The sequence below is a fragment of the Dactylosporangium sp. NPDC049742 genome (assembly GCF_040674675.1).
Lineage (GTDB): Bacteria > Actinomycetota > Actinomycetes > Mycobacteriales > Micromonosporaceae > Dactylosporangium > Dactylosporangium maewongense.
Genome location: NZ_JBFANF010000007.1, coordinates 1 through 54845, shown reverse-complemented (window position 1 = coordinate 54845; position 54845 = coordinate 1). Strand labels below are relative to the sequence as shown.

Annotated in this window: 57 protein-coding genes, 1 tRNA gene and 1 pseudogene; 29 read left to right on the top strand and 30 right to left on the bottom strand. The window is 72.9% G+C overall.

The window, feature by feature from the left end:
• Positions 1 to 171 precede the first annotated feature (171 nt).
• The gene (locus AB0J72_RS11790; protein WP_363397723.1) at positions 172 to 1152 is read left to right on the top strand and encodes an NlpC/P60 family protein; all 981 of its coding nucleotides are present in this window, start codon (positions 172 to 174) and stop codon (positions 1150 to 1152) included.
• 14 nt (positions 1153 to 1166) lie between these two features.
• Here AB0J72_RS11790 and AB0J72_RS11785 read toward each other — a convergent pair whose 3' ends face one another.
• Positions 1167 to 3194 carry a heavy metal translocating P-type ATPase gene (locus AB0J72_RS11785; protein WP_363397721.1) on the bottom strand — a complete coding sequence of 676 codons (2028 nt, stop codon included), beginning with the start codon at positions 3192 to 3194 and terminating at the stop codon, positions 1167 to 1169.
• A 139-nt stretch (positions 3195 to 3333) separates the two neighbouring features.
• Here AB0J72_RS11785 and AB0J72_RS11780 point away from each other — a divergent pair, with 139 nt between their 5' ends.
• On the top strand, positions 3334 to 3714 hold the full coding sequence (locus AB0J72_RS11780) for a hypothetical protein (protein ID WP_363397719.1): 381 nt from the start codon (positions 3334 to 3336) through the stop codon (positions 3712 to 3714).
• 98 nt (positions 3715 to 3812) lie between these two features.
• On the top strand, positions 3813 to 4439 hold the full coding sequence (locus AB0J72_RS11775) for a DUF305 domain-containing protein (RefSeq protein ID WP_363397717.1): 627 nt from the start codon (positions 3813 to 3815) through the stop codon (positions 4437 to 4439).
• 48 nt (positions 4440 to 4487) lie between these two features.
• Here the strand turns inward: AB0J72_RS11775 and AB0J72_RS11770 are convergent, their stop codons facing one another.
• The gene (locus AB0J72_RS11770) at positions 4488 to 5075 is read right to left on the bottom strand and encodes a TetR/AcrR family transcriptional regulator (RefSeq protein ID WP_363397715.1); all 588 of its coding nucleotides are present in this window, start codon (positions 5073 to 5075) and stop codon (positions 4488 to 4490) included.
• Between the two features lie 80 nt (positions 5076 to 5155).
• On the opposite strand from AB0J72_RS11770, the gene AB0J72_RS11765 reads away from it, so the two are divergent.
• Together AB0J72_RS11765 and AB0J72_RS11760 are read left to right on the top strand one after the other, a co-directional pair.
• Positions 5156 to 5341 (top strand): hypothetical protein, encoded by a 186-nt coding sequence (locus AB0J72_RS11765; protein WP_363397713.1) that lies wholly within the window; start codon positions 5156 to 5158, stop codon positions 5339 to 5341.
• A gap of 2 nt (positions 5342 to 5343) precedes the next feature.
• Positions 5344 to 5844: a DUF2269 domain-containing protein gene (locus tag AB0J72_RS11760; protein ID WP_363398070.1), complete on the top strand. Its 501-nt coding sequence runs from the start codon at positions 5344 to 5346 to the stop codon at positions 5842 to 5844.
• A gap of 8 nt (positions 5845 to 5852) precedes the next feature.
• Here the strand turns inward: AB0J72_RS11760 and AB0J72_RS11755 are convergent, their stop codons facing one another.
• Both AB0J72_RS11755 and AB0J72_RS11750 read right to left on the bottom strand, forming a co-directional pair.
• Positions 5853 to 6143 carry a metal-sensitive transcriptional regulator gene (locus AB0J72_RS11755; RefSeq protein ID WP_363397711.1) on the bottom strand — a complete coding sequence of 97 codons (291 nt, stop codon included), beginning with the start codon at positions 6141 to 6143 and terminating at the stop codon, positions 5853 to 5855.
• A 132-nt stretch (positions 6144 to 6275) separates the two neighbouring features.
• Positions 6276 to 6737: a hypothetical protein gene (locus AB0J72_RS11750; RefSeq protein WP_363397709.1), complete on the bottom strand. Its 462-nt coding sequence runs from the start codon at positions 6735 to 6737 to the stop codon at positions 6276 to 6278.
• A 132-nt stretch (positions 6738 to 6869) separates the two neighbouring features.
• On the opposite strand from AB0J72_RS11750, the gene AB0J72_RS11745 reads away from it, so the two are divergent.
• From AB0J72_RS11745 to AB0J72_RS11730, 4 genes are all read left to right on the top strand, one after another.
• Positions 6870 to 8279 carry an MFS transporter gene (locus AB0J72_RS11745; RefSeq protein ID WP_363397707.1) on the top strand — a complete coding sequence of 470 codons (1410 nt, stop codon included), beginning with the start codon at positions 6870 to 6872 and terminating at the stop codon, positions 8277 to 8279.
• 121 nt (positions 8280 to 8400) lie between these two features.
• On the top strand, positions 8401 to 9369 hold the full coding sequence (locus AB0J72_RS11740; RefSeq protein ID WP_363397705.1) for a hypothetical protein: 969 nt from the start codon (positions 8401 to 8403) through the stop codon (positions 9367 to 9369).
• A gap of 9 nt (positions 9370 to 9378) precedes the next feature.
• Positions 9379 to 11619, top strand: a complete 2241-nt coding sequence (locus AB0J72_RS11735; RefSeq protein ID WP_363397703.1) for a heavy metal translocating P-type ATPase — start codon at positions 9379 to 9381, stop codon at positions 11617 to 11619.
• A 47-nt stretch (positions 11620 to 11666) separates the two neighbouring features.
• The gene (locus AB0J72_RS11730) at positions 11667 to 12731 is read left to right on the top strand and encodes a Dyp-type peroxidase (RefSeq protein WP_363397701.1); all 1065 of its coding nucleotides are present in this window, start codon (positions 11667 to 11669) and stop codon (positions 12729 to 12731) included.
• Here the strand turns inward: AB0J72_RS11730 and AB0J72_RS11725 are convergent.
• Positions 12728 to 13363, bottom strand: coding sequence for a hypothetical protein (locus AB0J72_RS11725; RefSeq protein ID WP_363397699.1), 636 nt, complete (start codon positions 13361 to 13363; stop codon positions 12728 to 12730). The two genes, AB0J72_RS11730 and AB0J72_RS11725, sit on opposite strands and share 4 nt — an antisense overlap.
• A gap of 246 nt (positions 13364 to 13609) precedes the next feature.
• Between AB0J72_RS11725 and AB0J72_RS11720 the strand changes: the two genes are divergently transcribed.
• The 5 genes from AB0J72_RS11720 to AB0J72_RS11700 all read left to right on the top strand — a co-directional run bounded on the left by AB0J72_RS11720 (position 13610) and on the right by AB0J72_RS11700 (position 17628).
• Positions 13610 to 13981 (top strand): BlaI/MecI/CopY family transcriptional regulator, encoded by a 372-nt coding sequence (locus tag AB0J72_RS11720; protein WP_363397697.1) that lies wholly within the window; start codon positions 13610 to 13612, stop codon positions 13979 to 13981.
• Positions 13978 to 14922 (top strand): M56 family metallopeptidase, encoded by a 945-nt coding sequence (locus AB0J72_RS11715; RefSeq protein ID WP_363397695.1) that lies wholly within the window; start codon positions 13978 to 13980, stop codon positions 14920 to 14922. The genes AB0J72_RS11720 and AB0J72_RS11715 overlap by 4 nt, the downstream gene beginning before the upstream one ends.
• A gap of 128 nt (positions 14923 to 15050) precedes the next feature.
• Positions 15051 to 15401, top strand: a complete 351-nt coding sequence (locus AB0J72_RS11710) for a hypothetical protein (RefSeq protein WP_363397693.1) — start codon at positions 15051 to 15053, stop codon at positions 15399 to 15401.
• A 227-nt stretch (positions 15402 to 15628) separates the two neighbouring features.
• Positions 15629 to 16135 carry a carbonic anhydrase gene (locus AB0J72_RS11705; RefSeq protein ID WP_363397691.1) on the top strand — a complete coding sequence of 169 codons (507 nt, stop codon included), beginning with the start codon at positions 15629 to 15631 and terminating at the stop codon, positions 16133 to 16135.
• Positions 16132 to 17628, top strand: coding sequence for a SulP family inorganic anion transporter (locus tag AB0J72_RS11700; protein WP_363397689.1), 1497 nt, complete (start codon positions 16132 to 16134; stop codon positions 17626 to 17628). Before AB0J72_RS11705 ends, AB0J72_RS11700 begins: the two co-directional genes overlap by 4 nt.
• A gap of 114 nt (positions 17629 to 17742) precedes the next feature.
• On the opposite strand, the gene AB0J72_RS11695 is transcribed toward AB0J72_RS11700, so the two are convergent.
• Positions 17743 to 18129, bottom strand: a complete 387-nt coding sequence (locus tag AB0J72_RS11695; RefSeq protein WP_363397687.1) for a hypothetical protein — start codon at positions 18127 to 18129, stop codon at positions 17743 to 17745.
• A gap of 147 nt (positions 18130 to 18276) precedes the next feature.
• Here AB0J72_RS11695 and AB0J72_RS11690 point away from each other — a divergent pair, with 147 nt between their 5' ends.
• Both AB0J72_RS11690 and AB0J72_RS11685 read left to right on the top strand, forming a co-directional pair.
• Positions 18277 to 18786 carry a hypothetical protein gene (locus AB0J72_RS11690; protein WP_363397685.1) on the top strand — a complete coding sequence of 170 codons (510 nt, stop codon included), beginning with the start codon at positions 18277 to 18279 and terminating at the stop codon, positions 18784 to 18786.
• 77 nt (positions 18787 to 18863) lie between these two features.
• The gene (locus AB0J72_RS11685) at positions 18864 to 19667 is read left to right on the top strand and encodes a cytochrome c biogenesis protein CcdA (protein WP_363397683.1); all 804 of its coding nucleotides are present in this window, start codon (positions 18864 to 18866) and stop codon (positions 19665 to 19667) included.
• 152 nt (positions 19668 to 19819) lie between these two features.
• Here the strand turns inward: AB0J72_RS11685 and AB0J72_RS11680 are convergent, their stop codons facing one another.
• From AB0J72_RS11680 to AB0J72_RS11655, 6 genes are all read right to left on the bottom strand, one after another.
• A complete protein-coding gene (locus AB0J72_RS11680) occupies positions 19820 to 21505 on the bottom strand; it encodes a copper resistance protein CopC (RefSeq protein ID WP_363398068.1) in 1686 nt (561 codons plus the stop codon).
• A gap of 11 nt (positions 21506 to 21516) precedes the next feature.
• Positions 21517 to 22080: a vitamin K epoxide reductase family protein gene (locus tag AB0J72_RS11675; protein WP_363397681.1), complete on the bottom strand. Its 564-nt coding sequence runs from the start codon at positions 22078 to 22080 to the stop codon at positions 21517 to 21519.
• Entirely contained in the window at positions 22080 to 22724 is a 645-nt protein-coding gene (locus AB0J72_RS11670; RefSeq protein ID WP_363398066.1) for a thioredoxin domain-containing protein, read from the bottom strand. The genes AB0J72_RS11675 and AB0J72_RS11670 overlap by 1 nt, the downstream gene beginning before the upstream one ends.
• 101 nt (positions 22725 to 22825) lie before the next feature.
• Positions 22826 to 24883, bottom strand: coding sequence for a cytochrome c oxidase assembly protein (locus AB0J72_RS11665; RefSeq protein ID WP_363397679.1), 2058 nt, complete (start codon positions 24881 to 24883; stop codon positions 22826 to 22828).
• Between the two features lie 4 nt (positions 24884 to 24887).
• Positions 24888 to 25583 (bottom strand): YcnI family protein, encoded by a 696-nt coding sequence (locus tag AB0J72_RS11660; protein ID WP_363397677.1) that lies wholly within the window; start codon positions 25581 to 25583, stop codon positions 24888 to 24890.
• A 41-nt stretch (positions 25584 to 25624) separates the two neighbouring features.
• Positions 25625 to 26263, bottom strand: a complete 639-nt coding sequence (locus AB0J72_RS11655) for a copper resistance CopC family protein (protein ID WP_363397675.1) — start codon at positions 26261 to 26263, stop codon at positions 25625 to 25627.
• Positions 26264 to 26463: 200 nt separating this feature from the next.
• Here AB0J72_RS11655 and AB0J72_RS11650 point away from each other — a divergent pair, with 200 nt between their 5' ends.
• Positions 26464 to 27384 (top strand): cation diffusion facilitator family transporter, encoded by a 921-nt coding sequence (locus AB0J72_RS11650; RefSeq protein ID WP_363397673.1) that lies wholly within the window; start codon positions 26464 to 26466, stop codon positions 27382 to 27384.
• A gap of 18 nt (positions 27385 to 27402) precedes the next feature.
• Here the strand turns inward: AB0J72_RS11650 and AB0J72_RS11645 are convergent, their stop codons facing one another.
• From AB0J72_RS11645 to AB0J72_RS11625, 5 genes are all read right to left on the bottom strand, one after another.
• Positions 27403 to 27645 carry a DUF4229 domain-containing protein gene (locus AB0J72_RS11645; RefSeq protein WP_363397671.1) on the bottom strand — a complete coding sequence of 81 codons (243 nt, stop codon included), beginning with the start codon at positions 27643 to 27645 and terminating at the stop codon, positions 27403 to 27405.
• 70 nt (positions 27646 to 27715) lie between these two features.
• On the bottom strand, positions 27716 to 28813 hold the full coding sequence (locus AB0J72_RS11640; RefSeq protein WP_363397669.1) for an ABC transporter ATP-binding protein: 1098 nt from the start codon (positions 28811 to 28813) through the stop codon (positions 27716 to 27718).
• Positions 28810 to 29643 carry an ABC transporter permease gene (locus AB0J72_RS11635; RefSeq protein ID WP_363397667.1) on the bottom strand — a complete coding sequence of 278 codons (834 nt, stop codon included), beginning with the start codon at positions 29641 to 29643 and terminating at the stop codon, positions 28810 to 28812. Before AB0J72_RS11635 ends, AB0J72_RS11640 begins: the two co-directional genes overlap by 4 nt.
• A 9-nt stretch (positions 29644 to 29652) precedes the next feature.
• The gene (gene modA / locus AB0J72_RS11630; RefSeq protein WP_363397665.1) at positions 29653 to 30465 is read right to left on the bottom strand and encodes a molybdate ABC transporter substrate-binding protein; all 813 of its coding nucleotides are present in this window, start codon (positions 30463 to 30465) and stop codon (positions 29653 to 29655) included.
• Positions 30462 to 30875 (bottom strand): TOBE domain-containing protein, encoded by a 414-nt coding sequence (locus AB0J72_RS11625; protein ID WP_344500055.1) that lies wholly within the window; start codon positions 30873 to 30875, stop codon positions 30462 to 30464. The genes modA and AB0J72_RS11625 overlap by 4 nt, the downstream gene beginning before the upstream one ends.
• A gap of 212 nt (positions 30876 to 31087) precedes the next feature.
• Between AB0J72_RS11625 and AB0J72_RS11620 the strand changes: the two genes are divergently transcribed.
• Positions 31088 to 31297, top strand: a complete 210-nt coding sequence (locus AB0J72_RS11620) for a TOBE domain-containing protein (protein ID WP_363397662.1) — start codon at positions 31088 to 31090, stop codon at positions 31295 to 31297.
• Positions 31298 to 31352: 55 nt separating this feature from the next.
• Here AB0J72_RS11620 and AB0J72_RS11615 read toward each other — a convergent pair whose 3' ends face one another.
• The 3 genes from AB0J72_RS11615 to AB0J72_RS11605 all read right to left on the bottom strand — a co-directional run bounded on the left by AB0J72_RS11615 (position 31353) and on the right by AB0J72_RS11605 (position 34680).
• Positions 31353 to 31733: a DUF779 domain-containing protein gene (locus tag AB0J72_RS11615; protein WP_344500057.1), complete on the bottom strand. Its 381-nt coding sequence runs from the start codon at positions 31731 to 31733 to the stop codon at positions 31353 to 31355.
• A gap of 4 nt (positions 31734 to 31737) precedes the next feature.
• A complete protein-coding gene (gene adh, locus AB0J72_RS11610; protein WP_363397660.1) occupies positions 31738 to 33261 on the bottom strand; it encodes an aldehyde dehydrogenase in 1524 nt (507 codons plus the stop codon).
• A 105-nt stretch (positions 33262 to 33366) separates the two neighbouring features.
• Entirely contained in the window at positions 33367 to 34680 is a 1314-nt protein-coding gene (locus AB0J72_RS11605; RefSeq protein WP_363397658.1) for a transcriptional regulator, read from the bottom strand.
• A gap of 428 nt (positions 34681 to 35108) precedes the next feature.
• Between AB0J72_RS11605 and AB0J72_RS11600 the strand changes: the two genes are divergently transcribed.
• Positions 35109 to 35447, top strand: a complete 339-nt coding sequence (locus tag AB0J72_RS11600; protein WP_363397656.1) for a gamma-glutamylcyclotransferase family protein — start codon at positions 35109 to 35111, stop codon at positions 35445 to 35447.
• Between the two features lie 30 nt (positions 35448 to 35477).
• On the opposite strand, the gene AB0J72_RS11595 is transcribed toward AB0J72_RS11600, so the two are convergent.
• A complete protein-coding gene (locus AB0J72_RS11595; protein ID WP_363397654.1) occupies positions 35478 to 36035 on the bottom strand; it encodes a hypothetical protein in 558 nt (185 codons plus the stop codon).
• Between the two features lie 81 nt (positions 36036 to 36116).
• On the opposite strand from AB0J72_RS11595, the gene AB0J72_RS11590 reads away from it, so the two are divergent.
• Positions 36117 to 37127, top strand: coding sequence for a hypothetical protein (locus AB0J72_RS11590; protein WP_363397652.1), 1011 nt, complete (start codon positions 36117 to 36119; stop codon positions 37125 to 37127).
• A 70-nt stretch (positions 37128 to 37197) separates the two neighbouring features.
• Here AB0J72_RS11590 and AB0J72_RS11585 read toward each other — a convergent pair whose 3' ends face one another.
• From AB0J72_RS11585 to AB0J72_RS11570, 4 genes are all read right to left on the bottom strand, one after another.
• Positions 37198 to 37842 (bottom strand): SnoaL-like polyketide cyclase, encoded by a 645-nt coding sequence (locus tag AB0J72_RS11585; RefSeq protein WP_344500069.1) that lies wholly within the window; start codon positions 37840 to 37842, stop codon positions 37198 to 37200.
• A 216-nt stretch (positions 37843 to 38058) separates the two neighbouring features.
• A complete protein-coding gene (locus AB0J72_RS11580) occupies positions 38059 to 40911 on the bottom strand; it encodes a PQQ-dependent sugar dehydrogenase (protein WP_363397650.1) in 2853 nt (950 codons plus the stop codon).
• A gap of 194 nt (positions 40912 to 41105) precedes the next feature.
• Positions 41106 to 42338 (bottom strand): HAMP domain-containing sensor histidine kinase, encoded by a 1233-nt coding sequence (locus AB0J72_RS11575; protein WP_363397648.1) that lies wholly within the window; start codon positions 42336 to 42338, stop codon positions 41106 to 41108.
• A complete protein-coding gene (locus AB0J72_RS11570; protein ID WP_363397646.1) occupies positions 42335 to 42997 on the bottom strand; it encodes a response regulator transcription factor in 663 nt (220 codons plus the stop codon). Before AB0J72_RS11570 ends, AB0J72_RS11575 begins: the two co-directional genes overlap by 4 nt.
• 162 nt (positions 42998 to 43159) lie before the next feature.
• Between AB0J72_RS11570 and AB0J72_RS11565 the strand changes: the two genes are divergently transcribed.
• From AB0J72_RS11565 to AB0J72_RS11540, 6 genes are all read left to right on the top strand, one after another.
• Complete coding sequence (locus tag AB0J72_RS11565) at positions 43160 to 43672, top strand: DUF2231 domain-containing protein (protein ID WP_363397644.1); 513 nt, start codon at positions 43160 to 43162, stop codon at positions 43670 to 43672.
• Positions 43673 to 43746: 74 nt separating this feature from the next.
• Positions 43747 to 43874: transfer RNA gene (locus tag AB0J72_RS11560), tRNA-OTHER, on the top strand.
• A 42-nt stretch (positions 43875 to 43916) separates the two neighbouring features.
• Positions 43917 to 46076, top strand: a complete 2160-nt coding sequence (locus tag AB0J72_RS11555; protein ID WP_363397643.1) for a hypothetical protein — start codon at positions 43917 to 43919, stop codon at positions 46074 to 46076.
• 194 nt (positions 46077 to 46270) lie between these two features.
• Positions 46271 to 47074 (top strand): type II CAAX endopeptidase family protein, encoded by an 804-nt coding sequence (locus AB0J72_RS11550; protein ID WP_363397641.1) that lies wholly within the window; start codon positions 46271 to 46273, stop codon positions 47072 to 47074.
• Positions 47071 to 48201, top strand: coding sequence for a histidine kinase (locus AB0J72_RS11545; RefSeq protein ID WP_363397639.1), 1131 nt, complete (start codon positions 47071 to 47073; stop codon positions 48199 to 48201). The genes AB0J72_RS11550 and AB0J72_RS11545 overlap by 4 nt, the downstream gene beginning before the upstream one ends.
• Positions 48198 to 48851, top strand: a complete 654-nt coding sequence (locus AB0J72_RS11540) for a response regulator transcription factor (RefSeq protein WP_363397637.1) — start codon at positions 48198 to 48200, stop codon at positions 48849 to 48851. Before AB0J72_RS11545 ends, AB0J72_RS11540 begins: the two co-directional genes overlap by 4 nt.
• A 28-nt stretch (positions 48852 to 48879) precedes the next feature.
• Here AB0J72_RS11540 and AB0J72_RS11535 read toward each other — a convergent pair whose 3' ends face one another.
• Entirely contained in the window at positions 48880 to 49623 is a 744-nt protein-coding gene (locus AB0J72_RS11535; RefSeq protein ID WP_363397635.1) for an SGNH/GDSL hydrolase family protein, read from the bottom strand.
• A gap of 260 nt (positions 49624 to 49883) precedes the next feature.
• Here AB0J72_RS11535 and AB0J72_RS11530 point away from each other — a divergent pair.
• Positions 49884 to 50093: pseudogene (locus tag AB0J72_RS11530) on the top strand (hypothetical protein); the annotation flags it as partial.
• A complete protein-coding gene (locus tag AB0J72_RS11525) occupies positions 50065 to 50658 on the top strand; it encodes a beta-1,3-glucanase family protein (protein WP_363397633.1) in 594 nt (197 codons plus the stop codon). The pseudogene AB0J72_RS11530 and the gene AB0J72_RS11525, both read left to right, overlap by 29 nt.
• 81 nt (positions 50659 to 50739) lie before the next feature.
• On the opposite strand, the gene AB0J72_RS11520 is transcribed toward AB0J72_RS11525, so the two are convergent.
• Positions 50740 to 51606, bottom strand: coding sequence for an NAD(P)H-binding protein (locus AB0J72_RS11520; protein WP_363397631.1), 867 nt, complete (start codon positions 51604 to 51606; stop codon positions 50740 to 50742).
• An 81-nt stretch (positions 51607 to 51687) separates the two neighbouring features.
• On the opposite strand from AB0J72_RS11520, the gene AB0J72_RS11515 reads away from it, so the two are divergent.
• Entirely contained in the window at positions 51688 to 52407 is a 720-nt protein-coding gene (locus AB0J72_RS11515; protein WP_363397629.1) for a TetR/AcrR family transcriptional regulator, read from the top strand.
• A 102-nt stretch (positions 52408 to 52509) separates the two neighbouring features.
• On the opposite strand, the gene AB0J72_RS11510 is transcribed toward AB0J72_RS11515, so the two are convergent.
• The 3 genes from AB0J72_RS11510 to AB0J72_RS11500 all read right to left on the bottom strand — a co-directional run.
• A complete protein-coding gene (locus tag AB0J72_RS11510) occupies positions 52510 to 53091 on the bottom strand; it encodes a hypothetical protein (RefSeq protein WP_363397627.1) in 582 nt (193 codons plus the stop codon).
• A gap of 9 nt (positions 53092 to 53100) precedes the next feature.
• A complete protein-coding gene (locus AB0J72_RS11505; protein WP_363397625.1) occupies positions 53101 to 54090 on the bottom strand; it encodes a papain-like cysteine protease family protein in 990 nt (329 codons plus the stop codon).
• A 133-nt stretch (positions 54091 to 54223) separates the two neighbouring features.
• Positions 54224 to 54845 (bottom strand): amidohydrolase family protein (locus AB0J72_RS11500; RefSeq protein ID WP_363397623.1); only part of this gene is annotated, 622 nt, incomplete at its 5' end.

The window sequence follows — 54845 nt, the reverse complement described above, 5'->3', positions numbered from 1 at the left end:
CGATCACCAATAGGAATACACGCCATGTGACGATCCGGCTGCACAGCGAAGGAAGTCGGCCGATGGGTTGATTTGCGGTCGGGGACCTCTCTACGGTGGGCCACGGCCCGTCTCGGCGGCAGGTCTCCCTCGAGGCCCTGGGGCGGTGGCCGGAGGAAGGGCGTCGCCTCGGTGGACCGTAACCGCACGTTCTCGATCGTTCGCAGAACGCTGGTCCTGGCCGCGGTCGCCCTCGCCGGGCTGGTGCCGTCCGTCTCGGCGCACGCCGAGCCGTCGCTGCCGGAGATCGAGCGGCAGCTGGACGAGGCGTGGGAGAAGCTGGAGCCGGTCATCGAGCAGTACAACGACCTGCACAGCCAGCTCGCGGCGAACCAGGCCAAGGCCAAGACGCTCACCGCCACGCTCACGCCCCTGCAGCAGCAGGTCGACGCCGCCATGCACGAGGTCGGGGTGATGGCCGCGCGGCAGTACAAGTACGGCAGCGCGTCGGTGCTCAGCGTGCTGCTGTCGACCGACTCGCCGCAGACGTTCGCCGAGCAGCTCGCGACGTTGAACCGCCTCGCGAAGAACAGCGCCGACCAGATCGCGTCCGTCGCGCAGCTCCGCGACGGATACGCCGCGGACAAGGCGAAGATCGACGCCCTCGTCGCGCAGCAGCAGGCGCAGGAGACCGAGCTGGCCGCCCGAAAGAAGTCGATCCAGGCGGAGGTCGACCGGCTGCAGGCGCTGCGCCGGCAGCTCGGCGCGACCGACGTGCCCAAGAGCGAGCTGTACATCGGCCAGTGCCCGGCCGTGTACATCGGCGGCGCGGCGGGCACCGCGGTCAAGACCGCCTGCGCGCAGATCGGCAAGCCGTACGTGTTCGGCACCGTCGGACCCAGCACCTTCGACTGCTCCGGCCTCACCCAGTACGCCTGGAAGGCCGCGGGCGTGTCGCTCACGCACTACACGGGCGCGCAGTGGAAGCAGGGCAGCGCGGTCAGCAAGGCCGACCTGAGACCCGGCGATCTGGTCTTCTTCTACAGCGACCTGCACCACGTCGGCATGTACGTCGGCAACAACCTGATGGTGCACGCGTCCCGTGCGGGGGTGCCGGTCCGGATGTCCCGCATCGACACCATGCCGTACATGGGCGCCCGCCGCCCCGGCTGACAGATCCCGCCCGTTCACCGGCTCGGGGTGAGCTGGACCCCGCGCAGGAGCTGCGCGTTGAGTGCGACGACGATCGTCGACGCGGACATCAGCACGGCCCCGACGGCCGGGCTGAGGGTGATCCCGGCCCAGGCGAGGACGCCGGCGGCGAGCGGGATCGCGACGATGTTGTATCCGGCGGCCCAGGCCAGGTTCTGGACCATCTTGCGGTAGCTGGCCGTGGACAGCCGGATGACGCCGGTGACGCCACGCGGGTCGGACGAGGCAAGCACGACGCCGGCCGACTCGATGGCGACGTCGGTGCCGGCGCCGATGGCGATGCCGACATCGGCGCGGGCCAGGGCCGGGGCGTCGTTGACGCCGTCGCCGACCATCGCCACCCGCAGCCCGCGCCGCTGCAGGTCGGCGACGGTGCGGTCCTTGTCGGCCGGGAGGACCTCGGCGTACACCTCGTCGACGCCCGGCCTCAGCCCGAGGTCGGCGGCGACGGCGTCGGCGACCTGCCGGGCGTCCCCGGTGATCATGACGATCTTGCCGACGCCCAGCTGCCGTAGCTGTCTGATCGCCTCCTTCGCCTCGGGGCGGACCTCATCCTCGAGGGCGAGCGCGCCCACAGCGTGCGCGGCGTCGTCGTCGAGGCGGACGAGGTGCAGCACGGCCGCGCCGCGTGCGGCCCACTCGGCGGCCGCGGCGGCGACGTCGTCGGGCGGCGTGATGTGCAGCTCCCGCAGCAGGGCCGGGCCGCCGACGGCATAGCGGACCCCGCCGACGGTGGCCTGCACGCCGCGCCCGGTCAGTGACTGGAACCCGTCGGCGCGCAGCTGCGTGGCGTCGTCGCGGTGTGCGGCGGCGACGATCGCGCGGGCCAGGGGGTGTTCGCTGTCGGCCTCCACGGCGGCGGCGGTGCGCAGCACCTGCTGATCGGTGTGCCCGGCGGCCGCGGTGACGCCGGTGACGGTGTGCGCGCCCTTGGTCAGGGTGCCGGTCTTGTCGAACAGGACCGCGTCGACGGTGCGCATCCGCTCCAGCGCGAGGCGGTCCTTGACCAGGATCCCGGCGCGGGCGGCCACCGCGGTGGACAGCGCGATCACCAGCGGGATGGCCAGGCCGAGCGCGTGCGGGCAGGCGATGACCAGCACCGTGACGGTCCGCACCACCGACCCGTCCAGGTCGCCGACCGCCCACCAGGCGGCGAAGGTGACCAGCCCGGCGCCGGCGGCGACGTAGAACAGCCAGGCGGCGAACCGGTCGGCGAGGACCTGTGCCCGGCCGCGGGACCGCTGGGCCTGTCCGACGAGGCGCTGGATGCCGGCGAGGGCGGTGTCGTCGCCGACCGCGTCGACCTCGACCCGCAGTGCGGAGTCGGTGGCGACGGTGCCGGCCACGACCCGGTCGCCGACCGTGCGTGGGACCGGCCGGGACTCGCCGGTCACCATCGACTCGTCGAGCTCGGCGCGGCCGTCGATGATGCGGCCGTCGGCGGGCACCCGGCCGCCGGAGCGGACCAGCACCGTGTCCCCGACGCGTAGGTCGCTGACCCGCACGGGCCGCGGTCGGCCGTCGGTGTCGAGCACCTCGGCGTCGTCGGGCAGCAGCGCGGCGAGGGCCGCGAGGGCGCCGCTGGCCTGGCCGATCGCCTTCATCTCCTGCCAGTGCCCGAGCAGCATGATGGTGACCAGCGCGGCCAGCTCCCACCAGAACTCCAGGTCGAACCAGCCGAGGCTGGTCGCGAGGGAGGCGGTGTAGGCGACGGTGATCGCCATCGAGATGAGCAGCATCATGCCCGGGGCGCGGTCGCGGACCTCGGCGACCGCGCCGGCGAGGAACGGCCGGCCGCCGTAGAGGAACACCACCGTGCCGAGCACCGGCCCGACGAGAGCCATGCCGGGGAAGTCGAGCCGGTAGCCGAGCCAGCCCATCACCATGTGGCTGGTCGCGACGATCGGGATGGTCAGCGCGAGGCTGAGCCAGAACTTGCGCCGGAACATCTCAGGGTCGTGCCCCGCATGCTTGTCGTGCCCGGCGCCGTGCGGCTGTGTCATCGCCGGCTCCTTACGTCCCGCTCGACGCACCCCCATGGGGTATGCGCGGCAGGCGAGAGTGGCCTGGGTCCGCGGTCTACGATGTCGCATAGGAGGTGATCGGGGAGTGGTGCGAAGCCGCCGCATTCAGTCTGCCGGTGTGCGGTCGCACGCCTGGCTGCTGGCCGCGGTGCTGCTCGTGCTGGGTGTCGCGTGGATGCACACCCTGGCCGCCGCCCCGCTCCCGCCGGCCGTGCACGCGGGCGTGGCGACGGTCGTCCTGGCGATGCCGCAGTGCGCTCCGGACGGGCACCACGACTCCTGTCCCGGCGATCCGCACGGAGGCGGTCACGCCGAGGCGATGTGCCAGTCGGCCATGCCGCCCGCCATCGGCGCCCCGGCCCCCACCTTCACCGTGTCACAAGCGGTGCCGCCCGCCACCGTGGTCCGGACGCTGGCCGTCACCGTCGCGGCCGAGGCGGCCGGCGGCAGCGGTTGCGGACCGCCGGCGCGCAGCGTGCTGTCGATCTGGCGTACGTAGGCCGACTCAGGAGTCGTTGATGCCGCCGGCACCCTGCCCGCGGCGACGTCCTGACGCGTCCGCGTCACCGTTTCGAATCCTCAGGAGCTGGACTCACCATGCGCACGATCAACCTTCGCCGGGCCGCAATCGCCACCGGCGCGCTCAGCCTCGCCCTGCTCGCCGGCGGTTGCGGCAACGGCGGGATGGACCACGGCACCATGGGCACCGGCGCCCCCACGTCCGTCGCGGCGCCGAAGTCGGGTGCCACGTTCAACGCCACCGACGTCAAGTTCGCCACCGACATGATCCCGCACCACCGCCAGGCCCTGGACATGGCGAAGATCGCCCAGTCGAAGGCCACCACGCCGGAGGTGAAGGCCCTGGCCGACAGGATCGCCAAGGCGCAGGAGCCGGAGATCGCCACCATGTCCGGATGGCTGACCGCCTGGGGTGAGCCGGTCCCCAGCCCCGGCGGCATGAGCCACGGCGACATGGGCGACATGGGGCACATGCCCGGCATGATGACCGACCAGGAGATGCAGGACATGTCCAAGGCCGCAGGCAAGGACTTCGACACCATGTTCCTGCAGATGATGATCAAGCACCATCAGGGTGCGGTGGAGATGGCCAAGACCGAACAGGCCCAGGGTCAGGACCCGGCGGCCAAGCAGCTCGCCGGGAAGATCGCCGCGGACCAGACCGCGGAGATCACCGAGATGCAGGGCATGCTGGCCAAGCTGTAGCCGCTCGGCGGGTGCGGCGCCGGCATGCGGCGGTGCCGCACCCGTGGTTCAGTCTTCTGCCGCGGCGGTCTGCTCGGGGCGCAGCGCGGCGATCGTGACCCTGACGAGCCGCTCGACCGCCGCCTCGGACGGCAGGGCCGCCGCGGCGCCGAGCGCGTGCCGGCAGAACTGGGCCAGTTCGGCGGCGTCCACGTCGGTGCGGGCGGCGCCGGTGCGGGCGCTGTCGATGATCAGGTCGCGGATCAGCGCGTGCAGGTGCTGCTCCGCCTCGGCCAGGTGCGGGCCGCGGTGCAGCCCGGCGGCGAGGTCGGTCCCGTGATGGCGGTGGCCGATCAGCGCATACGTGCGCAACACCGCGGCCAGCTTCTCGAGCGGCTCCCCGCCCGCGTCACGGACGGCGGCGAGCTGCTGGACGTGCCCGGTGACCTGCCGTTCGTGCCAGGCGAGCAGCACCGACTGCACGTCGGGGAAGTACTTGTACAGCGTGGCCCTGCCGATCCCCGCGGCGGCGGCGAGCTGCGACATCGTCACCCCGGTCAGCCCGTGCTCGTGCACGAGCGCCGCCGCGGCGTCCAGGACCGCGTCGCGGACGGCATGGCGGTGCTCGGTGATCGTGTCGTTCCACAGCTTCGGCACGCCCCCACTGTACGTCGCGCCACTCACGTGACACTATGTGGCTGTCGTAGACAGCATGTATTGAAAAACCTGGGGGAGTCATGCCGGACGAAGATGGCGCGGCGCGGATGCCGCGGTGGGTGAAGATCGTCGGCGCCGTTGGGATCCTGCTGGTGGTGCTGCTGGTCGTAGCGCTGCTCAGCGGGCACGGGCCGGGGCGGCACATGGGCGGGCACGCCGCATCGGCTGCGGTGGCCCGGCACGGCGGCGCCGGGTGGCTTCGGTGAGGATGGCGCCGTCGCTCCGCAGGGCGATGCTCACCGTGCACGTCACCGCGTCGGTGGGTTGGCTCGGCGCGGTCGCGGCGTCCCTCGCCCTGGCTGTCGCCGCGCTGACCTCGCGCGACGTGCAGGTGGTCCGCGCCGCGTACCTGGCAATGGACGTGCTGGGCCGCACGGTGCTCGTGCCGATCAGCGTGGCGTCCTTGCTGACCGGGCTGGTGCAGTCCCTCGGCACCGTGTGGGGTCTCGTGCGGCATTACTGGGTGCTGTTCAAGCTCGCGATCAACGTGGTCGCCACGGGCGTGCTGCTGCTCTACACCCAGACCCTCGGGCTGCTCGCCGACCGTGCCGGCGACCCCGCGGTGTCCCTGGCGCAGCTGCGCAGCCCGTCACCGCTCGTCCACGCCGGAGCCGGTCTGCTGCTGCTGATCGCCGCGACGGTGCTGTCGGTGTACAAGCCGCGCGGCATCACCATCTTCGGCCTGCGCCGCGCCGCAGCGGCTTCATAGCGGGGCCTTCAGCCGCGGCGCAGCAGGCGGCCGACGGCGGCCATCATCTCGGTCGCCATCTCCTCGCCCTTACCCTGCTCGGCGCCGTGCTGCATGCAGTGCCGGGCATGGTCGTCGAGCAGGCCGAGCGCGACCTTGTCGAGGGCGGCCTGGATGGCCCCGATCTGGGTGAGCACGTCGATGCAGTAGCGGTCCTCGTCGACCATCTTCTCGATCCCGCGCACCTGCCCCTCGATGCGTTTGAGGCGGCCCTGCAGCTGATCCTTGGTCGCGGTGTAGCCACGCGTCGGTGTCGTCATGCCACCCAGTGTAAGAACCCCCCGGGGGTATCGTCCAGGCCGCGGCGGCGCTGACCTGCGGCGCAACAACCGTCCAACGCCGCCTCGGCACCGTTCGAGGCATGAACACCTCCGTGTCCGCCGATCAGGCGGTCACCGCAGGGACCGCGGCGGTGACGTCGAGGATCGCCTGGCGGTGGCGTTCGCGTCGTTCTCGTCTGCGACGAGCGAGCCGTCGGTGGAGCCGGGGACGATGCGGTGGGTGCTGTCGGTGGACAGCGTCGCGAGATGGTTCTGCGCGGCCGACTCGGCGGCGTCGTGTCCGGTAGCGGCGGTCAGGACGGTCAGCGGCCTCTCGCCGAGGTCGGTGAGGGCTGCGTCCTGCCGCGCCGAGGCGCCGCCCTGCCCGTACTCGTCGATGACGCTGCGGATGGTGGCGGCGTTGGCGGACCTGGTGCGGACCTCGTCCCGAGCTTCGGCCGGCAGTCCTCGGCAAAGCGCCAGCCGAACAGGCGGCCGACACCCGGGCGGGCCGAGGCTGGGATCAGTGCGGTGATGCGGCTCGTGACGAACATCCAGATCGCCAGCGCCAGCGCCGTGGGCGGCTACATCCAAGGGACCGTACCCCCCAGAGGTATGCGAGGGAAGGTGTGCCGCTGTGGCGAAGTCGGGGTTGACGGGTATACCCCCTGGGGGTAAAGATGGCTCCACACGGATACCCCCTGGGGGTACAAAGGAGTGGTGGAGATGGCAAGCGTGTCGCGGCGGTGGTGGGCCCTTGGGCTCATCGCCCTGGCTCAGTTCATGGTCATCATGGATACCTCGATCATCGGTGTCGCCCTGCCCCGCATGCGGGACGACCTCGGATTCACCCCGGGCAACCTGTCCTGGGTCTTCAATGCGTACGTCGTCGCGTTCGGCGGACTGTTGCTGCTCGGTGGCCGGCTGTCGGATCTGTTGGGCGCCCGGCGGGTGTTCGCCGCAGGCTGGGCGGTCCTGCTGGCCGGATCGCTCGCCGCCGGGCTCGCCGACGGCGTCGCGGTCGAGTTGGCAGCCCGCGCCGTGCAGGGTGCCGGCGCCGCGCTCATCGCCCCGTCGGCGCTGACGTTGCTGATGATGCTCTTCGGCGCCGAGCCGAAGGAGCTCACCAAGGCCCTGGCGCTGTACGGGGCGGCCGCGCCGGCCGGTGGAACGGCCGGGGTGTTCCTCGGCGGGGTCATCACCGAGTACGTCAGCTGGCCCTGGGTGTTCTACATCAACGTCCCGATCGCCGTGCTCGTCCTCGCCGCCATCCCGGCGGTGATGCCGGCCGGTGGCGCCCGCCGCGGCTCGCTCGACCTGCTCGGCGCGCTCACCGTCACCGTGGGCCTGGCCGCCGCGGTGTACGCGATCGTCCGTGCCCCCGAGGTCGGCTGGTCGTCCGTGCAGACGTGGCTCGTGCTCGGCGCCGCGGCGCTCGCGCTCGGCGCGTTCGTGGCGATCCAGGCGGCCCGCCGCGAGCCGTTGATGCGGCTGTCCATCTTCCGGGCGCCGAACCTCGCCGCGGCCAACGTCGCGCAGCTGCTGCTCGGTGCGGCATGGATCCCGATGTGGTTCTACCTCAACCTGTACCTGCAGCAGGTCCTCGGCTACAGCGCCTTCCCCAGCGGCGCCGCGCTGCTGCCGATGACCGCCCTCATCATGCTCGGCATGATCTTCCTCGCCCCGCGGGCGATCGGCCGGTTCGGTCCCCGGGCGATGGTCGTCGCCGGCCTGACCGTGCTCGCCGCGGGCCTCGGCTGGCTGGCGTTCGTCCGCCCGACCGGCAGCTTCGTCGCCGACGTGCTGCCCGCCTCGCTCGTCGCGGCGCTGGGCATGTCCCTCGCGTTCATCCCGTCGCTGGGCACCGCGATCGGTGCGGCCAGGCCCGAGGAGGGCGGGCTGGCGGCCGGCATCGTCAACACCAGCTACCAGGTCGGCTCCGCGCTCGGCCTGGCCGCGATGACCGCCGTCGCCGCCGCGTCGGGTGCCGACCGGCTCGGCGACCTGCCCGCGCTCACCGACGGCTACTCCGCCGCGTTCACCGGCGCCGCGGTGATCGCCCTGGCCGGCGCCGTGATCGCCGCGATCGCACTGCGCCCGGCGCCCGCGGCCGCGACCGAGCCCGTCCGGGTCTGATCTGTCACATCCGCACCGGGACAAGACCGTCTTGTTGATACCCCTAGGGGGTAGGGGTAGAGTGGAATCATCGAGCGATGAGGAGCACCGCAATGAACACGAACGAGGTGGCGAGGTAGTCATGCGCACACCGCTCAAGCTCGGCGCCTACGCGCTCGGCCTGGCGGCCGTGTTCGCCGCCGCGGTAGGGATCGGCCACGTCGCCGGTCCCGCCGCGGCCCCGGCCGCCCACACCGGCACCGACCACGCCGCCGCCGACGCCGGCCACCAGCCGACCGGCGGCCACGACCAGCACCAGACCGGGACCGCGGCGGCACTGCCCGCCGGGCTGCAGGTCACCCAGGACGGCTACCGCATCGAACCGCTCAGCACCACGCTGAGCACGACCGGGCCAGCCCCATTCAGGTTCCGGATCACCGGCCCCGGCGGCGAACCCGTCACCGCGTACACCAGAAGCCACGACAAGGACCTGCACCTCATCGTCGTGCGCCGCGACCTGGCCGGGTTCCAGCACGTGCACCCGCAGCGCGACGCCGACGGCACCTGGAGCGTCCCCCTCACCGCCGGCGCTCCCGGCCAGTACCGGGTCTTCGCCGACTTCCAGCCCGCCGGGCATCCGCGCGGCCTCACCCTGGGCGTCGACGTCCCCGCCCCCGGCGACTACCAGCCCCGGGCCCTCCCGGCGCCAGGGCGCACTACGACCGTCGACGGCTACACCGTCACCGTCGACGGCGACCTGGTCCCCGGCACCTCGTCGAAGCTGACCCTCACCGTCACCCGCGACGGCGTCGCCGTCACCGACCTGCAGCCCTACCTCGGCGCGTACGGCCACCTCGTCGCGCTGCGCGACGGCGACCTCGCCTACCTGCACGTCCACCCCGACGGCACGCCGGGCGACGGCCGCACCGCCGCCGGTCCGCGGATCACGTTCTACGCCGAGGTGCCGTCGGACGGGACCTACCGGCTGTTCCTGGACTTCCAGCACGGCGGCAGCGTCCGTACCGCGGAATTCACCGCCATCGCCGGCGCCACGGCACCATCGAATCCGGCCCCGTCAGAGCACGGCGAGCCCGGTCACACGCACAGCTGAGGACATGTCATGGCACTCACCCGGCCGCTGATCGCGGCACCACAGCGCTTCGAACTGGCCATCGGCGGCATGACCTGCGCCTCCTGCGCCGCGCGGATCGAGAAGAAGCTCAACCGCATGGACGGCGTGACCGCCACCGTCAACTACGCCACCGAGAAGGCCGACGTCACCGTCACCGGCGACGTCACCGCCGCCGACCTCATCACCACCGTCGAGCAGACCGGCTACACCGCGGCCCTGCCCACGCCACCACAGGCAACCGCCGAGCCCGTCGACGAGCTGCGACCGCTGCGGACCCGGCTGTGGGTTTCGCTGGTACTGACGGTGCCGGTGATCCTGCTCGCCATGGTCCCGGCGTGGCAGTTCGACTTCTGGCAGTGGGCGTCGCTGACCCTCGCCGCGCCGGTCGTCGTGTACGGCGGCCTGCCGTTCCACAAGGCCGCCTGGACCAACCTGCGTCACGGCGCCGCCACCATGGACACGCTCGTGTCGCTGGGCACCCTGGCGGCGTTCGGGTGGTCGCTGTGGGCGCTGTTCCTCGGCACCGCCGGCACCCCCGGCATGACGCACCCGTTCGAGCTCACCATCGAACGTACCGACGGCGCCGGCAACATCTACCTCGAGGCCGCCGCCGGCGTCACGCTGTTCATCCTCGCCGGCCGCTACTTCGAGGCCCGGGCCAAACGCCGGGCGGGCGCCGCCCTGCGCGCCCTGCTCGAGCTCGGCGCCAAGGACGTCGCCGTCCTGCGCGACGGCACCGAGCACCGCATCCCGGTCGATCAGCTGGCGGTGGGGGACCGGTTCGTCGTCCGGCCCGGGGAGAAGATCGCCACCGACGGCGTCGTCGACGAGGGCACCTCCGCCGTCGACGAGGCCATGCTCACCGGCGAGTCCGTCCCGGTCGAGGTCGGGCCCGGCAGCGCCGTCACCGGCGCCACCGTCAACGCCGGCGGGCGCCTCGTCGTGCGGGCCACCCGCGTCGGCGCCGACACCCAGCTCGCCCAGATGGCCAAGCTGGTCGAACAGGCCCAGACCGGCAAGGCCGCCGTCCAGCGCCTCGCCGACCGCATCTCCGGCGTGTTCGTCCCGATCGTCATCGCGCTCGCCGTCGGCACCCTCGGCTACTGGATCGGCACCGGCTCCGGCCTCACCGCCGCGTTCACCGCGGCCGTCGCCGTGCTCATCATCGCCTGCCCCTGCGCCCTCGGCCTCGCCACGCCGACCGCGCTGCTCGTCGGCACCGGCCGCGGCGCCCAGCTCGGCATCCTCATCAAGGGCCCCGAGGCCCTCGAATCCACCAAGCGGATCGACACCGTCGTGCTGGACAAGACCGGCACCGTGACCACCGGCCGGATGGCGCTCGTCGACGCGGCCGCGGTCGACGACGAGGTGCTCCGCCTCGCCGGTGCCCTCGAGGCCGCCTCCGAACACCCGATCGCCCGCGCGATCGCCGCCGCGGCCACCGAACGGTTCGGCGCCCTCCCCGCGGTGTCCGGATTCGCCAACGCCGAAGGGCTGGGCGTGCGGGGCACCGTCGACGGGCGGCTGGTCGTCGCCGGACGGGCCCGGCTGCTGCTCGACGACGGACTGACCATCCCCGACGAGCTGCGCGCCGCCCAGGCCGCCGCCGAGCACGCCGGGCAGACCGCGATCCTCGCCGGCTGGGACGGACAGGCCCGGGGCGTGCTGACCGTCGCCGACACGGTCAAGCCGACCAGCCGCCAGGCGATCACCGAACTGCGCCGGCTCGGCCTCACGCCGATCCTGCTGACCGGCGACAACGCCACCGTCGCCCGCACCATCGCCGATCAGGTCGGCATCACCGAGGTCGTCGCCGACGTGCTGCCCGCCGGCAAGGTCGACGCCGTCGCCCGCCTGCAGGCCGGCGGGAAGGTCGTGGCGATGGTCGGCGACGGGGTCAACGACGCGGCCGCGCTCGCCCAGGCCGACCTCGGCCTCGCCATGGGCACCGGCACGGACGTCGCCATCGAGGCCTCCGACCTCACCCTCGTCCGCGGCGACCTCCTCGCCGCCGTCGACGCGATCCGGCTGTCCCGGCGGACCCTGCGGACCATCAAGAGCAACCTGTTCTGGGCGTTCGCCTACAACGTCGCCGCCCTGCCCCTCGCCGCCGCCGGCCTGCTCAACCCGATGCTCGCCGGCGCCGCCATGGCCCTGTCGTCGGTGTTCGTCGTGTCCAACAGCCTGCGGCTGCGCGGCTTCCGGTCCCGGCACGCCAACACCACGTGATGCGGGCACGCTCGCCTGATGTATGGCGCTCGATGTAGGTTCTGGCGATGGCACCGGCGGTGGAAGGACAGGGGATCCCGCGCCGCTCGGTGCTGGCCGGCGCCGGGATCCTGGGCGGATCGCTGCTCGGGGCGGCGGGGTGCAGCGACCCGCCGCCACCGTCGTTCCACGGCGTCCACCAGTCCGGCATCACCACGCCGGTCCTGCCGTTCCTGCAGATGTCCGGCTTCGACGTGGTGGCGAGGGACCGCGACGGCCTGATCGACCTGCTGCGGGCGTGGACCGGGGTCGCCGAGGAGCTGACCCGCGCGGCGGGTGCCGCGCTCACCGTCACGTTCGGCTTCGGACCGGCCCTGTTCACGGAGGGCCGGTTCGGCCTCGCCGACCGCCGCCCGGCGCCCTTGGCCGAGCTGCCGGCGTTCCCCGGCGAGTCCCTGGAGCCGGCCGCCGGCGGCGGCGACCTCTGCGTCCAGGTCTGCGCCCAGCATCCGACGACGGCACACGACGCGGTCCGTGCGCTCGTGAGCGCCGGTCGGGGCAACGCCGCGCTCCGCTGGCGGCAGGTCGGGTTCCGCGACGCGGGCGACGCGGCGGACCCCGTCGGGTTGTTCGGGTTCCGCGACGGCACCGCCAACCTCGACCTGGCCAAGGAGCAGGAACAGGCCGAGCACCTCTGGGTGAGCGACGGACCCGCGTGGCTGCACGGCGGCACCTACCTCGTCGTGCGCCGGATCCGGCTGCTGCTGGACACCTGGGACCGCACCGACGTCGCGACCCAGGAGACGGTCATCGGCCGCCGCCGCGACAGCAACGACCGCCTGGACCTTCCCGCGTCGCACGCCCGGCTGGCGTCGCCCGAGGCGAACGGCGGCGCCAAACTGCTGCGGCGGTCCTACTCGTACGACGCCGGCGCCGACCCGAACGGGCTGATCGACGCCGGGCTCATCTTCATCTGCTACCAGCGCGACCCGCAGCGGCAGTTCGTCGCCATCCAGCGGCGGCTCGCCGCGAACGACCCGCTCAAGGGCTTCAGCCAGCACCTGGCCGGCGGCGTGTTCGCGTGCCCGCCGGGGGTCGAGCGGGGGTCGTGGATCGGCGCCGCGCTCTTCTAGGGCTTCGCCCTGGGCAGTGAGATCCGGGTGACCGCGATGGCCTTGGCCTTGGCGTCGGCCGGTGGGTTGCGGCCGCTGAACTTGGTGATGACGTGCGTCTTGCCGCTCATCACCTGCAGCTCGAACTTGTCCGGCGTCCAGTACGCCTCGTCGCCGATCCCGGTGACGGGCTCGACGACGGCTGGGTTGCTGCGCCCACGTTCGAAGTCGTCACGGCCGCTGGTCTGGGAGTCGTCGAGCAGGTACAGGTACTCCGTGACGGTGGGCGTGCCGCCGGGGGCGAGGGGTCCGAGTTTGGCTGTCAGGCCGAAGGCGCACACCGGCGGCCAGCTCTCCACCTTCCGCGGCGGGTCGACCGGGATCGCCAGGACCTGGGCGGCCTCCTGCTGCGTGAGGGTCCGGCACGGGTCGTCCACCTGACTGACGTCCCACGAGCCGTGCAGGGCCGTCGGGCTGCCGGACGGGTGCACCGGCAACCCTGCCGACGGCGGCGCGAGGACCGGACCGGCGACGGCGGGGGATCGGTGCTCAGTCGGCGGTTGTTCGGCGGTACAGCCGGTGCAGGCCACGACAAGCGCCGTCGCCGCCAGCACCCGGCAGGAAAACGATTGCCTGGCGGACGTCCTCCACATGCAGCGGAGTCTACGACCATCGATAGTATTTTAACAGGTCGCGAAAAAAGTCCCGACGCCGATTCCTGTCGATGATCGACTGCCGTGGTGCATGCGGTCTCGCCGATGCCCGGACGGAAGCTACTATCGAATGTAGTAGCTTGCGGCGTACGGTCGTGGCTCCGATGACCGATCGCCACCGTTCGGGCGGCGCGGTGGTGGGCGCGGCCACGCTAGGCTAGCCGTCAGTCGGGCGGAGGGTGCGTCGTGCAAGGGTTCGGAGAGCTGGAGACGGCACTCATGGAGGTGCTGTGGAAGCGGGACGCGCCGACCACCGTCCGTGAGGCGATGGACGACCTGCGGTGGCACCGGAAGCTCGCCTACACCACCGTCATGACCGTGATCGACACGCTGTACCGCAAAGGCTGGCTGACCCGCGAGCCGGACGGCCGCGCGTACCGGTACCTGCCGGCGCTGACCCGCGACCAGCTCGTCGCGCGGACCATGCACGAGGTGCTCGTCGACAGCGGCGACCGCGGCGAGGCGCTGATGCACTTCGTCGGCCGGATGACCATGGACGACGCCGCCGCGCTCCGCGAGGCGCTCAACAGCTACGAGCGGCGGATCTCGGGCCGATGAGTCCACTGCTGCTCATCGCGTTCACGCTCGTCCTCGCGCTCGTGGCCGCGCCGCGGCTGGCCGGGGCGTCGTGGGTGGTGCGGGCGCCGCGGCTGGCCCTGACCGCCTGGCTCGTCGGGTCGTGCGCCGTCGTGGCATCGAGCCTGCTCACCGGGCTCAACCTGCTGCTGTACTGGGACCGCACCCATGACCTGGTGAGCGGGGCCTGGCACTTCTGCCTCGACTCGCTGCTCGGCCGGCACGACGCGCCGGCCCAGGTCGCCGCGGTCGTCGGTCTCGTGACCGTGGCGGTGCTGTGCTACCGGATGGGGCTCGGCGTCGTCCGGATGGTCGCCGTCCAGCGGGCGCGGCGCGCCGATCTGCGGATGCTCGTCCGGCTCGCCGGCATCCCCTCGCCGGTGCCCGGCGCGACGGTGGTGCGGCACGACCAGCCCGCCGCCTACCTGATGCCGGGGCGGGCGACCGACATCGTGATCACCTCCGGCGCCGTGGACCAGCTCCGGGCGCCGGAGCTGCACGCCGTGCTCGCGCATGAGCGCGCCCATGTCAGCGGACGGCACTACCACCTCACCCACTGGGTCCGGTTCCTGGAGCAGGCGTTTCCCGGGGTCGCCGCCTTCACGCTGGCGAGGCGGCAGGTCGAGCGGCTGGTCGAGCTGTGCGCCGACGACACCGCCGCCCGCAGTGCCGCGCGGATCGACCTCGCCCGGGCGCTCGTCACCATGGCGCGACCGGTCGGCGCGGGCGACGGGCTGCTGGCCGTCAGCGGCGGCGACAGCATGGAGCGACTGCACCGCCTGCTCGCGCCGCCGCGGCCGCTCGCCGCGGCGGCCAGGGCGTGCGTCGCCGCGGGAGTGGCCGCGGTCGCGGTCGCGCCCCTGGCTATGGCGATGTTCGACCGCTGCTGCGGGTCCTGGGTGCCCGCCGCGTTGTCGTTGTAACCGGGGACCTTGGCGTTGACCGTTTCGCCCTTTTTCAGCTATTTCACAGCTGGCATCCCGTAACCGGCGCGAGCCGGCCGTGTTGATCCACCCGACTGATCCCGCCGGCGGAGCCGACGAGAGGGTGGATGGTGCAGCGCAAGGTCGTGTCGGCCGTGGCAATGGTCGTGTGCGCGCTGTTGCTGCACCTCGGCGCGGTGCACCATCCGGTCGGCGCCGTCTCCGGCGTACCCGCGGCGGCCGGCAACCAGCAGTTGCCGGTCGTGGAGCGTCCCGCCGACTGCACGGGGATCGACCGCGACCAGGTCGCGAGGCCCATGCGGAGCCAGCCCCTGGCGGAGCGCCGGGCCGGCGGTGTCATCGGTGACGTCATCCAGAGCCGCTGCGTGGCCGCCGTGCAGGCCGCGCCGCCGGCAGCCGCCGGCCGCCGGTACATCGCGGGCCGGATACAGGCCCTCCTGCAGATCCTGCGGTGCTGAGCGACCCATCTCTGCCCGCCGCACGAGACCACGCGTCCTCCGACCCGTTCTGAGCGACGCGCGCCGGCATGTGCGGCGGCACGGGGCGCAGCCACGTCACTCACGCCGCTACCGAACCTGGACGATCATGCAGACCTTCATCGACCACGCACGTGCCTTCCCCGAGACCGTCAAAGGCCAGTCGCACCGCTTCGCCCGGCTGGCCGGCGAGCAGCCGGCCGCAGGCCATGTTCATCAGCTGCTCCGACTCCCGTGTCGCGCCGGCGCTGTTCACCGGGGCCGGCCCGGGCGACATCTTCGAACTGCGAGCCGTCGGCAACATCGTTCCGCGGTACCGGCCGCAGGTCGCCTGCGCCGCCGCCAGCGCGATCGAGTTCGCCGTCACCGGACTGGGCGTGGCCGACATCGTCGTCTGCGGCCACACCTATTGCGGTGCCGTGCGCGCGCTGGCCGACGCCGCGCGGACCGCGACGATGCCGATGGTCCGGCGCTGGCTCTGCCACACCGCGGACCTCGCGACGGCGGCCGCGGACCTGGCCGCGGACCTGGCCGCGGACCTTGCCGGGGCGGCGCAGCGGCACGTGCTCACCCAGCTCGACCACCTCCAGAGCCACCCGTGCGTCGCGCGGCGACTGGCCACCGGCCGCCTCAGGCTGCACGCCTGGGTGTACGCGGTCGACACCGGTCAGGTGCTCGCCGCCCGGCCCGGCTCCGACGCGTTCCAGCCGCTGTGACCACGCCCGTGCGCCGGGCGATGCGGGTCGCCCGCACCGACCTGCCGGCCTCGATCGTGGTGTTCCTCGTCGCGCTGCCCCTGTGCGCCGGAGTCGCCGTGGCGTCCGGCGTGCCGGCGGAGCTCGGACTGGTGACAGGCGTCGTCGGGGGACTGGTCGCCGGGGCGTTGCCCGGCAGCAGCCTGCAGGTCAGCGGACCCGCGGCCGGCCTCACCGCGCTCGTCGCCGAGGCCGTCGACGCGTACGGTGTCGCCGCCCTCGGGCCGATCGTGCTGGTCGCCGGGCTGCTGCAGATCGGGCTGGGCGCGTTGCGGGTCGGCCGCTGGTTCCAGGCCATCTCCGTCGCGGTCGTGCAGGGCATGCTGACCGGCATCGGACTGCTGCTCATCGCCGCGCAGCTCTACGTCCTCGCCGGCGCCACGGCACCGTCGAGCGGCATCGACAAGCTGGCCGGGCTGGTCCGGCTGGCCGCGCGGGCCGCCACCTCGAGCACGGCGCTGACCGCCGTCGCGGTCGGACTGGGCACCATCGTGATCGCCGTGCGGTGGGCGCAGCTGCCCGGCCCGGCGCGCCTGGTGCCCGGCATGCTGGTCGCGGTGACGGCCGCGTCCGCCGCGACGGCGGTGCTGGACCTGCCGCTGGCGACCGTGGACGTCGGTGGGCTGCTCAGCGTGCTGCAGCCGTCGATCGGGCAGCTCCGGCAGCTGGCGGACGTGGGTGTGCTCGGCACGGCCGTCGCGTTCGCGCTCGTCGCCTCGGCGGAGAGCCTGTTCAGTGCGTCCGCCGTCGACCGGATGCACCACGGGTCGCGGACCGCGTTCGACAAGGAACTCGTCGCGCAGGGCATCGGCAACAGCGTCTGCGGTGTGCTCGGCTCGCTGCCCATGACGGCGGTGATCGTGCGCAGCGCGGCGAACGTCCAGGCCGGCGCGCGGACCAAGGCGTCCCGGGTGCTGCACGGGGTCTGGCTGCTGGTGTTCGTCGCGGCGCTGCCGGCCGTGCTCGGGCTCATTCCGCTGCCGGCGCTGGCGGGCGTGCTGATCCACGCCGGGTTCAAGCTGCTGCCGGTCAAGGTCCTGCCGCAGCTGTGGCGTGAGCACCGCGGCGAGGCGCTGGTGCTGGCCGGGACCGCCGGTGCCATCCTGCTCATCGACATGTTCCAGGGTGTCCTGATCGGGCTCGGGCTCGCGGTCGCGAAGTCGGCCTGGGCGACGTCGCACGTCCGCGTGCACGTCACCGACCCCGGCCGGGGCCCGATCCACGTCAGGCTGGTCGGCAACGCCACGTTCCTGCGGTTGCCCGTCATCCTCACCGCGCTGTCGGCCCTGCCGGCGCACCGGGCCGTGCAACTGGACCTGCGCGGCCTGCGGCACGTCGACCACGCCTGCCAGACCGCCCTGAGCAGCTGGGCCGACCGGCACAACAGCACCGCGCCGACGCCGGTCCTGCTGCTCGCCGGCGGACACGACCCACCGTCGGCATCCGGGCGGTAGCCGCCGCTTCTCGGGCCTCGTACGCGCAAGGGCGTGTCCTCCGCCTGATGGCGGCTGACACGCCCCGCTGGCATCTGCGCGTGCGGACCGCTCGACCTCGTCGGGTCGCCGAGGTCAGTGTCCGGCGATGGAGGGGCCGTGCCCGCCGTCGGAGATCTGGGTGCCCTCGGCGAAGGCGGACTGGAACTGGGCGCGCAGTGCGTCGATGCTCGCGTACTCGGAGGACGACGACTGCTCGCTGCCCTCGGCGGCGAAGACGCTGTTGGTCTCGGCCTCGTCGTGGCTGTAGCTGGTGTAGTCGGTGGACTCGTAGCGGGAGCCGTCGGCGCCGACGTACTCGACGTGCTTGCCGGTCTCGAAGTCGGTGGACTCGGCCGACGCGCTGTCCTGGCTGTAGACGCCGAAGTCCGACTGGTAGTCCTGCTCGCTGCCGGCCTCGGTGTGCAGCTGCTCGACGTCGCCGGACTCGTAGCCGGTCTCGAATTCGCCGTACTCGCTCATCGCGGTGTTCCTTCCAATTGGCTGTGTCGTTGTCGTCCGTGTTGCTGAGAAGGACAGTACTAGGCAGGCTAGTAGTAACGAATCCCCGAATCGTGCCACCGCCCTGGCCGGATCGGGCGGCGGTGACGGACCGCGTACCGTGGCGGCATGCAACTGCGCGGGGTCGAGCTGGCGGACGGGACGACGGCGACGCTGTGGTTCACCGGCGGCGGTGTGCACGTGGTCGCCCGCGCCGCCCGCCGGCAGGCGCTGCTGCGCTGGGCGGGCGGGTCCGCGTTCGGCGCCCTGGCCCTCGCGATGACCGGCATGGGCGTCGGCGCCGCCGTCAATGCCCGCGCCGGCGAGGTGCTCTTCGCGGCCGCGGGCGCCCTCGCGGTGTTCGCCGTGGCCACGGCCGTCGCGGGCTGGGTCCTGTCCGCGCGGGCCGGACGGGCGATCCGTGACGGTGTGACGGCACCGGACCTGCCGCTGGAGGGCATCCAGTGGGCGCGCAGCACCGAGGAGGGGGAGCGGGTGCGGGTGTCCGTCGGCATGGTCGACGGCGACGTGCACGAGTTCACGGCGGCGGGCATGACCGGCGCGGACCTGGTCCGCCAGTTCGCCGGGCTGCTGGGTGCCGACGGCGGCCCGTCCGACGGCTCCCCGTCGCCGGAGTGAGCCCGGAATCACCCTCCTACTACGGCGGATAGGAGTCGTTGGTACCGTGGTGGCTCGCGTCTGATCGAGGAGCGCCGGTGGGGGACTTCTTCGCAGGGGTCGCCGCCGGCGGCCCCCTGCTGGCGGGAATGGCCGTGGCGCTGCTGGCGGGCCTGGTGAGCTTCCTGTCGCCGTGCGTGCTGCCGCTCGTGCCCGGCTACCTGTCCTACGTCACCGGCCTCGCCGCCACCACGCTGCCGGGACCGCGACCCGTGGCGTCCGGGAACGCGGCGTCCGGGAACATGACAGGACGCGCGGCGGCCGGGCGTGGACGCATGCTCGCCGGTGCGTGCCTGTTCGTCGCGGGGTTCACCGTCGTGTTCCTGCTGACCGGGGTGACGTTCGCGCAGGCCGGTCGCCTGCTGTGGCAGCACGCCCGGACGGTCGAGGTCGTCGCGGGGGCGCTGACCGTCGTGCTGGGACTGGCGTTCGTCGGTCTGCTGCCCCGGGTGCCGAGCGAGCGCCGGCTCCGGCTGCTTCCCCGCGCCGGGCTGGCCGGTGCCCCCGTCCTCGGGGCGACGTTCGGGCTCGGCTGGGTGCCGTGCGTGAGCCCGACCCTCGGCGCGGTGCTGTCGCTGGCCGCGGTGGACGCGACGGTCGGCCGGGGGCTGCTGCTCGCCGCGGCGTACTGCGCCGGGCTCGGTCTGCCGTTCCTCGCCGTCGCGGTCGGCATGCGGCGCGGGCTGGCCTTCATCACCGCGACCCGCCCCTACCGCCGCGCCATCAACGTGGCGGGCGGCGTGATGCTGATGGCGGTCGGTCTCGCGCTGCTGACCGGCGCGTGGACCGAGTTCATCATCTGGCTGCGGGTGACCGTCGGGCCCGGAGTCATCGGCATCTGAGAGTCCGGCGCGGCGGGAGCCGCTGCCACGCGGCGCGAGCCCCTGAGCGAGGCGGAACGCGCGCCGCGTCAAGCCGGGTTGACAGCGACCACACCAAGGTCCCCGACTCGCGACGAATACTACTATCAAGCATAGTAGTAAGTCGAGGGAGCCTAGCCGACCGGGATTCTGGCGGTGACCGTCGCCTGGTTGATGTCGTCGATGCGCGCGGTGACGCGCATGTCCCAGGTGCCGGCGGCGGGGAATGCGATCTGCCCGCTGGCGTGGTCCGGAGTGAGGGCCACGAGCGGCACCGTGATCGGTTCGACCTCCTTCGACGGCAGTGCGACGGTCGCCTTCCACTCGACGACCTTGAGCGGCGCGCTGCCGTCGGGTTTGCGGGCGTACAGGTGGACGGTGTTGATCCCGGTCCTGGCCGGCGAGACGTCGACGACGACCTGGAGCAGGCTGCCGCCGACCTTGACCTCAACCGGCCGGCCGGGTTGGCTCGCGGCGGCCTCGACGCTGCGCGCCGGGGTCGTCTGCACCAGCACGGATGTCACGCCGAGGACGAACACGACGACGCCGGTCTCGACGAGGACCCCGATCCGCAGCCGTCCGCGCACCGCGGCGCCGGCGGCTTCGTCGGGCGTCTCGTCGTCGTCCGCGTCGTCGGTGGCGGCCGGGTAGTGGCGGTTGGTGACGTTCCGCGCGTACGCGGCGGCCGCGAGGATGACGGCGAACAGGCCGGCCTTGACGATGACCAGCTGCCCGTACAGGGTGCCGGTGAGCGCGCTGAGCGTGCCGATCTCGACGAGCGCCTGGGCGGTGCCGGCCAGGACGAGGACCGTGACGGCGAGCAACGCCCAGCCGGACCAGACCGGCACGATGACGCCCAGCTCGCGGTGGTCGGCGTGGCGGAGCAGGAACCCGAACAGCATGACCAGGCCACCGACCCAGACGGCCATCGCGGCGAGGTGCGCGGCGTCGGCGACGACGGTGAGCGCGGGGACGGGGGAGGCGCTCGGGTGCCCCGACAGCGGCCAGGTGGCGGCGCCGATGACGCCGAGCCCGATCAGCAGCGCCTGGTCGAGCTTCCCGGCGCGCAGGCCGGCGACCGGTCGCAGGAGCAGCACGGCCGCGACGACGGCGGCGAGACGGATCAGGTGGGCGGCGCCGTAGGTGCTGCCGAACACGTCGCCTGCGCCGTCGACGGTTGGACCGAGGAGGCCGCCGCCGGAGGTGTACGGGATCTGCAGGTACAGCTCCAGCAGGGCGCTGACCGCGACCAGACCGGCGCCGGCGAGCGCGAGGCGGACCGGGCCGGCGGTGGGCAACCGGGCCGGCCACAGGGTGAGGAGGACGAGGGCCGGTCCAACCAGCAGGATCAGTCCCAGGAAGCCGATCCACCGTGCGGCCGACATGATGTGCTTCACCAGAGGATCGGTCCGGACGTCGGCACCCGCGTCGTCGGTCGGGGTGGCGGTGACCTCGCCGAAGGAGAAGGCGAAGCCGCCGCTGATCGGGTGGTTGTCCGCGGAGATGACCCGGTAGCTGACCAGGTAGGTGCCTCGCGGCCCGGTGCCACGCAGCGGGACGACGAGGTCGGCGTCGCGGGCCGTGGCCTTGCCGGTGTCCAGGCGCCCGCCGTCCGGCGCGATGACCCTGACCTTGTCGGCGACGGGCCGGACGGGCTCGGTGAACGTGATGACGACCTCGCCGGGCAGCGCGTCGACGACGACGTCCGCCGTCGGGTTCGAGCCGACCAGCGTCGCGTGCGCGTCCGCCGGTCCGGCCGGCAGCGCGAGGACGGCGAGCACGCCGAGCACCACCGCGGCGAGGACCCGCCGCCATCGCATCGGTGGGGCGGTCACAGCAGGGTCCTCCAGAAGTCCCAGAACTCGGCGCCGATCAATGCGGTCAGGAGGAGCAGCCAGGCGGTGAGGATCGTGCTGTGGAACCGCGCGACCGCGTCCACGATCGGCCGTCCGCCGAGGTTGTGCAGCGTCACGTACCAGAAGACGGCGATCGTCACGACCCACACGGCCATGCAGTACGGGCACAGGGCGCCGATGCGGTACACGCTCTGCACGAACAGCCAGTGCACGAACACCACGCCGAAGACGGCGCCCGCCTGCAGCCCGAGCCACCACCAGCGGGGCAGGACGGCACCGGCAAGGACGGCGACGCCGGTGGTGCCGACCACGGTGAACCCGACCAGGCCGAGCAGGGGGTTGGGGAACCCGAAGACCTCGGCCTGGTCGCTGGCCATGATCGAGCCGCACGACAGGATCGGGTTGATGCTGCACGTCGGCCGGTACGCCGGGTCCTGCAGCAGCCGGACCTTCTCGACGGTGAGCACGAACGCGGCGGCCAGCCCGAGCGCGCCGGCGACCGTGAGCAGCCACCCGAGCCTGCGGGCGGGGACCGGCATCAGCTGCCGGCCGCGAGGGCGTCGTCGACGGCCTTCTTCAGGTTGGCGTACGTGGGGGAGACCTGCAGCCGCTTGCCGTTGAGGAAGAACGTCGGGGTGCCCTGGACGCCGAGGTCGGTGCCGTCGGCCTTGTCGCGGTTGACGCGCTCGACCGTGGCCGGTGCGGTGACGTCGGCGCGGTAGCGGGTCATGTCGAGGCCGAGCTGCTCGGCGTAGCCGGCGAACGTGTCCGCGTGCGAGGTCCGCGCCTCGCCCCACGCCTTCTGGGTGTCGAACAGCTTGGTGTACATGGCCTCGAACTTGTCCTGCTGCGCCGCGGCCTCGGCCGCCTGGGCGGCGTTCTGGGCGTTGGTGTGGTTGGGCAGCGGGAAGTACCGCACCACGTAGGTGATCCTCCCGGCGTACTCCTTGCGGAGCCGCTCGACCGACGGGTAGGCGGCGCCGCAGGACTCGCACTCGAAGTCCAGGAACTCCACCAGGGTGACCTTTCCGTCGGCGGCGACGTCGAGGCGGTGGCTGTCCACACGGACCAGCCGTGGGTCGGCCGCACCGGTGACCGGCTCGGCTTCGCTGCCGGTGCCGTCGACGAGGAGGAACGCGCCGACGGCGATCACGGCGGCGACCACGAGGGTCACGGTCAGCATCAGGTTGCCGTTCTGCCACCATCCGCGGGCCGGACCCCGGGTCGGGCCCGCGCGTCGGGCGGGTGCGTTGAACGCGGCGGTGCGGGGCTTGGTCTTCTTGGTCATCGGCGGGTGGCTCCCTCGTCGGTGGCGTCGTCGGTACGTCGTGCCTCGGCGGCCCAGGCGGCCAGCTGGCGGTTGTAGGCGGCGAGGGCGTGGTCCTCGCCGGCGGCGTCGGCCCGGTCGATGGCCCGGTCGACGCGTCGCGCCTCGCGCTGGTCGGTGCGCCACCACTGCGTGAGGAGCACGAGTGCGACGACGGCGCTGGGGAGCTCCCCGAACGACCAGGCGATGCCGCCGCCGAGTCGCTGGTCCTGCAGCGGCGACGGGCCCCAGGGGCGGGCGAGGGCGGCGTACCAGTCGGCGGCGAGCACGGTCGTGGACTGCTGCACCGCGAGCCCGAAGATGGCGTGCAGGGCCATCGCGGCGAACAGCAGCACCATCCGCAGCGGGAACGGCGCGGGACGGCGGCCCGGGTCGAGCCCGATCAGGGTGTGGAAGAAGAGGTAGCCGGCGGCGAGGAAGTGCGCCTGCATGGCCAGGTGCGCGGCGTGGGAGCGCAGCGCGAGCTCGAACAGGCCGGTGAAGTACAGCCCGTACAGGCTGCCGACGTAGACCGCGAGCGCGACGAGCGGATGGCTGAGCAGCGCGGCGGGGCGGCTGTGCAGGGCGGCGGTGAGCCACTCCCGGGGCCCGGGCCAGGTGCTCTCGCGGCTGGGGCGCAGGGCGCGCAGCGCCAGGCTCACGGGTGCGCCGAGGACGAGCAGGATGGGGGCGAGCATGCTCAGCGCCATGTGCACCGCCATGTGCGCGCTGAACAGCACCGGCGCGTAGCGGGCCGGCCCGGAGCTGGTGGCGACGACCACGACCGCCCAGCCGGCGGTCCACACGACGAGGCGGTGGACCGGCCAGCCGACGCCGCGCCGCCGCAGCCGCCACCAGCCCGCGGCGTAGGCACCGGCGGCGACGAGCGCGACCGTCACCGCGAGGGGCTCGACGAGCCATTGCGTCAGCAGCCGGCCGACCGACACCGGGCCGGGCATCGGGAAGCCCAGCAGGCTCTGGGCGAGGGTCTCCTCGCCGTTGTCGGCGGCCGGCGGAGGCGTCCGGGACAGGGCCACCGCGAGCCCGAACGCCGCGGCGAGGACGGCCACCTCGACGACGGCGATCCGCCGGAACGCCCCGGGTCGGCCGCCGGCCAGGGCCGGGATGCTGACCTGCCGGTGCCACGCGGCGAGGCACGCGACGGCGGCGACGGCGCCGATCTTGACGGCGATGAGCCGTCCGTACGGGCTGCTCCACAGCTCGGCCGGGTGTTGCAGGCGGGTCAGGGCGTTCATCGACCCGGCGGCGACCACGATCGGCAGGCACCAGGTGGCGAGGACGGAGAACCGGCGCACCGCCCGGTGCCGGTCGGCGGTGCCGCGGAGGCGGAGGAGCAGCAGCGCCGTCAGCCCGCCGAGCCAGGCGGCCGCGGCGACGCTGTGCAGCACCAGCGACGACACGGCGAGCTGATGGTTGCCCGACGAGGCCGCGTGCCCGGCGAACGCCGGCGCGGCGAGCCCCGCCACGGACACCGCGACCAGGGGCACGACCGTGCGCACGGCGAAGGCGAACCGGGCGACGACCGCGATCACCGCCGCTGCGGCCGCGCTCACCAGCATCGCCCGGCCCTGCACGAGGTCGAGCAGGAAGCTCACCGCCGCCCGTCCACGCACGACGTCCGCGGCCGGCGCGGCGAGCAGGTCCGACACGGTGAACACGGCGAGCGCGGCGACCGCCACCAGCCATCCGGCCGCGGCCAGGGACGCCAGCCGGGTCGCGTGGAATCCCGTCGCGGACAGCGACGACCGGCGCTCCCGCCCGGTCCGCTCGCGGTCGACCGGCGCGAGGCACACCGCGGCGAGCAGCAGCCCGAGCGTCGCCGCCGCGCCCACGTCGGCCAGCACCCTGGCGATCGGCAGTCCCCACGCGGTGACCGGGCCGGCCACCCGCAGCCCCGGCAGCGCCGTCGCGTCGGCGCCCCCGGCGGCGTACACCGCACCCGTCGCCGCGATGACTCCGGCCACGACCGGCACCGCGGCCGGCACGCGTCGCCGCGCGACCTCCTTCAACACCACCGGGTCACTCCGGTCGCCGGTTCGCGTCGCGCGCTGCCCGCCGGGCGCCGGCGACGGTCAGTACCAATGCCGCGACAGCAACCGCGAGCGCCGCCGCCGACAGGACGACCGGCAGCGGGCCGGTGTCCGAGGAGCCCGTCGCGGCCGGTGCGGCGGCCGGCGGAGCGCTGCCGGGTGCGGCGCGGGTCAGGTGCAGGACCGGTGCCGGGTCGTCGGGTTCCTGGCCGCCGGTCGGTTCCTCGATCCAGCGGGAGACCTCGCCGTCGGAGTACGTCTGCAGGGCCTTGAACACGATGGTGCCGACGTCGGGCAGTGGGCCGGCGGACAGCTCGAAGTCCTCGAAGTAGCCGGGTTTGATGCCGCCGCCGGCCGCCGCGGTCCAGGTGACCTTCGTGACGGCCTCGGTGAGCCGGCCGTCCGGGGTGTCGACCGGTGTGGGCAGCGGGGCCCGTTCGGTCGTGGCGGTCCAGCCCGGGACGGCCTTGAGCGCGACGAACGCGATCGGGGTCGCGGTCGGCATGACGAGTTCGAGCTTGACGGTGCTGGCGGTGTCGCTCTCGTTCGGCACCCGGAACGTCAGCCGGGCGGTCTGGCCCGGGACGGCGTCCACGGCGGTGACGCTGACGTGTGCGGCGGCGACCCCCGGCACCAGGAGCACCGCGGCGATGACGGCGACGGCGACGGCGATGCGCTGCCACATGACGGTGAGCATGTACGTCCGTACCTCCGAAAGGGCGGTGGTCAGGTGGCGTCCGGTTCGCCGGGTTGGTCGGAGCGGCGCCGCGGCCAGAAGGCGAGGGCCGCGGCGATCGTGATGAGACCGACGAGCAGCCCGACGACGAACGCGACGCCCCACGGCTGGACCGGCTCCTCCGCCGTGGCGGCGGCGGCCTGGGACGTGGCGGCGGCGGTCGTGGGTGCCGGCGCGGCGGCACTGGTCTGGGCCGGCACCGGGGACGGACTGGCGGCGGCCGGCGACGTGGCCGGGGCGGTGGCCACCGTGAAGGTGATCTTGCCTTGGATCGGGTGCCCGTCGGTGGAGACGACGCGGTACGTGACGCTGACCGCACCGGCCACGGTCGCCGCCCGCAAGGGCTGGGTGAGCGTGGTCCCGGCGCCGGTCGGCGCTCCCGCGACCAGGTCGGCGCCGGCGGCATCGACCACCGCCACCTGCGCCATGGCGGCGTTCGGCGACTCGCGGAACGTCATCGTGATCGCCGGCGGGCTGGTGGGCAGGCTGGCGCCCTCGGCCGGGGTGCTGCCGCGCAGCGCGTTGTGCGCCCAGGCGGGCGAGGCGGCGGTGAGGGCCGTGACGACGGCCACCACCGTCAGCGCCGCGCCCGCCCGCCACCGGATCCGTCGTCGCGTGTCTGACCTCACCGCACCCGTTCCTTCCCCTGACCTGACTCCTACGTCACGTAGTCGTTCGCCGGGACCTGAAAGTTCCCGGGTGGGGCACCTCAATCACTCTCGGATCGCAACTACGAAGCAACATAGTAGAAGGGATCTGGCTCTTGACGCGTCATCGGTTACGCGTATTAATATGCGCATGTGAACATGTGTCGCGGGAAGGTGATCTGATGGGCCACGGACACGACCACGACCACCAGGTGACGGCGACCGGCCGGCACCGTGGCGCGCTCGCCGGTGCGCTCGCCGTCTCGGTGGCGATCTTCGCCGTCGAGGTCGTCGGCGCGCTGGCCACCGGCAGTCTCGCGCTGTTCGCCGACGCCGGGCACGTCCTCGCCGACGCGGGCGGGGTCGCCCTGGCCCTCGGTGCGACGGTGCTCGCCGCCCGCCCGGCGACGGGCCGCCGCACGTTCGGGTGGGCCCGCGCGGAGATCCTCGCCGCCGCCGTCAACGGCCTGGTCCTCGCCGGGATGAGCGTCTATGTGTTCGTCGAGGGCATCCGCCGGCTGGTCGAGCCGTCCACCGTCGAACCGGGCGGCATGGCGCTGTTCGGGTTCATCGGCCTGGCCGGGAACCTCGTCGGCGTCGCCCTGCTGTGGCGGGCCCGCAACGCCAGCCTCAACATGCGCGGCGCGTTCCTCGAGGTCGCCACCGACGCCGCCACCTCAGTCGGCGTCCTCGTCACCGCGGGGGTGATCGCGGCGACCGGGTTCAACCGCGCCGACGCGATCGTGTCGGTGCTCATCGGCCTCGTCATCGCCCCGCGGGCGGTCCGGCTGCTGCGCGAGGCGGTCAACGTGCTGCTCGAAGCGACACCGTCCGGCATCGACCTGGACCAGGTCCGCCACCACGTCACCGGGCTCGACCACGTCCTGGACGTGCACGACCTGCACGTCCACGCCGTCACGTCAGGCCTGCCGGTGCTCAGCGCCCACGTCGTCGTCCGCGACGAATGCTTCCAGGACGGGCACGCCCCGCAACTGCTCGACGCGCTGCAGGCCTGCGTGGCCGGGCACTTCGACGTGGACCACTCGACGTTCCAGCTGGAGCCGGCCGGCCACGCCCGCCACGAACACCCCACCCATCCGTAGCGGGCCGCTGTGCGAGGCCTACCCGGCCGGCCGGTCGGAGCCGCTCCTGCGCTCCTGCCTGCGCTGGACGCGGTCCTGCACGTCGGCGGTCACGTGGGCGCGGAGGCGGCGGAGCAGGAAGGCCGACAGGATCATGCTCACGACGAGCGCGATGGCGAGTTTGAACGCCGGATCGAGGGCGATCGGCAGCATGTACATCACGCCGGCCGCGGCGACGAACAGCGCGAGTCGCGCGGCGAGCAGCTTTGCTACGGAGCCCATGCGACGACTGTAGCGCTCTACTATGTACGGCCGTATGTTGGTCCGAGCCGGTGGTCGCCTCGGGATCAGGTCAGGTGCCAGGCGGCTCAGCGCGGGTCGCCGGACCGCTGGCCGGGTAGGCGTGCGTCTCGGTGGCCTTGACGGCGGCCCACAGCTGCTGGCCCGGAGCCAGGTTCAGGTGCGCGGCGGCGGCCGGGGTGACGTCGGCCGCGGCGGTGATCGGCCCGTCGAGCTGGATCCGCAGGTTGTCGCCGTGGCGTTGGATGCCGGCGACGGTCGCGCTCCACGTGTTGCGGGGGCTGCCGTCGGGTCGTTGCGGGTGCAGCGCGACCGCGGAGGGCCGGAACACGACGAACGCGTCGCCGTCGAGCCGGTCAGTGGTGGCGAGGTCGAACCCGCCGGCGAGGTGGACGGTGTGGCCGTCGGCGCGGCCGCGGTACAGGTTGAGGCCGACGAGACGGGCGACGTAGTCGGTGCGTGGCCGGGCGGTGATGGTGGCCGCGTCGCCTTCCTGCACGACGTGACCGTCCTCGACGATGACGAGCCGGTCGGCGAGGACGAGCGCGTCGAGCGGGTCGTGGGTGACGAGCAGCGCGGCGCCGGCGTGCTCGGCGAGGTGCCGCTGCAGCTCGGCGCGGGTGTCAAGCCTGGTGCGGGCGTCGAGGGCGGCCAGGGGCTCGTCGAGCAGCAGCAGCGCCGGGTGCACGGCGAGGGCGCGGGCCAGGGCGACCCGCTGGGCCTGCCCGCCGGAGAGCTGGCGGGGCTTGCGTTTGGCGTGCCCGGCCAGCCCGACCCGGTCGAGCCAGGCGGCGGCCTGCTCGCGGGCGGTGCGCCGGTCGACGCCGTGACGGCGCGGGCCGAACGCGACGTTGTCGAGCGCGGTCAGGTGCGGGAACAGCAGGTAGTCCTGGAAGACGACGCCGATCGGGCGGCGCTCCGGCGGGGTGAAGCGGCGCCGGTCGGGCCGGTCGAGGTCGGCGCCGTCGACGGTGACGTGCCCGGTCGTGAGGGGCTGGAGCCCGGCGAGGGCGCGCAGCGCGGTGGTCTTGCCGGCGCCGTTGGGGCCGAGTAGCGCGACGACCTGCCCCGGGTCGATCCGCAGGGCGACGTCGAGCCGGAACGTGCCCCGGTCCACGACGAGGTGCGCGTCGACGAAGGCGCCGGTCATGGGCTGGTGATCCAGCGGTCGCGGAGGCCGGCGAGGATGGCGACGGAGACGGTGAGCAGGATCAGGCTCAGCACGATCGCGGCGTCCAGGTCGGTCTCCAGGGCCAGGTAGACGGCGAGGGGCATCGTCTGGGTCGTGCCGGGGAAGTTGCCGGCGAAGGTGATGGTGGCGCCGAACTCGCCGAGCGCCCGGGCCCAGCACAGCACTGCGCCGGCGGCGATGCCGGGCGCGACGAGCGGCAGCGTCACGTGCGTGAACGTGGTCCAGCGGCCGGCGCCGAGGGTGGCGGCGGCCTCCTCGTAGCGGCTGTCGGCGCCGCGCAGCGCGCCTTCGACGGCGATGATGAGGAACGGCATCGCCACGAACGACTCGGCGATGACGACCCCGGTGGTGGTGAACGGGAACGTGATGCCGAACGTCGTGTCGAGCCACTCGCCGAGCAGCCCGCGGCGGCCGAAGACGAGCAGCAGCGCCACGCCACCGACGACGGGCGGCAGCACGAGCGGGACGGTGACGAGCGCCCGGACGAGGCGCCGGCCGGGGAATTCGATGCGGGCGAGGAGCCAGGCGAGGGGCACGCCGAGGAGCACGCAGACCAGCGTGGCGAGGGTGGCGCACTGCAGCGACAGCCGCAGCGCGGTGAGCACGCCCGGCTCGGTGAGCCGCTGCGGCAGCGTGGCCCAGGGAGCGCGGATCAGCAGGCCGATCAGCGGGACCGTGAGGAACAGCAGGCCGAGCCCGGCCGGCAGGAGCAGCCCGGCCGGGATCCGCTGCCGCCGGGGCGGCGCGACCGCTGGTCGCGCCGCCTTCGCGGAGTCCACGATCGGCATCGCCGGAGTTTACGGTGCCTGGAAGCCGGCGCCCGTGAGGACGGCCTTGCCCTTGTCGGACATGACGTAGGCGACGAACGCCTGCGCGCCGGCCGGGTTCTTCGCCTTCTTCAGCACGATGATCGGGTAGTCGTTGATCGCGCCGGCGGACTCGGGGAACTCGACGCCCTCGACGTCCGCCGCGGCGGTCTTGGCGTCGGTCCGGTACACCAGGGCCGCGTCGACCTCGCCGAGCTTCACCTTCGACAGGGCGGCCTTCACGTCCTGCTCGAGGGTCACCGGGGTGAGCTTCACGGCGGCGGCGTCGAGGGCCTTCTTCGCGGCGGCGCCGCACGGCACCTGCTCGGCGCACAGGGCGACCTTCACGCCGGGCTTCGTCAGGTCGGCGAGGCCCTTGATCGCCTTCGGGTTGCCCTTCGGCACCGCGATGACGAGCTGGTTCTTCACGAAGGTGGTGGCCGTGCCCTCGCCGCCGCCGGCGTCGGTGACGGTCTTCATGTTCGCCGGCGCGGCGGAGGCGAACACGTCCGCGGGCGCGCCCTGGTTGATCTGCGTGGCGAGGGCGGAGCTGCCGGCGAAGTTGAAGGTGACCTTCGTGCCGGGATTGGCGGTCTCGAAGTCCTTGCCGATGGTCTTGAACGACTCGGTCAGCGAGGCCGCCGCGAACACAGTGATGTCGCCGGTGACCGCGGCGGCGCTGCTGGCGCTGCCGGTGGACGGCTGCGGGGCGGCGGTCTTCGCGTCGTCGGCGCAGGCGCTGATCCCCACGACGGTCACGGCCGCGAGCGCGGCCAGGCTGGTGCGGATCCAACGGGATGTCACGAGCTGGTCCTCCCCTTGTTCGCGACGGCCGGGGTGGAGCGCTCCACCACGACCGTGGTCGACTTGATCACTGCGATGGCCACCGAGCCGACCTGCAGGTCGAGCTCGTCGACGGCTTCCCGGCTCATCAGCGACACGATCCGGAACGGGCCGGCCTGGATGTCGACCTGCGCCATCACCGTGTCCTTGACGACGGCGGTGACGATCCCGCGCAGCCGGTTGCGCGCCGAGGAGGCGCCGGTGTCGGTGCCCTCGGTGCGGACGAACTCGGCGAGATCGAGGCCGTCGATGAGCCGGTGGCCGTGCTCGTCCCGGCTGGCGGTCAGCCGGCCCGCGTCGACCCAGCGCCGGACGGTGTCCGCGCTCACGCCCAGCAGCTCGGCCGCTTCACTGATCCGGAACACTGTCACCGGCACACCCTAGCTGTCGCATGTGCAGCAGCAAATCGGCCGCCGGGCTCGCGTCTTCGAGAGTCTGGTCTCATCAGCCCCGCATCTGCACGACGGAGCCATGACCGGGGGCAGCGGGATGACCGCCGACGTAGGCAGTGAGCAGCGGTTCCTCGCCGTCGCCGAACGCATGACCGGGTAGGCGCGCCGCCGCCGCGGTTACGGTGGATCCCATGCAGCTGAGCATCCGCAACCAGCTGGCGGGCACCGTCACGGCCGTGGAGCACGGCGCGGTGATGAGCACCGTCAAGCTCAGCATCGCCGGTGGGGCGACGGTCACGGCCGCGATCACCAAGGACGCCGCCGAGGACCTCGACCTGGCCGGAGGCGCCGAGGCGGTCGCGTTGATCAAGTCGACCGAGGTGAGCGTGGCGTTGGCGTAGCCGGCCGGGGTCGTGGCCCCGGCCGGCCGTCGCCTTGGAGACGCCGCAGACCCGTCTACGGGTTGAACACGGCGTTCTCCTCGGCGGTGAGCAGCCGCGACCGGATCAGGAAGCGGACGCCCTCGGGAGCCTCCAGGGAGAACCCGCCGCCGCGGCCCTTGACCACGTCGACGGTGAGGTGGGTGTGCCGCCACGCCTCGAACTGCGCCGCGGACATCCAGAACGTCACCGGCTCCGGCACGCCGTCGATCCGCAGCTCCTGCAGCAGCACGTCCGACCCGCCGGTGCGGAACTCACCGTCGACGTAACACATCGGGGAGCTGCCGTCGCAGCAGCCGCCGCTCTGGTGGAACATCAGCGGCCCGTTGGCCGCGTACAGCTTGCGCAACAACTCGGCCGCGGCGTCGGTGACCGCGACGCGTGACATCTCGGCCATCGGCTCAGAAGAAGCCGAGCTTCTTGGGGGAGTAGCTCACCAGGAGGTTCTTGGTCTGCTGGTAGTGGTCCAGCATCATCTTGTGGTTCTCCCGGCCGATGCCCGAGCCCTTGTAGCCGCCGAAGGCGGCGTGCGCGGGGTACGCGTGGTAGCAGTTGGTCCACACGCGACCGGCCTGGATGGCGCGGCCGGCCCGGTAGGCCCTGGAGCCGTCGCGGGTCCAGACGCCGGCGCCCAGCCCGTACAGCGTGTCGTTGGCGATCTTGATGGCGTCGTCGAAGTCGGCGAACGGCGCGACCGACACGACCGGACCGAAGATCTCCTCCTGGAAGATGCGCATCGCGTTGTTGCCCTGGAAGATCGTCGGCTGCACGTAGTACCCGCCGGCGAGCTCGCCGCCGAGGTCGGCCCGCGCGCCGCCGGTGAGGACCTTGGCGCCCTCCTGCTGGCCGATGTCGAGGTACGACAGGATCTTCTCGAGCTGGTCGTTGGACGCCTGCGCACCGATCATGGTGGCCAGGTCGAGGGGGTGGCCCTGCACGATCTGCTCGGTGCGGGCGACGGCGTCGTGCAGGAACCGGTCGTAGTGGCCCTGCTGGATCAGCGCGCGGGACGGGCAGGTGCAGACCTCGCCCTGGTTGAGGGCGAACATCGTGAAGCCTTCGAGGGCCTTGTCGTAGAAGTCGTCCTGGGCGGCGCTGACGTCGTCGAAGAAGATGTTGGGGCTCTTGCCGCCGAGCTCCAGCGTGACCGGTTTGATGTTCTCGCTGGCGTACTGCATGATCAGCCGCCCGGTGGTCGTCTCGCCGGTGAACGCGACCTTCGCGACCCGGGCGCTGGACGCGAGGGGCTTGCCGGCCTCGACGCCGAACCCGTTGACGATGTTGACGACGCCCGGCGGGAGCAGGTCGCCGATGAGGCTCATCAGGTAGTGGATCGAGGCGGGGGTCTGCTCGGCGGGCTTGAGCACGACGGCGTTGCCGGCCGCGAGGGCGGGCGCGAGCTTCCAGGTCGCCATGAGGATCGGGAAGTTCCACGGGATGATCTGGGCGACGACGCCGAGCGGCTCGTGGAAGTGGTACGCGACGGTGTCGTCGTCCAGCTCCGACAGCGACCCCTCCTGGGCCCGGATGGCGCCGGCGAAGTAGCGGAAGTGGTCGATCGCCAGGGGGATGTCGGCGGCGAGCGTCTCCCGGATCGGCTTGCCGTTCTCCCAGGTCTCGGCGACGGCGAGGGCCTCGAGGTTCGCCTCCATCCGGTCGGCGATCTTGTTGAGGATGTTCGCCCGGTCGCCGGCCGAGGTCCGGCCCCAGGCGGGCGCCGCGCCGTGGGCGGCGTCGAGGGCGAGCTCGACGTCGTCGGCGGTGCCGCGGGCGACCTCGGTGAACACCTGACCGGTCACCGGGGTGGGGTTCTCGAAGTACTGGCCCTTGACCGGCGGCACGAACTGCCCGCCGATCCAGTTGTCGTAGCGCGGCTCGTAGTGCATCTTCGCGCCGGACGTGCCGGGCGCGGCGAAATCGGTCATCTTGGGTGACCTTCCGTCAGCTGCCGCCGTCCGTCGTTGGACGGTTGGGCCGTGACGGGCACGGTAGTTTCGCGGACGTTACATGAATGTAGCGTCGGCGCTCGCTCAGTGGCTCAGCCCGTACTCGGCGCGGAGCTGCCGCACGCGGGCGTTGGCGACGCCGCGGTGCGCCGAGCGGTGCGGCGCGACGGCGGCGAGACGCTCCCACACCTCGAGGTCGTCGAAGCCGCTCCGGTCGGCCCAGGCCCGCACGAGCTCGGCGTCGAACGAGGCGAGCACCGCCGATCGGAGCTGGGTGTGCAGCCACTGCCGCTGCCGGGCCACCCCGGGCGCCTCCGACGTCGGCAGCAACGGCCCGGGGTAGCCGGCGAGGGCCCGGGCGAGGTGGTCGCCGCGCAGCGCCGCCGCCACGTCGGCGAAGTCCGCGCCGACGCTGGTGCGCAGCCGGTACGGGCGGGATGCGAGCAGGTCGCCGACGACGTGCCGGAGCCGGTTCAGCTCCACCCGCACGGTGGCCGGGTTCGCCTGGTCGTCGTACAGGGCGCTCAGCAGCTGCTCGCCGGTCAGCCCGTCCGGATGCAGCACCAGCATGATCAGGATCTCGGTGTGGCGGCGCTGCAGCCGGATCGTCCGCCCGTCGACGTGCAGGGTGCCGTCGTTGCCGCCGAGCGCGTCCAGGCGCGCCGATGCCCCGGCGGCGGGGGTCCACAGTCCCGGCGGTGCGAGCACCGGTCGGGAGTTGCCGGGAGGGCGTGACAGCTGCCGGGCGAGCTCGGCCTCGGAGGCGCGGGCCGCCGAGCGCACCAGGGCCAGGCTCAGCGGGTTGGCCACACCGTGCCCGCCGGTGATGTCGATGACGCCCAGCACCTGCCCGGAGACCGGGTCGTGGATCGGCGCGGCCGAGCACGTCCACGCCTGCACCGACGACAGGTAGTGCTCGGTGGCGAAGATCTGCACCTCGTGGTCGAGCGCCAGCGCGGTGCCGGGGGCGTTGGTGCCGGCGTGCGGCTCGTCCCACCGGGCGCCCTCGACGAAGTTCATCCGCTCGGCGCGGGCCCGGGCGACCCGGTGGCCCTCCACCCACAGCAGCTGGCCCGCGGCGTCGGACACGGCCATGAGGTAGTCGCCGTCGTCCGCCGTGTCGCCGACGAGCTGCCGCAGCACGCCGATGACTCGGGAGAGCGGGTGCGCCGCCCGGTACGTGGACAGGTCGTCGTCGGCGAGCAGGACCGGCGGGCTCGCGTCCTGGCCGACCCGCGCGGCCGACGACCGCTGCCAGGACCTGGCCACGACGTCCCGCAGCCCCGGGTGGATCCCGGCGAGGGCGCGCGTGGACAGGAACCGCTCGTGGGCGGCCGCGATCTCACGGGCCCGCCGCTGCGGGTCCGCGCCGACGTCGGCGAGCCACGCGTTTCCCATCCGCTCCCGCCTTGGCGTGCCACCCGGCAGGACCGCAGGTCGCCGCCAGACTCGTCCACCAAGAGTGCATCCGCCGCGGTACCGGCGCAACCTTCCCCCGCACGTGCACGGCACGGCCGCCGCCGGCCCTCGCAGGTGCGTGGCGCTAAGGGAGCTGCAGGAGCGGCGCGGCGGCTCCGGCGGTCCAGCCGGCGTCGAGCACGGCCAGGGCGTCGGCGCTCGCGGCGGCCCGGAGGCTTCCGTGCAACCAACTTCTCCCGGGTCCGGTCCCGCGGCTGTGAGGTCAGCCGGCCGGATGTTCGAGATCCAGGATCTGCGCTGCTGCGGCGAGACGTCGGTGGTGACCATGGCCGGGCCGCCGTCCTAGAGGTCGAGACGCGGACCGGAGGAGTGTCGGCCGGATCCGGGAGGCCGGAAGGATCGCCGTCATGCCTCTGCTCTTCTCGTACGGCACGCTGCGGGACCCGGCGGTGCAGCGGGCCAACTTCGGGCGGGAGCTCGACGGCCGTGACGACGCGCTGCCCGGCTACGCGACGCGGCTGCTGGAGATCACCGACCCGGACGTCCTCGCGCTCAGCGGCGAGACGCACCACCCGATCGTCGTCGCGACCGGTGACGACGCCGACAGTGTCCCCGGTGTGGTGTTCGACGTGACCGACGACGACCTCGTCGCGGCCGACGGGTACGAGGTCGACGACTACCACCGCGTCCTGGTGTCCCTGGCGTCGGGCGTGCGGGCGTGGGTGTACGTGAGCGCCGCTGGATGACCGCCGGGTCCGGCCCGGGCGGCACGCGGGTCAGCCGGCGTCGTCCGGCGGTAGCGGCGCGGGTGATGACCGGCCGATCGCGTCGAGGAACCGCACGGCGGCCTCGGCGTTCTCCAGCCGCCACATGAGCAGGGTCCGGTCGAAGCCGGTCGCGGCGGCGTGCCGGCGTCGCAGGGTGTCGCGGACCGGGGCCAGGATGTCGTGCTGCGCGGCGATCAGGCCGGCGGGGTCCTCGCCGCGGCGGTTGAGCAGGGCCAGCTTCACCAGCAGCGCCGAGCGCATGTCGCGCACGTGCGGCACCGGCTCGTGCAGCCACTCGGCGACCGCCGCCGATCCGGCCGGGGTGGTGGCGAGGATCGAGCGTTGCGGGCCGCGGCTGCCCGCCTCCGTGGTCTCGACCTGGAGCAGGGCGAGCCCGGTGAGGCGGTCCAGGCAGCGGTAGACGATCGGGCGCGGGATGTGCCACACCCGGCCGATCGCGCCGTCCTCGGCGGTGAGGGCGGCGATCGCGAAGCCGTGCGTGGGCTGCTCGTCGACGACGGTGAGCACGATCCAGTCGGCCAGGGACAGTGGCGGCAGCTCACCCATCGCGCCAGCCTACGGCGCGGGGTTCCGCCCGCGTCGCATCCTCGGTAGTCTCATTGCGACTACCAGTGCAGGGGAGGCGGCGTGATCGCGGGGCACCTCGACGACGGCACGCCGTTCCACGCACCGGTCGGCGTGATGCTGAGCGAGGGCGACGGCGACCGTGTCTGCTGCCACCTGTGCGGTCGCTGGTACCTGTCGGTGGCCAGTCACCTGCGGGTGCACGGCTGGACCAAGGCCGCCTACATCGCCGCGTTCGGCCTGGAGGTCGGCAACCCGCTGGCGGGGCGGCGGACCCGGCAGCGGCGCGCGGAGGCGCTGCGGGCCCGCCAGTACCGCGACCCGGCCGTCCAGCGGGCGCAGGCGGCGGCGCGGGTCCGGGCGCGCAGCGGCGCACTGACGGTCGCCGCGGCCGAGGCCGCCCGGGGCCGGCCGCACCCGCAGGAGCGCCTCGTGAAGACCCTCGCGGCCCTGTCGGCCATCCGCCCCGCGGCCCGCGCCGAAGGCAACCGGCAGCGGTCCGAGCAGCACCTGTCCGAGGTCAGCGCCAAGGTCGCGGCCCAGTTCGGGTTCGCGTCCTTCGCCGGCTACGTCCGCGACCGTCTCGCGAGCGGGCGGAGCCTCGCCGCGATCAGCCGCGAGGCCGGGCTGCACAAGGACTGGCTGTCCCGGCACCTGCCCGCGATCGCACCGGACCTCGCCGCGCAGCGAACGCGGATCCGCGCCCATCCCGGCGATGCCCGGCTGCTGCCGGCCGCCCGGGCCGCCGGTCACGCCGACGTCGGTGCGTACCTCCGCCACCGCCATCTGCGGCAGCACCGCACGGTCGCCGCGATCGCCGCCGAGGCCGGCGTGACGCGCTGGTCGGTCCTCGCCGCGATGGAGCGGCACGGCGTCGCCGCGGTCCCGCACGCGACGAAACGGCACCGGGCCGCGAGCCGCAGCTCGAGCGCCGCCGCGCCGCTCGGGTTCACGTCGGTCGCCGCGTACGCCGCGCACCGGCGGGCGGAGGGCGCGACGTGGCGGGCCCTGGCCGCCGAGTCCGGCCTGCCCGAGTCGACGCTGCAGCGGCACGCCGCGGGCCGCAACGCCTGAAGAGCGTGGTCCGTCCTTTGTGGACGGCGGCCCCCCGGATGAGCCGGGTGGCCGCCGCCGGGCGGTGCCGTCAGTGCGCGACGGGGCAGCCGCCGGTGAGCTTGCCGAGGAACTGGTTCGGGTCGTAGTAGTGCTCGACCTCGAGGAGCTTCAGGTCGTCGCTGACCTTCGCGACGCTGATGCCGAACATCTCGATCGTCTGCCCGTTGGGCTGGTGGCCGTGGTACTCGCCCTCGAAGGCGCCCCAGTGCCGCCACTTGAACGTGACGACCGGCGGCGGGCTGAGGACCTCCAGGACCTCCCAGTAGAACCCGCCCGGGAACGCCTGGTGGAAGATGTGGTGCGACGACTCGAACGACTCCTGGCCCGTCTTGTAGAACGGGCTCTCGCCGATGAGGATGTTGTAGCTGCCGATGTCGGCGATGTCCTGCGCGCTCGCCCACGGCCCGCCGTTGACGTTCGTCCGGAAGTGCTCGGTCACCATCGACACCCAGGTCGCGGGGTCCTTCTTGTAGGAGACCTCCATCTCGAAGACCTGGACGATGGTCTCGACGACCGCCTCCAGCGAGTCCGGCGCGTGCTGGGTGGTGCGCTGCCCGGGCATGACCTGGTGGGACAGGTGGTAGTCGGGGGTGGTGCCGTCACGCCAGGCCGACGAGTCGGTGGCGTCGATGACGGCGGTGCGGCCCTGCAGCCACAACGGGGTTTCGGACACGATTCGGGTTCCGCCCTTTCAGGACGAGTGAGGGGGTGCCTGGCAGGACGGCCACCCGCCAATGGCTACCCCCGTCGGTAGTTGCAGTGAGACTACCGACGGGGGTGCGGCAGCGGAACCCCGGGACCCCGCACGCGCGTCGATGCCCTGGTGGGGCACGATCCGGGCGCCGGGGTTCCACCGCATCGGTCCTCGTCTACTGCAGGAGGTCGAAATCTACTGCAGGAGGTCGAACCGCTCCCACGGCCCGATCGCGGTCCGGTTCGCGACCAGCGCCGCGGCGCCGGCGTTCTCGGCCGTGACGTACCTGGCGTTGACGACGGCCTTGAACGACACGCTGCCGTCGCTGTTGGCGATGCGCTGGAAGATCTCCCACGCCCCGACGGCCGTCCGGTTGGCGGCGAGCGGGCTCGCGCCGGCGTTGTCCGCGCAGACGATCTTGTTGTTGGCGTGGGCGCGCAGCGCCACGAAGTCCTCGCCGAGGTTCAGCATGTCGAACTGCTCCCACGGCCCGATCGCCGTCCGGTTGGCGATCAGCGGACTCGCGCCGGCGTTGTCCGCCGTCACGTACCTGTTGTTGATCCTGGCCCGCAACGACACGACCTGCTGCTGGGTGCCCGTCGGCACGGCGACTCCGGTGCCGATGAAGTCCATCCAGTCGACGTTGAACAGGAACTCGGTGCCACCGGCGGGGCTGCGGCCGACGAAGTAGAGCTTGCCGGTGCCGGCCGGCGGCGCGGTCAGGCCGACGGCGACGTCGGTGTAGTTCTGCCAGCCGCCGGTGCCGGGCACCGTGGCGCTGCCGAGCAGGGTGCCGTTGACGGGGTCGCCCCAGCGGACGTCGACGATGCCGCCGGTCGTCGCCGACGCGGCCCGCACCCGGATCACGTTGATGCCCGCGAGCGACGCCGGTTCGACGCTCCACCAGTCGCCGTCCTCGACGAAGCCGATGTTCCTGCTGCCGTCGGCGCTCGACTCGACGGCGACGCCGGCGTCGTCGGTGCCGTGGCCGTTCGACGCGCGCCCGGTGTTCGTGTAGAACTCCGCGCCCGTGCGTTTCGGGTGCAGGATGACCTGACTGCGGGTCGTCAGCGCGGCCGAGCCGCCGGCGCCGCCGTGGTCGGTGTAGACGGCCTCCAGCACGTAGAAGACGTTGTCGCCCTCGGCGTGCCCGCTCGACAGCGTGGTGGTGACGGTGCCGCTGCAGCCGTTGTAGGAGTCCAGCGGGTGGCCGTGCGCGTCGTGGCCGAGGATGGCGTTGAGCTGGAGCTCGGTGCAGTTGACGGCGCCGTCCTCGGGGTCGGTGACCGTGGCGGAGAACGAGACCTGGTCGCCCCACTGGTAGAACCCGCCGTCCGGCGGTGCGGTGAGGGTGACGGTCGGCGCGGTGTTGCCGACGGTGATCGGCACGCTCGCGGTGCTGGACTTGCCGATCGCGTTGGTCACCTTCAGCACGGCCGTGTAGTTACCGTTCGCGGTGTAGGTGTGGCTCGGGTTCGCCGCGGTGGAGGTGCCCCCGTCGCCGAAGGTCCAGAGGTACTGCAACGCGCCGCCGGCCGGGGTGCTCGACTTGTCGCCGGTGAAGGCGACGGTGAGCGGCGCCGGCCCGTTGGTGCGGTTGGCCTCGGCCTTCGTGACCGGTGACGCGCCACCGACGACGTGGTCGATGCGGTAGATGCCGGAGTCGGTGTTGTTGCCGCCGAACCCGTTGCCCCACTCGATGAGGTACAGCGCGCCGTCCGGGCCGAACTTGAAGTCCATCGGCTTCTTGAACGAGAACGCGCTCAGCAGCCGGTCGATCGCGGTGACCGCCTTGCCGTCCGCGGACAGCTGGAACGTGTACATGAGGCTGCTGTTCCACTCGGCGAAGATCGCCCGGCCGTCGAAGTACTGCGGCCACTTGCGGTCCGAGACGAGGTTCGGGTCGAACCGGTAGACGGGCCCCGCCATCGGCGCGCCGCCGGACAGCTGCGGGAACTGGTTCGGGTCGGGATCCTTGTGATACCAGATGGTCGCCGGCTTCGCCGCGGGCAGCGTCGTCAGGCCGGTGTTGTTCGGCGACGTGTTCGCCGGGCCGGTGCCGCACGCGAACGGCGCGCCGGACGTGCCGTTCGCGAAGTTGTAGGCGACGTACGGCGTGTTGTTGCCGATGCAGTACGGCCAGCCGGAGTTCTCCGGCGCGGACATGATGTTCCACTCGACGGTGTTCTGCGGGCCACGGGCCGGGTTCGCGGTGTTGGCGTCCGGCCCGTAGTTGGCGACCATCGCGTAGCCGGTCTTCGGGTCCAGACCCATCCGGAACGGGTTGCGCTGCCCCATCGCGTAGATCTCGGGCCGGGTCTTCGCGGTCCCCTGCGGGAACAGGTTGCCGCTGGGGACCGTGTACGTGCCGTCCGGCTCCGGATGGATGCGCAGCACCTTGCCCGACAGGCTGTTGGTGTTGCCGGCGGTGCCCTGCGCGTCCCAGATCGCGCGGCCGGACCGCTGGTCGATGGGGGTGTACCCGTCCGAGGCGAACGGGTTCGTCGCATCGCCCGTGGCCAGCCACAGGTTGCCGTTGGTCTTGTCGATCGCGAGCCCGGCGCCGTGGTGGCAGCAGTCGGCCCGCTGCACCGGCACGTCCAGGAGGACCTTCTCGCTGGCCGGGTCGAGCGTGTCGCCGTTGACCGTGAAGCGGCTCAGCCGGTCGACGTTCGCCGTCAGCGGCGAGTAGTACAGGTACAGCCAGTGCGTGGTGGTGAAGGCCGGGTCGAGCGCGATGCTCAGCAGCCCGCTCTCGTACGACGTGAAGACGTTCAGGCGCCCGGACCGCACGGTCCCGCCGCCCGGCTGGATCACGTTGACGTCGCCGAGCCGGTCCACGTAGAAGACCCGGCCGTCGGCGGCGATGTCGAGCATCATCGGGTTGGACGTGTTCTCGTCCAGCGGCACCTTCTGGAAGTTGGTGTCCGGTGGCGCCGGCTCCGCAGTGGACGGACCGGCGTGGAGCGCGACGACTGCGACGGACAGCAGCACGGCGGCCGCGGTGGTGCGGGCAGCGCGACGCAGCCCGCGGGTGGCAAGTGGCATGCCGAACAGACCTCCCCCGTGAGGTAATCGAATGCCGAACGTAGACACCGGTGAATGACCCGTCAATGCGGCGAACGTGCTATGGACGCCGATGGATCTGACCGCTACGGTGTCGGCCGCGTCCGTTCTCTGCTGCCGATGGGGCGACGTCGCCGGCCGGGGAATGCGGGTGCGGAACCGGCTGATGCGAGGTGCTACCGCGCCGCCGCGGGGAGACGGATGGTGAAGGCGGCGCCTTCACCCGGACGGCCCCACGCCTCGATGGTGCCGCCGTGGCCGGTGACGACCTCCCGGGCGAGGGCGAGGCCGAGCCCGAAGCGGCGGTGATCGCCGTGGCCCCGCGCGAACCTGGCGAACAGCCGTTCGGCGTCGGCCGGGTCGAAGCCGGTGCCGTCGTCCCGGACGACGACGGTGACGAACGCGCCGTCGGTGCCGAGCTCGAGGCTCACCTGGCCGCCTTGCCTGGTGTGGCTGAGGGCGTTGTCGACGAGGGCGGTGAGCACGCGCCGCAGGGCGGCTTCGTGGCCGAGCACCGTCGAGGTGGCCCCGGCGCCGGGCAGCAGCGCCAGCTCGACGTGCTGCCCCCGGGCGCGATCGGCGTGACCGGCGACGACGTCCGCGGCGACCGCGTCGAGGTCGACCGGCGCGCGGGCGTCGTCGCGCCGGCTGAGCTGGGTGGACAGCAGCAGGTCCTCGACCACCTCACCGAGGTGCCGGGTGCCGGTGACGAGCTGGTCGACGTCGGTGGTGATGTCCGCGACGTCCGCACCGGCGCGCAGGTCCATCTGGAGCAGTTGTGCCCGGGTGTGCAGCTGGGTCAGCGGGGTCCGCAGCTCGTGGCTGGCATCGGCGACGAACCGCCGCTGCCGGGCGAGGGCGTCGGCCAGCGGTGCCGTGGCGCGGCGGGCGAGCAACGCCGCGGACAGCAGCGCGATGAGCAGACCGCACAGTTCGCCGAAGACGAGGGCGCCGAGCAGCCGCTCCCGCTCCTCGTGCCGTTCGCGCCGGCTCAGGACCACCTGTACGGTTCGGGTCCCTCGCGGCAGGGTCATGACCAGATAGCCCCCTTCGCTGCCGGCGATGGTGCGGATCTCGCTCACTCCGCCGGCACGGACGCGCTGGAGCGCACCCCGGTCGGGCAACGGCGCGGGTGCGCCCGCGGTGGCCCTGATGTCGCCGCCGGGCTCCTGAACGAAGATCCATACGTTCGGTGGTGGATCGGCCACGTCCTCCGCGTTGGCCGCGGTCTGCCGCAGCAGCGCCATGGAGGCGGCGTTCTGGCTGTAGGTCACCACGGCGAAGGCCAGCCCGCCGAGGACCAGCAGGCTCACCGTGATCGCGACCGCGGTCTGCACGGCGATGACGCGACGCGCCCGCGACAGCAGGACCTGGTCCGGATCCGTGCCGGCGGGCGTCCGGCGCTTCATCCGCGCCCGAGCCGGTAGCCCACGCCCCGGACGGTGGCCACCGCGGCCGTCCCGAGCTTGCGCCGCAGGTAATGCACGTACGTGTCGACCAGCGCGACGGTGGCGGCCTCGGGAAACACCTGCAGCACGATCTCCTCCCGGGTGAACGCCCGCGCCGGGTGCCGGGCCAGCAGCCGCAGCAGGTCACTCTCGCGGCCGGACAACGCCACGACCGACCCGTCCGGAGCGGTCACCGTCCTCGTGATCAGGTCGAACGTCGCGTCCCCGACCGCCAGCTGCTGCTCCGACGGAGGGCGCCGACGCAGCAGCACCCGGACGCGAGCGAGGAGCTCGTCGATCTCGAACGGCTTGACGAGATAGTCCTCGGCGCCGCTGTCGAGTCCGGTCACCCGGTCCGACACGGTGCCGAGGGCGGTCAGCACCAGCGCCGGCACGGTCACGCCGGTCCTGCGCAGCCGGCCGAGCAGGTCGAGGCCCTCGATGACCGGTAGCCCCCGGTCCAGGATCATCGCGTCGTAGCGGCGGGTGAGCGCCAGATGCAGTCCGGCCTGGCCGTCCGGGGCGAGGTCCGGCTCGTGGCCGGCGCCGCGGAGCAGGCGCAGCAGCAGCGGGCCGAGTTCACGGTCGTCCTCGACCACCAGCACTCTCGCAGCGCTCATGACGGCTCCCGAACTCCTTCCCTGCTCGGCTGCCGGTCCAGCTTCTCCGCCGGAGATGGGAAAGTTCGAAGATTCGCTGCATAGCGTCTGCCGGGTAGCGCGCCGTTGGGCATGACACCGAATCTCCTGTCACCGCGGTCATCGTTTCCGGAAGGAATCTCCATGGGTACCGTCAACGGACTGCCGGCACACATCCTGCTCGTACACGCAATTGTGGTGCTGCTTCCGCTCGCCGCCCTGCTGCTCGTGCTGACCGCCGCCTGGCCCGCGGCCCGCCGCCGTTTCGCCGGCCCGAACGCGATCCTGTCCGCGCTCGTCGTCGTCCTCGTTCCGGTCACGACGAGCGCCGGCGAGTGGCTGGAGCACCGGGTCGGCGAGACCGCGCTGCTGGATCGGCACACCGAGCTCGGCGACACCGCCATCTGGGCCGCCGTCCCGGTGGCCGTCCTCGCCCTGGCCATCTGGTGGCGGCAACGGGAGACGACGGCGCCGGCGACCCGGCGTACCTACCTGGCGCCGGTGTCGGCCCCGATCACCAGGGTGATCGTCGCACTGGCCGTCGTCGTCGCCGGCTGGGCCGTCTTCGACACGTACCGCATCGGCGACTCCGGGGCGAAGGCATCATGGAGCGGCACGTTCAGCTCCGTCAGCCGCGACGGTCGCGACGGCGACTGAGCTGTCGGGCCTCCCGCGGAGGAGCGCGATAATCGATGGCCGGGCCGATCAAGCCGGTGCGATGATCGTCGCACGGGTCGCTAGCTCAATTGGGAGAGCATTCGACTGAGTAGCGCGTCCGCTTCCCGCGTGAGCGGACATGGAGGCGCTTCCTTCTCCTTGTTGGATCGAAGGGTTCGGGGTTCGAGTCCCCGGCGGCCCACCCGTGCCGGCCCCGGCCGGCTGTTGACCGAATGGGGGCCGCATGCTCGAGAAGCTGCTCATCTCCAGGACGCTGCGCGTGCCGGCGAGCACCGGTGCGGCCGGTGACGGTGCCGCGGTGGCCCGGCAGCTGGACGCGGCGCTGCTCGACGCCGGGTTCTCCGCGTCGCGGGCGCTGCTGGAGCACGTCGGTGGCATCGCCCCCGGGCCGGCGATGGACCTCGCCGCGACGGTGGTCTCCGCGGTACGCGAGCTGGTCGGCGACCACGTCCAGCACAACGCGTACTTCATCGGCTTCCCGCACGACGTGCCGGACACCGTCGAGTTCTGGACGCAGCGGCTGCGCGCGGCGGTGCTCGCCGGCGGCGGGACGGCCTCCGACGCGGTGCTGCGCGACGCGGTGCGCTCCGGTGCGGTCAACCTGCTCGACCTGCCGGGTTACGGCACGTACCAGCACACCTACGCGGAACTGCTGGCCGCGCACGACGCGCTGATCGCCTCGGCCGGTGACCGGCTCACGCTGCTGCACCTCGGCGACACCGCCGACGTGGAGGCGGAGCGGCTGTACCTGGCCCTGGCCGGCAGCGCGGCGCCGCTCGGGGAGGCGGACCTCGCGCTCCTCGGCGAGCTCGCGGTCGCGTGCATGGACGGCCCGCAGCCGGACGTGATCCCGGTGCGGGAGCACCGGGCGGTGCTCAACGGGGTCAGGCTGGTGCTCGGCCGGCCGCTGGTCGCCGTGGACACCACGACCGACGTGCTGCGCCTCGCCTGCCAGGTCTCCGGCGGGGACGTCTCGCTGGCGGCACCCACCCGGTTCCGGTCCTTCCGGCGCCCGGAGCGGCGCATCCTGCTGGCCGCGCTGGACCGGGTCGTCGGCGCCAACCAGGACCGGCTCGGCGACGTCGCCCGGCACGCAGAGCCGTGGAAGCGGCTCGGCGAGCGGCTGCACCCGCACGAGCACGAGCAGTGGCCGCACGCGCAGGCGGTGTTCGCGGTCGCGCGTGGCGAGCGGCGCGTGCGCAACCTGGCGGGCCGTGCGGAGGCGGCGATCGGTGCGGGTGGCGCCGGCGCGGCGGCGTCGGTGCTGTCGGCGGCGCCGGGCCTGCTGCTGCGCTCCGCGGACCGGCTGCTGCGGCTCGCCTCGCCGGCGGAGCAGGCGGTCGTGGTCGACGCGGTCCGCGGTGCGCTCGGCTCGGCGTCGGGGCGGGTGCTGTGCTCGCTGCGGGAGCATGTCGGCAACCGGCTGGCGCCCGCGTCGGCGCGCATGTACGTGAACCGGTCGCGCCGCGCGTGGATCGGGCCAGACGAGCGGCCGCCGCTGCCGGCGGGGCTGGTCGCCGAGCTGTCGGCGCTGCTCGACGCGCGGATCGCCGCGCGCCTGCCGCGGCCGCAGCGGCCCGTGCTGGTCGACCCGGACGTGCTCGACGTCGCGCTGCCGCTGTCGGGCAAGGCGGCGGAGGGCGGCTTCGGGGTGCTGCCGCGCGGCTCGCGGGCGCCGGTCGCGGGGGAGCTGCTGCGCTTCTTCACCTACTGGCGCCAGACCAGCCTCCGCACGGACTTCGACCTGTCGGTGCTGCTGCTCGACGACGAGTACCACAGCGTCGGCCAGGTGTCGTGGACGAACTACCACCACGAGGGGGTGGTGCACTCCGGTGACATCACCGACGCACCGGACGGCGCGACCGAGTTCATCGACGTGCCGCTGACGATCGGCGCACCGCACGTCGTGCCGCAGGTGCACATCTATTCGGGCGAGTCGTTCCAGCAGGTCGCCGAGTCGATGTTCGGCTACCAGACCCGCGCCCTGGACCAGCGCGGCGCGCCGTTCGACGCCCGGACCGTGCGGGCCCGTTCGGATCTGCGCGGCAAGGGCCGGGTCGCCCTGCCGATGGTGTTCGCCCGCGGCGAGCGCGGCTGGGAGGCGGTGTGGCTGCACCTGTACCTGGAGGGCCGCCCGTCGTTCAACCGGGTCGAGGAGCACACGTTCACCACGGCCGACCGGGTGCGGGCCGTGATGGAGCGCCGGTACCTCACCGTGTCGTACCTCGTGGACCTGTGGCGCGCCGGCGCCGACGTGACCACCTGGGACGGCCGGCTCCCCGACGAACCGGTCACGTTCATCGGGATCGACGCGCCGGAGGGCCTGCCCGACGGTTCGGAGACCTACACCTTGAACAGGCTCCACGAGCTGATCCCCGCATAACGGCGCCGGCCGAGGCCATGTGGGCGCTTCCTGCTGTTTCCGTTCGACTCGGGAACCTCCGCGCAAGCGGAGGATCAGGTATATCAGCGTCCACGCTTCCCTCGGCCGCCCGCGCGTGTCCCCCGTGCGAGCTACTGCAAGGTGTCCACCGCGCGGTGACGTTTCGCCGCGCGAGAATCCATACCGTTCACTGCATGCGATCGTTCCTGCAGCTCGCCGCCGTCTTCGCGGTCTCGTTCCTCGGCAGTCTCGTCACGGGCGGCAATCCGTGGCTCACTCTCCTCGCCGGCACCGCCACCGCGGTCCTGGCCCTCGTCGTGTACGTCCGGATCGGCCGCCGCCCGTCGCCCGACCTGCCCCGCGAGGGTGCGGCCGTCGCGTTCGGCCGCGGCGCGGTCCTGGGTGCGGCACTGTTCACCGCGGTCATCGCCGTGATCGCGCTCCTCGGCGGCTATCGCGTCGAAGGCTGGGGGTCGCTGTCCGGCGCCGCCGCGCTGCTCGGCCTGATGCTCGCGGCCGCCGTCACCGAGGAGCTCATCTTCCGGGGTGTGCTGTTCCGCGTCGTCGAGGCCCGCACCGGCACCTGGACCGCCCTCGCCCTGACCGGCACGCTCTTCGGCCTCATGCATCTGCTCAACCCGCATGCCAGCCTGTGGGGCGCGGTCGCCATCGCGATCGAGGCGGGCGGCATGCTCGGCGCCGCCTATGCCGCGACCCGCACCCTGTGGCTGCCGATCGGCCTGCACTGGGCCTGGAACTTCGCGGAGGCGGGCGTCTTCGGCACCGACGTCTCCGGCAACGACACGGCGCAGGGGCTGCTCGACGGGGCGCTGTCCGGGCCGGTGCTGCTGTCCGGCGGCACGTTCGGCCCCGAGGCGAGCCTGGCGTCGGTCGTTGCCGGCGCGGCCGCCACCGTGGCCTTCATGACCCTCGCCCGGCGCCGGGGCCGCGTGCTGCCGCGCCGGAGCCGCCGCCCGGCCGCTACGCTCGGCCGGTGATCGACGCCCAGCGGCTCCGGGAGCGGTGGGCGGGCCTCGACGTCACGGTCCGGGACCTGCCGCTCGCGCTGCTGCTCGCAGCCGCCTCGCTCGTGCCTGCGCTGCACGGCTACGGCACGCGCCTCGCCGAGGACCTGCCGTCCCGCCCGTTCGACGGGTGGGCCGTCGCGGTCGCCGCGCTCGAGTGCCTGCCGCTGGTGCTCCGGCGGCGCAGTCCGGCCCTGTGCCTGGCGCTCGTCGCGGCGGGTTTCGCGGCCGACCAGCTCCTCGGCTACCACCTCGTCGCCGGCACCGCCCTGCCCATCGCCCTGATGAGCGCGGGCGTCCACCTCGGCGGGGACGGCACCGCGGTCGCCGGGCGGCGCGGGAGAAGGGTCCGGGTGCTCACGGCGGTGGCGGTGACGGTGGCGTACGTGCCGCTCGCCGTGGCGCTGGACCGGCGGGGCTCGGAGGAGGGCGTCACCGGCTACCTCACGTTCTACCTCGCCGTGGCGCTCGCGTGGGGGATCGGCGCGTGGCTGCGCGTCACCCGCGCCGCCGAGGCCGAGCGCCGCCGGCACGTCGCGCAGAGCACCCGCGCCGCCGAGCGGGCCAGGATCGCCCGCGACCTGCACGACGTCGTCACCCACCACGTGACCGCGATGGTCGTGCAGGCCGAGGCGGCCCGGTACCTGACCGCCGCACCCGACCGCCTGGACGAGTCCCTGACCGCCGTCGCCGGCACGGGCCGCCGCGCCATCTCCGACCTGCGCCGGCTCCTGGACGTCCTGGACCCCGGCCACGGCGGGCAGGACGACCTCCGCGCACCGGTCGAGCAGGCCCGCGGCTCCGGCCAGCCGGTCGAGGTCACGGAGTCCGGCACGCCCCGGGCGACGCCCGGCGACCCCGAGGCCGTCGCCCACCGCGTGGTCCAGGAGTCGCTGACCAACGCGCTCAAGCACGCCCACGGCCGTCGTACCGTCGTCCACCTCCATCACGACCCGGACGAGCTCACGGTCGAGGTCTCCACCGACGGCGGCCGAGGACTGAGCGGCCTTGCCGAGCGCGTCCGGGCCCTCGGCGGCACCTTCACCGCGGCGCCGCGGCCCGACGGCGGCTTCACCACGACCGCCCGGATCCCGCTGTGACGATCCGCGTGCTGGTCGCCGACGACCAGGCCCTCGTCCGGACGGGATTCGTCACCATCATCGGCGCGCAGCCCGACATGGAGGTGGTCGGGGAGTGCGGCGACGGCCGGGCGGCGGTCGGCCTGGCGGAGCGCCTGCGGCCGGACGTCGTGGTGATGGACGTGCGCATGCCGGTCCTCGACGGGATCGAGGCGACCCGGCGGCTGGCCGGCGCCGGCGTGGCCGAGCCCGTGAAGGTGCTGGTGGTGACGACGTTCAACCTCGACGAGTACGTCTACGAGGCACTCCGGGCCGGGGCGAGCGGCTTCCTGCTCAAGGACGCGCCGACCACCCAGCTGCTGCACGGCGTCCGCACCGTGGCGTCCGGCGCCGCGCTGCTGGACCCGGAGGTGACCCGGCAGCTCGTCGGGCGCTACGCCGCGCGAATCCGGCCCGCCGCCGACGGTCCGGGCGGCGCGCCGCTCACCCCGCGCGAGCTGGAGGTGCTCCGGCTCATCGCCGAGGGGCTGACCAACGCCGAGATCGCGGCCGCGCTGGTCATCAGCCCCGAGACCGTGAAGACGTACGTGTCGCGGCTGCTCACCAAGCTGGACCTGCGCGACCGGGTGCAGGCGGTCATCTACGCATACCGGCGCGGCCTGGTGACCTGACTCCGACCCTGAGTCCGATCCCGCCGGCTCAGGAGACGCTGGTCCACGCCGGGTACTTCGCCACGCGCCCGTCGCCGGACGAGCGGCCCCGGACCCGGCGCAGCACCCACGGCAGGACGTGCTGGCGGTAGTACCGGGCCTGGACGACCAGCCCGCGCGCGGCCGCCGCGGTGTCGTCGAGCCGGTGCTCGGCGCCGGGGACGCCCAGGGTGGCCAGGACGAGCCCGGCGACCCGCCGGTGGCCGGCGGCGTTGAGGTGCAGCCGGTCGGCCGACCAGTACCCGGCGCGGCGCAGCTCGGCGTCGCCGAAACAGTCGACGAACAGCACGCCGTGGCGGGCGGTCAGCTCCCGCACCGCCTCGGTGAGCTGCTCGGCGCGGCGGCGCAGCACCCGCCCGAGCGGCAGGTGGTCGGACGGGTCGGCGCCGCTGAGGACCATGAGGCGGACGCCGGCCGCCTCGCAGCGCTCGACCGCCCCTTCGATGAGCCGCACGAGGTGCGAGAGGTCGGCGCCGCGGCGCATCATGTCGTTCCCGCCGCCGTTGAGCGAGATCAGCGTCGGCGGCGGCGACATCGCCAGCGCGGCGTCCAGCTGGGTGGTCACGATCGGCTCGAGCAGCCGCCCCCGGATCGCCAGGTTGGCGTAGCGCCACTGCGGGTCGGTGGCGCCGAGCGCGGCCGCGACCAGATCGGCCCACCCGCGCGGGATGCCGTCCGCCCGCTCGTCACCCATGCCCTCGCTGAAGCTGTCACCGATCGCCACGTACCGCATGACCCCGACGATACCGAGTCGATCATCACGGCCCGATCAGGGTTGTCCGTACCGAGCTCTTACAAAGACATATTGACGAAATCGGATGGGTTTCTCCTATCGTGAAAGGAACTCCCTGCCCAGTTGGCGGCCGCGGCGGGACTGCCTACGGCAAGGGAGAGGACCATGCCAGTACGCGTGCCGCGACGCCGGTGGTCGATGCGGGTCGCGACAGTCGTCAGCCTGCTGGCCGTGGGAGCCGCGGTGTCAGGCTCCGCCGCTACTGGCCGGCGTTCTGGATGCTCGGCTCCACGCTGCGCACCGGCACCCGGTGGCCGACCTCCGGCGAGATCGACATCATGGAGGACGTCAACGGCCGCAGCTCGGTCTTCGGGACCTTCCACTGCGGCGTGAACCCGGGCGGCCCGTGCAACGAGTCCACCGGCATCGGCAGCGGCGAACGTGCCTGCAACGGCTGCCAGACGGGCTACCGCGTTCGCGTGTGCCGGGGTCGCGGCCGCCGGCGCACTGCTCGCCGCACCCACGCCCGCATCGGCCGCGGACTTCTGGGGGCCGACGGCCGGCATCCCCGTGTCCAGCCGCGTCATGACGTTCAAGGTGCTCAACCGCACCAACGGCCAGTACCCGGACAGCCAGGTGTACTGGACGTTCAACGGCCAGACCCGCTCGATCGCCCAGCAGCACTTCGTCGACGTCCCGGTCATCTCCGCGGCGCGGATGTACTTCCACCTCGGCACGTCGTCCCTCGGCTACAACGTCTCCACCGGCGACGTCTTCGGCTGCGCCGGGTCCCTGGCGAACAACGCGGCCCTGTGCGGCGCGCTCAACCGGCACGTCGCCCAGCTGCCGCAGTCGCAGTGGGGCGACGTCAGCCGGTTCTACCAGAGCGCACCGGCCAACTACTACGCCCGGTTCTGGCACAACCACGCGATCGGCAACAAGGCGTACGGCTTCCCGTACGACGACGCCGCCGACCAGTCGAGTTTCATCGCCCTGAACAACCCGCAGTACATGCTCATCGCGGTCGGCTGGTAAAGCTCGGCGTCCCGCGGGGCGGGAGACCGGACGCGCCGGTCTCCCGCTGTGCCGAGCCGGTCGTGCCGCCGACGGACCGGCTCACCGGACCGCGGCGGTCATCGTCTCGAGGACGGCGCGGGCCGGGACGGCGGGGCGGCCGATGACGGTCTCCAGGGTGGGATCGGTGACGGCGAACTCGCCCCGGCGGGCGGCGCGGAACATGCCCAGGGTGAAGTCGGCGGCCTGCGGCGGCATGCCGCGGTCGATCGCCGTGGCCTTCCACTCCTCGTCGTCCACGACGACCCGGGCGACGGCGCGTCCGGTGAGGTTGCTGAGGATGCCGGCCACGGCCTCGAAGTCGAGCATCTCCGGCGCGGTCAGCGGTGCGGTGACGCCGTCGAGGCCGGCGTCTCCGGCCAGTGCGACCGCGGCCACCTCCGCCAGGTCGGCGTGGGCGGTCCAGGACACCGGGCCGTCCTGGGGTGCGGCGAGCCGGCCGGTTTCCAGGGCCGCGCCGATGTAGTGGCCGAGCGTGCTGGTGTAGAACCCGTTCCGCAGGGCGGTGAACGGCACGCCCCGCAGGGTGAGGTGCTCCTCCGTCTGGGCGTGCGTGAGCTGCGGTGAGAACAGCGAGTCCTTCGCCGCGGCCTGGTGGCTCGTGTACAGGACGCGCCGCGCTCCCGCGGCGCATGCGGCGTCGATGGCGGCGATGTTGGCCGCGACCGCACCGGCACCGCGAATCGCGGCCGAGATGACCAGCACCTGGCTGGCGCCCTCGAACGCGTGCCGCAGCGTGGCGGGGTCGGTGAAGTCCCCGGCCCGGACCCGCACGCCGCGCTCGGCGAGCGCCGCCGCCTTCGTGACGTCGCGGACGCTGACGCCCACGGTTTCGGCCGGGACCCGCTCCAGCAGCCGGGCGACGATCTGCGATCCGAGCTGGCCGGTGGCACCCGTGACGATGATCATGAGGCTCCTTGTTTCCGTTGGTATGCCGAAGACGTTATCAGCGATTTTCCAACGGAAACAAGTTCCTGTTATCCTTGATACATGGAGCAGTCGCAGGTCACAGGCGTCCGTGATGAGATCCGCTCGACCGTCCTCGACGCGGCCGCACGGCTGCTGGCCGAGCACGGCGCGCGCGGGGTGACGACGCGCGCGGTGGCGCAGGCGGCGGGCGTGCAGCCCCCGACGATCTACCGGCTGTTCGGGGACAAGGACGGACTCGTCGACGCCCTCGCCGAGCACGTCATGGCGACCTACGTCGCCGGCAAGTCGGTCTCGGTGGCGCGGAGCAGTGGCGACCCGGTGGCCGATCTGCGCGCCGGGTGGCAGCTGCACGTCGAGTTCGGACTGGCCAACCCGGAGCTGTACGCGTTGCTCAACACCCCGGGACGAGGTGAGCCCTCACCGGCGACGGCCGCGGGCATCGAGGTGCTCCGGACGCTGGTGCGGCGGCTCGCCGCCGATGGTCTCCTCCGCGTCGACGAGCGGCGCGCCGTGGCCATGATCCATGCCGCCGGCACCGGCACCGTCCTCGCCCTGCTGGGCATGCCCGCGGAGCTGCGGGACCCCGGCCTGGCGGAGGCGATGTTCGGCGCCGTCGCCGACCGGATCCTCACGGCTGCGCCGCCGGCGCCGGACGCCACCATGACCACGGTCGCGGTCACGTTCGCCACCGTGGTGCCCGAGCTGCCCGCCCTCTCCGATGCGGAGCGTGCCCTGATGGCGGAGTGGCTCACCCGATCACTGCGGGTGTCGGCGGGCTGAGGCGGCCGCGGTCCGCCGGGCGGCGCACCGGTCGCAGGGAGTCGTGGCACCGTCGGCGGCGCGGCTCACGACCTGGCCGCGCCGCCGACGGTGCGACGGACGTCAGGCCGGCGGCGGTGGGGGGAGCGACGGCCGGGACCGGGCGTGTTCGGCGACGTCGCTGAGGAACTCGGCCGCGGGCAGGCTCTTGCCCTCCTTGCCGATCGGTGACGGCTGCAGCGGCACCAGGAGGTCCTCGGCGGGCGAGTGCAGCCACAGCGCCGTCAGGTACAGGCTGGGAATGCGCAGCAGGCGCAGCTCGAAGCCGGCCGCCTCGAGCTTGGGCAGCTTCCGGAGGACCTTCATGGCCTTGTCGGTGGCGTCGACGAACGGGCCCTCGTTGACGTTGGCGAAGCGCTGGGTCCCGTCCGGTGCGGGCATGGTCTCGGCGCTGGCGACGACCTGCCCGGCGGACTCGACGAGATAGCGCCAGCCGGCCGGCTCGGCCCGGTCGAGGCCGCCGCCCGCGGCGATGTCGTCCGCCCCGAGGGTGAAGACCTGATGCGGCGTGGACAGGTCCAGCTGGTCTGCCCGGGCGCCGCGCAGCGCCTTGGTGTGCAGAGCGCCGTGGGCGGCGAGGGTGTGCAGCCTGGACTTGACGTGGTCGTGTGCGCCCGACGGCGGATCGGGCAGGTGCAGCGGCATGTGGTCCCCTCAGCGCTTGGTGGTGTAGGAGTAGCGCCACGTCCCGATGTTCTGGTAGCGGGCGCAGAAGTCGTCGTAGGTCCAGGTGGAGTTGCCGTACGCCGGATCGGCGACCTTGACGTACTCGACGCCGTCGATCTGGTGGCGGCCGTGGACCGCCAGGACATGGGAGTTGCCGTCCCGCCAGATGACGTCGGCGATGAACGGTTGGCCCTTGGCGAACTCGTCGGCGATCTGCGCGGCGGTCAGCGTGGTCCGCAGGTCCTGGTTGAGCCGTCCGAGCCGCTGCATCGGGGTCTGCGGCCAGTTGCCCCGGTTGCACGCTCCGGCCCCACCCGTGCCGCAGCAGTCGTTGCGTCCCCATTCGGTGTTCGCCAGCGTGCACTGCGTCAGCGTGGTGGCCGGGTTGTAGTACTTCTCGACGCTGACCGTGCACGCCGACCAGCACCAGTAGGTCTGCTGCTGTTGCTCCATCACGAAGTTCAGCAGTTGGTCGTCGCGGGCGAGAAAGAACGACTCGTGCGCGCCACCGTTTGCGTTGAGCTGGCAGTTCACAAGTCCGCCGCCCCCGTCGGTGCGGGTGGTGACACCTGAGCCGACCAGGCGCAGGAAGATACCGGGAATTGCGACCGACTCGAATGAGAATGAGCCGTTGGACTGGGCCCGGAGATTGAACTTGTGGTTTGCGCCGCCGTTTGCGTTGAGCTGGCAATTGACGGTCCCGCCGCCGGCCCCGGTGGTGGGCACCCCGGTGCCGTCCATGCGCAGGAACACGTTCGGGGAGGCGACCGATTCGACCGAGTAGGAGCCGTCGGCCTGGGCGCGCAGCTTGAACCGCTCCTTGGCGCCGGCATTCAGCTGGCAGTTGACGGTGCCGCCCGGTCCAGCACCGTTCACCGAGGTGCCGTCCATTCTGAGATACACGTTGTCAAAGAACGTGGATTTGATGGTGATCGGTGCGTTCCCGAGTGTCGCTAGATCGGCTTGCGTCAATGGCATGGTTTCCCCTCCTTCGGATTAGGAATGCCACTGACCCTAGCGTGCATCAATACGTCATACGACCGTCGCGACATTGATATGCCCTCGGGCGCGTGTAGCGACGAAACTAGATAGAACGTGGCAACACGGTCGGTTACGTCACGGGTACGGACAGTGTGGTTCCCGGGCCGTACAGCCGGCGGGCGTTGCCGGCGCCGACCAGCGCGGCGATCCGCTCGGCGTCGGCGATGCTGACGCTGTCGTCGGCGCGCCAGGTGTCGAGCAGGCGGCGCAGGGCGTGCCGGAAGCGGGCGGCGCCCACGAGGTACAGCTCGGGCAGCAGGTAGGCGTCGGTGGAGAACAGCAGCTTGCCGAACGGCGCCAGCTCGAGGAACTCGGGCAGGACCGCGTCGCCGGCGTGGGTGAGGGTGAGGCCGACGTCGACGTGCACGTGCGGGTACACCTGGGCGAGCCAGCCGGCATTGCGGTGGAACGGGTAGCAGTGCAGCAGGACGACCGCCGCGCCCCGCGGGTCGAGCGCGGCGAGGAACGGCTGGGCGAGGGCCGGGTCGGCGCGGTGCAACGCGAGGTCGCGGTCGCCGAAGCCGGTGTGCAACTGCAGCGGCAGGCCGGTGCCGACACCCGCCCACAGCAGGTGGCCGAGCAGGTCCGGGTCGGTGATCCGGCCGCGGCCGCCGCGCAGCCACGCGCCGGCGGCCTCTTGGACGGCGCGCGGCGTGGGCGGCCGCGCGGGGACGGCGAGGCCATGGCGGTAG

Bases quoted from the DNA above. Each gene is read 5' to 3' on its own strand.
- AB0J72_RS11575 (WP_363397648.1), bottom strand. From the start codon at position 42,338: ATGAAGCGCCGGACGCCCGCCGGCACGGATCCGGACCAGGTCCTGCTG.
- AB0J72_RS11690 (WP_363397685.1), top strand. From the start codon at position 18,277: ATGCAACTGCGCGGGGTCGAGCTGGCGGACGGGACGACGGCGACGCTG.
- AB0J72_RS11740 (WP_363397705.1), top strand. From the start codon at position 8,401: ATGCGCACACCGCTCAAGCTCGGCGCCTACGCGCTCGGCCTGGCGGCC.
- AB0J72_RS11640 (WP_363397669.1), bottom strand. From the start codon at position 28,813: ATGACCGGCGCCTTCGTCGACGCGCACCTCGTCGTGGACCGGGGCACG.
- adh (WP_363397660.1), bottom strand. From the start codon at position 33,261: ATGACCGATTTCGCCGCGCCCGGCACGTCCGGCGCGAAGATGCACTAC.
- AB0J72_RS11565 (WP_363397644.1), top strand. From the start codon at position 43,160: ATGGGTACCGTCAACGGACTGCCGGCACACATCCTGCTCGTACACGCA.
- AB0J72_RS11550 (WP_363397641.1), top strand. From the start codon at position 46,271: ATGCGATCGTTCCTGCAGCTCGCCGCCGTCTTCGCGGTCTCGTTCCTC.
- AB0J72_RS11745 (WP_363397707.1), top strand. From the start codon at position 6,870: ATGGCAAGCGTGTCGCGGCGGTGGTGGGCCCTTGGGCTCATCGCCCTG.
- AB0J72_RS11595 (WP_363397654.1), bottom strand. From the start codon at position 36,035: ATGGGTGAGCTGCCGCCACTGTCCCTGGCCGACTGGATCGTGCTCACC.
- AB0J72_RS11680 (WP_363398068.1), bottom strand. From the start codon at position 21,505: ATGCGATGGCGGCGGGTCCTCGCCGCGGTGGTGCTCGGCGTGCTCGCC.
- AB0J72_RS11615 (WP_344500057.1), bottom strand. From the start codon at position 31,733: ATGGCCGAGATGTCACGCGTCGCGGTCACCGACGCCGCGGCCGAGTTG.
- AB0J72_RS11710 (WP_363397693.1), top strand. From the start codon at position 15,051: ATGGTGCAGCGCAAGGTCGTGTCGGCCGTGGCAATGGTCGTGTGCGCG.
- AB0J72_RS11675 (WP_363397681.1), bottom strand. From the start codon at position 22,080: ATGCCGGTCCCCGCCCGCAGGCTCGGGTGGCTGCTCACGGTCGCCGGC.
- AB0J72_RS11650 (WP_363397673.1), top strand. From the start codon at position 26,464: ATGGGCCACGGACACGACCACGACCACCAGGTGACGGCGACCGGCCGG.
- AB0J72_RS11605 (WP_363397658.1), bottom strand. From the start codon at position 34,680: ATGGGAAACGCGTGGCTCGCCGACGTCGGCGCGGACCCGCAGCGGCGG.
- AB0J72_RS11715 (WP_363397695.1), top strand. From the start codon at position 13,978: ATGAGTCCACTGCTGCTCATCGCGTTCACGCTCGTCCTCGCGCTCGTG.
- AB0J72_RS11775 (WP_363397717.1), top strand. From the start codon at position 3,813: ATGCGCACGATCAACCTTCGCCGGGCCGCAATCGCCACCGGCGCGCTC.
- AB0J72_RS11505 (WP_363397625.1), bottom strand. From the start codon at position 54,090: ATGCCATTGACGCAAGCCGATCTAGCGACACTCGGGAACGCACCGATC.
- AB0J72_RS11635 (WP_363397667.1), bottom strand. From the start codon at position 29,643: ATGCCGATCGTGGACTCCGCGAAGGCGGCGCGACCAGCGGTCGCGCCG.
- AB0J72_RS11705 (WP_363397691.1), top strand. From the start codon at position 15,629: ATGTTCATCAGCTGCTCCGACTCCCGTGTCGCGCCGGCGCTGTTCACC.
- AB0J72_RS11730 (WP_363397701.1), top strand. From the start codon at position 11,667: ATGGCACCGGCGGTGGAAGGACAGGGGATCCCGCGCCGCTCGGTGCTG.
- AB0J72_RS11620 (WP_363397662.1), top strand. From the start codon at position 31,088: ATGCAGCTGAGCATCCGCAACCAGCTGGCGGGCACCGTCACGGCCGTG.
- AB0J72_RS11735 (WP_363397703.1), top strand. From the start codon at position 9,379: ATGGCACTCACCCGGCCGCTGATCGCGGCACCACAGCGCTTCGAACTG.
- AB0J72_RS11765 (WP_363397713.1), top strand. From the start codon at position 5,156: ATGCCGGACGAAGATGGCGCGGCGCGGATGCCGCGGTGGGTGAAGATC.
- AB0J72_RS11725 (WP_363397699.1), bottom strand. From the start codon at position 13,363: ATGTGGAGGACGTCCGCCAGGCAATCGTTTTCCTGCCGGGTGCTGGCG.
- AB0J72_RS11755 (WP_363397711.1), bottom strand. From the start codon at position 6,143: ATGACGACACCGACGCGTGGCTACACCGCGACCAAGGATCAGCTGCAG.
- AB0J72_RS11785 (WP_363397721.1), bottom strand. From the start codon at position 3,194: ATGACACAGCCGCACGGCGCCGGGCACGACAAGCATGCGGGGCACGAC.
- AB0J72_RS11670 (WP_363398066.1), bottom strand. From the start codon at position 22,724: ATGCTGACCGTGACCCTCGTGGTCGCCGCCGTGATCGCCGTCGGCGCG.
- AB0J72_RS11660 (WP_363397677.1), bottom strand. From the start codon at position 25,583: ATGTGGCAGCGCATCGCCGTCGCCGTCGCCGTCATCGCCGCGGTGCTC.
- AB0J72_RS11760 (WP_363398070.1), top strand. From the start codon at position 5,344: ATGGCGCCGTCGCTCCGCAGGGCGATGCTCACCGTGCACGTCACCGCG.
- AB0J72_RS11535 (WP_363397635.1), bottom strand. From the start codon at position 49,623: ATGCGGTACGTGGCGATCGGTGACAGCTTCAGCGAGGGCATGGGTGAC.
- AB0J72_RS11645 (WP_363397671.1), bottom strand. From the start codon at position 27,645: ATGGGCTCCGTAGCAAAGCTGCTCGCCGCGCGACTCGCGCTGTTCGTC.
- AB0J72_RS11515 (WP_363397629.1), top strand. From the start codon at position 51,688: ATGGAGCAGTCGCAGGTCACAGGCGTCCGTGATGAGATCCGCTCGACC.
- AB0J72_RS11570 (WP_363397646.1), bottom strand. From the start codon at position 42,997: ATGAGCGCTGCGAGAGTGCTGGTGGTCGAGGACGACCGTGAACTCGGC.
- AB0J72_RS11695 (WP_363397687.1), bottom strand. From the start codon at position 18,129: ATGAGCGAGTACGGCGAATTCGAGACCGGCTACGAGTCCGGCGACGTC.
- AB0J72_RS11600 (WP_363397656.1), top strand. From the start codon at position 35,109: ATGCCTCTGCTCTTCTCGTACGGCACGCTGCGGGACCCGGCGGTGCAG.
- AB0J72_RS11510 (WP_363397627.1), bottom strand. From the start codon at position 53,091: ATGCCGCTGCACCTGCCCGATCCGCCGTCGGGCGCACACGACCACGTC.
- AB0J72_RS11580 (WP_363397650.1), bottom strand. From the start codon at position 40,911: ATGCCACTTGCCACCCGCGGGCTGCGTCGCGCTGCCCGCACCACCGCG.
- AB0J72_RS11520 (WP_363397631.1), bottom strand. From the start codon at position 51,606: ATGATCATCGTCACGGGTGCCACCGGCCAGCTCGGATCGCAGATCGTC.
- AB0J72_RS11555 (WP_363397643.1), top strand. From the start codon at position 43,917: ATGCTCGAGAAGCTGCTCATCTCCAGGACGCTGCGCGTGCCGGCGAGC.